At 34.9% G+C, this 57,671-nt stretch carries 59 protein-coding genes and 1 pseudogene (2 of these 60 cut by a window edge); 33 read left to right on the top strand and 27 right to left on the bottom strand.

The annotated features are described in order from the left end of the window. The 3 genes from IWX83_RS08060 to IWX83_RS08050 form a co-directional block, all read left to right on the top strand. On the top strand, positions 1 to 140 hold the 3' end of the coding sequence (locus IWX83_RS08060; protein WP_196828903.1) for a heme-binding protein. It extends 469 nt beyond the left edge of the window; only the last 140 of its 609 coding nucleotides appear in the window; its start codon lies off the left edge, out of view; it ends in the stop codon at positions 138 to 140. Between the two features lie 355 nt (positions 141 to 495). After that, a complete protein-coding gene (locus IWX83_RS08055) occupies positions 496 to 1,017 on the top strand; it encodes a hypothetical protein (RefSeq protein WP_196828901.1) in 522 nt (173 codons plus the stop codon). Between the two features lie 100 nt (positions 1,018 to 1,117). After that, on the top strand, positions 1,118 to 1,747 hold the full coding sequence (locus IWX83_RS08050) for a hypothetical protein (protein ID WP_196828899.1): 630 nt from the start codon (positions 1,118 to 1,120) through the stop codon (positions 1,745 to 1,747). 92 nt (positions 1,748 to 1,839) lie between these two features. On the opposite strand, the gene IWX83_RS08045 is transcribed toward IWX83_RS08050, so the two are convergent. Next, entirely contained in the window at positions 1,840 to 3,396 is a 1,557-nt protein-coding gene (locus IWX83_RS08045; protein ID WP_231379878.1) for a DUF2254 family protein, read from the bottom strand. 284 nt (positions 3,397 to 3,680) lie between these two features. Here IWX83_RS08045 and IWX83_RS08040 point away from each other — a divergent pair, with 284 nt between their 5' ends. Further along, positions 3,681 to 4,073, top strand: coding sequence for a DUF2721 domain-containing protein (locus IWX83_RS08040; RefSeq protein WP_196828896.1), 393 nt, complete (start codon positions 3,681 to 3,683; stop codon positions 4,071 to 4,073). A 69-nt stretch (positions 4,074 to 4,142) separates the two neighbouring features. On the opposite strand, the gene IWX83_RS08035 is transcribed toward IWX83_RS08040, so the two are convergent. Continuing rightward, positions 4,143 to 6,260 (bottom strand): TonB-dependent receptor domain-containing protein, encoded by a 2,118-nt coding sequence (locus IWX83_RS08035; protein WP_196828895.1) that lies wholly within the window; start codon positions 6,258 to 6,260, stop codon positions 4,143 to 4,145. A 135-nt stretch (positions 6,261 to 6,395) separates the two neighbouring features. Here IWX83_RS08035 and IWX83_RS08030 point away from each other — a divergent pair, with 135 nt between their 5' ends. The 6 genes from IWX83_RS08030 to IWX83_RS08005 all read left to right on the top strand — a co-directional run bounded on the left by IWX83_RS08030 (position 6,396) and on the right by IWX83_RS08005 (position 9,997). Beyond that, on the top strand, positions 6,396 to 7,292 hold the full coding sequence (locus tag IWX83_RS08030) for a DMT family transporter (protein WP_196828894.1): 897 nt from the start codon (positions 6,396 to 6,398) through the stop codon (positions 7,290 to 7,292). A 68-nt stretch (positions 7,293 to 7,360) separates the two neighbouring features. Then, the gene (locus IWX83_RS08025) at positions 7,361 to 7,714 is read left to right on the top strand and encodes a DoxX family protein (protein ID WP_196828893.1); all 354 of its coding nucleotides are present in this window, start codon (positions 7,361 to 7,363) and stop codon (positions 7,712 to 7,714) included. A 4-nt stretch (positions 7,715 to 7,718) separates the two neighbouring features. Continuing rightward, the gene (locus tag IWX83_RS08020) at positions 7,719 to 8,327 is read left to right on the top strand and encodes an alpha-ketoglutarate-dependent dioxygenase AlkB (protein WP_196828892.1); all 609 of its coding nucleotides are present in this window, start codon (positions 7,719 to 7,721) and stop codon (positions 8,325 to 8,327) included. A 45-nt stretch (positions 8,328 to 8,372) separates the two neighbouring features. Beyond that, on the top strand, positions 8,373 to 9,200 hold the full coding sequence (locus IWX83_RS08015) for a sterol desaturase family protein (RefSeq protein ID WP_196828891.1): 828 nt from the start codon (positions 8,373 to 8,375) through the stop codon (positions 9,198 to 9,200). 117 nt (positions 9,201 to 9,317) lie between these two features. Next, complete coding sequence (locus IWX83_RS08010) at positions 9,318 to 9,596, top strand: DUF2805 domain-containing protein (protein ID WP_066081282.1); 279 nt, start codon at positions 9,318 to 9,320, stop codon at positions 9,594 to 9,596. Positions 9,597 to 9,655: 59 nt separating this feature from the next. Then, on the top strand, positions 9,656 to 9,997 hold the full coding sequence (locus IWX83_RS08005) for a hypothetical protein (RefSeq protein ID WP_073353472.1): 342 nt from the start codon (positions 9,656 to 9,658) through the stop codon (positions 9,995 to 9,997). A gap of 274 nt (positions 9,998 to 10,271) precedes the next feature. Here IWX83_RS08005 and IWX83_RS08000 read toward each other — a convergent pair whose 3' ends face one another. Continuing rightward, positions 10,272 to 11,138 (bottom strand): L,D-transpeptidase, encoded by an 867-nt coding sequence (locus IWX83_RS08000; protein ID WP_196828890.1) that lies wholly within the window; start codon positions 11,136 to 11,138, stop codon positions 10,272 to 10,274. 321 nt (positions 11,139 to 11,459) lie between these two features. Here IWX83_RS08000 and IWX83_RS07995 point away from each other — a divergent pair, with 321 nt between their 5' ends. After that, complete coding sequence (locus IWX83_RS07995; RefSeq protein ID WP_196828889.1) at positions 11,460 to 12,176, top strand: 3-ketoacyl-ACP reductase; 717 nt, start codon at positions 11,460 to 11,462, stop codon at positions 12,174 to 12,176. A gap of 217 nt (positions 12,177 to 12,393) precedes the next feature. On the opposite strand, the gene mtaB is transcribed toward IWX83_RS07995, so the two are convergent. After that, entirely contained in the window at positions 12,394 to 13,722 is a 1,329-nt protein-coding gene (gene mtaB, locus IWX83_RS07990) for a tRNA (N(6)-L-threonylcarbamoyladenosine(37)-C(2))-methylthiotransferase MtaB (RefSeq protein WP_196828888.1), read from the bottom strand. 195 nt (positions 13,723 to 13,917) lie between these two features. Here mtaB and IWX83_RS07985 point away from each other — a divergent pair, with 195 nt between their 5' ends. Then, positions 13,918 to 14,499, top strand: a complete 582-nt coding sequence (locus IWX83_RS07985) for a hypothetical protein (RefSeq protein ID WP_196828886.1) — start codon at positions 13,918 to 13,920, stop codon at positions 14,497 to 14,499. Between the two features lie 32 nt (positions 14,500 to 14,531). On the opposite strand, the gene IWX83_RS07980 is transcribed toward IWX83_RS07985, so the two are convergent. The 9 genes from IWX83_RS07980 to hisS form a co-directional block, all read right to left on the bottom strand. Further along, positions 14,532 to 15,335 (bottom strand): Cof-type HAD-IIB family hydrolase, encoded by an 804-nt coding sequence (locus IWX83_RS07980; protein ID WP_196828884.1) that lies wholly within the window; start codon positions 15,333 to 15,335, stop codon positions 14,532 to 14,534. Positions 15,336 to 15,364: 29 nt separating this feature from the next. Further along, positions 15,365 to 15,583 (bottom strand): putative signal transducing protein, encoded by a 219-nt coding sequence (locus IWX83_RS07975; protein WP_073353483.1) that lies wholly within the window; start codon positions 15,581 to 15,583, stop codon positions 15,365 to 15,367. Between the two features lie 15 nt (positions 15,584 to 15,598). Then, positions 15,599 to 16,318 (bottom strand): DEAD/DEAH box helicase, encoded by a 720-nt coding sequence (locus tag IWX83_RS07970; RefSeq protein ID WP_196828882.1) that lies wholly within the window; start codon positions 16,316 to 16,318, stop codon positions 15,599 to 15,601. Positions 16,319 to 16,570: 252 nt separating this feature from the next. After that, complete coding sequence (locus IWX83_RS07965; RefSeq protein ID WP_196828880.1) at positions 16,571 to 17,734, bottom strand: sigma-54 dependent transcriptional regulator; 1,164 nt, start codon at positions 17,732 to 17,734, stop codon at positions 16,571 to 16,573. A gap of 125 nt (positions 17,735 to 17,859) precedes the next feature. Then, a complete protein-coding gene (locus IWX83_RS07960; RefSeq protein WP_196828878.1) occupies positions 17,860 to 19,176 on the bottom strand; it encodes an ABC transporter permease in 1,317 nt (438 codons plus the stop codon). Positions 19,177 to 19,247: 71 nt separating this feature from the next. Continuing rightward, entirely contained in the window at positions 19,248 to 20,168 is a 921-nt protein-coding gene (locus IWX83_RS07955; RefSeq protein ID WP_132065819.1) for an ABC transporter ATP-binding protein, read from the bottom strand. Between the two features lie 164 nt (positions 20,169 to 20,332). Further along, complete coding sequence (gene dnaJ / locus IWX83_RS07950) at positions 20,333 to 21,445, bottom strand: molecular chaperone DnaJ (protein WP_073353492.1); 1,113 nt, start codon at positions 21,443 to 21,445, stop codon at positions 20,333 to 20,335. A gap of 58 nt (positions 21,446 to 21,503) precedes the next feature. Continuing rightward, a complete protein-coding gene (gene grpE, locus IWX83_RS07945; protein ID WP_073353493.1) occupies positions 21,504 to 22,082 on the bottom strand; it encodes a nucleotide exchange factor GrpE in 579 nt (192 codons plus the stop codon). Between the two features lie 292 nt (positions 22,083 to 22,374). Continuing rightward, positions 22,375 to 23,751: a histidine--tRNA ligase gene (gene hisS / locus IWX83_RS07940; protein WP_196828876.1), complete on the bottom strand. Its 1,377-nt coding sequence runs from the start codon at positions 23,749 to 23,751 to the stop codon at positions 22,375 to 22,377. A gap of 354 nt (positions 23,752 to 24,105) precedes the next feature. On the opposite strand from hisS, the gene IWX83_RS07935 reads away from it, so the two are divergent. Beyond that, complete coding sequence (locus tag IWX83_RS07935) at positions 24,106 to 25,350, top strand: ABC transporter permease (protein ID WP_196828875.1); 1,245 nt, start codon at positions 24,106 to 24,108, stop codon at positions 25,348 to 25,350. Positions 25,351 to 25,510: 160 nt separating this feature from the next. On the opposite strand, the gene prmC is transcribed toward IWX83_RS07935, so the two are convergent. Beyond that, the gene (gene prmC, locus IWX83_RS07930) at positions 25,511 to 26,383 is read right to left on the bottom strand and encodes a peptide chain release factor N(5)-glutamine methyltransferase (RefSeq protein WP_196828873.1); all 873 of its coding nucleotides are present in this window, start codon (positions 26,381 to 26,383) and stop codon (positions 25,511 to 25,513) included. A gap of 140 nt (positions 26,384 to 26,523) precedes the next feature. Next, positions 26,524 to 27,012, bottom strand: a complete 489-nt coding sequence (locus IWX83_RS07925; RefSeq protein ID WP_073353499.1) for a GNAT family N-acetyltransferase — start codon at positions 27,010 to 27,012, stop codon at positions 26,524 to 26,526. 103 nt (positions 27,013 to 27,115) lie between these two features. On the opposite strand from IWX83_RS07925, the gene ribD reads away from it, so the two are divergent. From ribD to IWX83_RS07910, 3 genes are read left to right on the top strand one after another with little or no spacing between them, the layout of a single operon-like run. Then, on the top strand, positions 27,116 to 28,159 hold the full coding sequence (gene ribD, locus IWX83_RS07920; protein WP_196828907.1) for a bifunctional diaminohydroxyphosphoribosylaminopyrimidine deaminase/5-amino-6-(5-phosphoribosylamino)uracil reductase RibD: 1,044 nt from the start codon (positions 27,116 to 27,118) through the stop codon (positions 28,157 to 28,159). Next, positions 28,152 to 28,754 (top strand): HAD family phosphatase, encoded by a 603-nt coding sequence (locus tag IWX83_RS07915; protein WP_196828871.1) that lies wholly within the window; start codon positions 28,152 to 28,154, stop codon positions 28,752 to 28,754. The genes ribD and IWX83_RS07915 overlap by 8 nt, the downstream gene beginning before the upstream one ends. A 55-nt stretch (positions 28,755 to 28,809) precedes the next feature. Continuing rightward, complete coding sequence (locus tag IWX83_RS07910; RefSeq protein ID WP_196828869.1) at positions 28,810 to 29,433, top strand: YigZ family protein; 624 nt, start codon at positions 28,810 to 28,812, stop codon at positions 29,431 to 29,433. Positions 29,434 to 29,462: 29 nt separating this feature from the next. Here IWX83_RS07910 and IWX83_RS07905 read toward each other — a convergent pair whose 3' ends face one another. Continuing rightward, positions 29,463 to 29,867 (bottom strand): thioesterase family protein, encoded by a 405-nt coding sequence (locus IWX83_RS07905; protein ID WP_073353504.1) that lies wholly within the window; start codon positions 29,865 to 29,867, stop codon positions 29,463 to 29,465. A gap of 184 nt (positions 29,868 to 30,051) precedes the next feature. On the opposite strand from IWX83_RS07905, the gene dnaA reads away from it, so the two are divergent. The 5 genes from dnaA (at position 30,052) to IWX83_RS07880 (ending at position 35,055) form a co-directional block, all read left to right on the top strand. Next, positions 30,052 to 31,479 carry a chromosomal replication initiator protein DnaA gene (dnaA, locus tag IWX83_RS07900; protein ID WP_073353506.1) on the top strand — a complete coding sequence of 476 codons (1,428 nt, stop codon included), beginning with the start codon at positions 30,052 to 30,054 and terminating at the stop codon, positions 31,477 to 31,479. A gap of 7 nt (positions 31,480 to 31,486) precedes the next feature. Next, on the top strand, positions 31,487 to 31,954 hold the full coding sequence (locus IWX83_RS07895) for a low molecular weight protein-tyrosine-phosphatase (RefSeq protein ID WP_196828867.1): 468 nt from the start codon (positions 31,487 to 31,489) through the stop codon (positions 31,952 to 31,954). Between the two features lie 107 nt (positions 31,955 to 32,061). Continuing rightward, entirely contained in the window at positions 32,062 to 32,784 is a 723-nt protein-coding gene (locus IWX83_RS07890; protein WP_196828865.1) for an SAM-dependent methyltransferase, read from the top strand. A 191-nt stretch (positions 32,785 to 32,975) separates the two neighbouring features. Beyond that, positions 32,976 to 34,103: a methionine aminotransferase gene (locus tag IWX83_RS07885; protein ID WP_073353512.1), complete on the top strand. Its 1,128-nt coding sequence runs from the start codon at positions 32,976 to 32,978 to the stop codon at positions 34,101 to 34,103. Between the two features lie 70 nt (positions 34,104 to 34,173). After that, positions 34,174 to 35,055 (top strand): SDR family oxidoreductase, encoded by an 882-nt coding sequence (locus IWX83_RS07880; RefSeq protein ID WP_196828863.1) that lies wholly within the window; start codon positions 34,174 to 34,176, stop codon positions 35,053 to 35,055. Between the two features lie 168 nt (positions 35,056 to 35,223). On the opposite strand, the gene IWX83_RS07875 is transcribed toward IWX83_RS07880, so the two are convergent. The 4 genes and pseudogenes from IWX83_RS07875 to IWX83_RS07860 form a co-directional block, all read right to left on the bottom strand. Further along, positions 35,224 to 35,535, bottom strand: a complete 312-nt coding sequence (locus IWX83_RS07875) for a hypothetical protein (RefSeq protein WP_231379869.1) — start codon at positions 35,533 to 35,535, stop codon at positions 35,224 to 35,226. A gap of 70 nt (positions 35,536 to 35,605) precedes the next feature. After that, positions 35,606 to 36,135, bottom strand: a pseudogene (locus IWX83_RS07870) (YceI family protein). A gap of 44 nt (positions 36,136 to 36,179) precedes the next feature. Then, complete coding sequence (locus IWX83_RS07865; protein WP_196828859.1) at positions 36,180 to 36,932, bottom strand: pirin family protein; 753 nt, start codon at positions 36,930 to 36,932, stop codon at positions 36,180 to 36,182. An 87-nt stretch (positions 36,933 to 37,019) separates the two neighbouring features. Further along, a complete protein-coding gene (locus IWX83_RS07860; RefSeq protein ID WP_196828857.1) occupies positions 37,020 to 37,601 on the bottom strand; it encodes a Crp/Fnr family transcriptional regulator in 582 nt (193 codons plus the stop codon). A 146-nt stretch (positions 37,602 to 37,747) separates the two neighbouring features. Here IWX83_RS07860 and udk point away from each other — a divergent pair, with 146 nt between their 5' ends. The 7 genes from udk to IWX83_RS07825 all read left to right on the top strand — a co-directional run bounded on the left by udk (position 37,748) and on the right by IWX83_RS07825 (position 43,885). Beyond that, complete coding sequence (udk, locus tag IWX83_RS07855; protein ID WP_073353515.1) at positions 37,748 to 38,356, top strand: uridine kinase; 609 nt, start codon at positions 37,748 to 37,750, stop codon at positions 38,354 to 38,356. Between the two features lie 170 nt (positions 38,357 to 38,526). Continuing rightward, entirely contained in the window at positions 38,527 to 38,850 is a 324-nt protein-coding gene (locus IWX83_RS07850; protein ID WP_073353517.1) for a septum formation initiator family protein, read from the top strand. 48 nt (positions 38,851 to 38,898) lie between these two features. Beyond that, entirely contained in the window at positions 38,899 to 40,263 is a 1,365-nt protein-coding gene (locus tag IWX83_RS07845; RefSeq protein WP_196828855.1) for a methylmalonyl-CoA mutase subunit beta, read from the top strand. 71 nt (positions 40,264 to 40,334) lie between these two features. Beyond that, positions 40,335 to 40,568: a hypothetical protein gene (locus IWX83_RS07840; protein ID WP_073353521.1), complete on the top strand. Its 234-nt coding sequence runs from the start codon at positions 40,335 to 40,337 to the stop codon at positions 40,566 to 40,568. Next, the gene (locus tag IWX83_RS07835) at positions 40,555 to 40,854 is read left to right on the top strand and encodes a type II toxin-antitoxin system RelE/ParE family toxin (RefSeq protein ID WP_073353522.1); all 300 of its coding nucleotides are present in this window, start codon (positions 40,555 to 40,557) and stop codon (positions 40,852 to 40,854) included. The genes IWX83_RS07840 and IWX83_RS07835 overlap by 14 nt, the downstream gene beginning before the upstream one ends. Before the next feature lie 34 nt (positions 40,855 to 40,888). Further along, positions 40,889 to 43,027, top strand: a complete 2,139-nt coding sequence (scpA, locus tag IWX83_RS07830; RefSeq protein ID WP_196828853.1) for a methylmalonyl-CoA mutase — start codon at positions 40,889 to 40,891, stop codon at positions 43,025 to 43,027. Positions 43,028 to 43,366: 339 nt separating this feature from the next. Further along, the gene (locus IWX83_RS07825; RefSeq protein ID WP_073353524.1) at positions 43,367 to 43,885 is read left to right on the top strand and encodes a hypothetical protein; all 519 of its coding nucleotides are present in this window, start codon (positions 43,367 to 43,369) and stop codon (positions 43,883 to 43,885) included. 70 nt (positions 43,886 to 43,955) lie between these two features. Here the strand turns inward: IWX83_RS07825 and IWX83_RS07820 are convergent, their stop codons facing one another. The 5 genes from IWX83_RS07820 to dapF form a co-directional block, all read right to left on the bottom strand. After that, positions 43,956 to 44,597, bottom strand: coding sequence for a peptidoglycan-binding protein LysM (locus IWX83_RS07820; protein ID WP_066082228.1), 642 nt, complete (start codon positions 44,595 to 44,597; stop codon positions 43,956 to 43,958). Between the two features lie 96 nt (positions 44,598 to 44,693). Beyond that, positions 44,694 to 45,614 carry a DUF2279 domain-containing protein gene (locus tag IWX83_RS07815; protein WP_370568398.1) on the bottom strand — a complete coding sequence of 307 codons (921 nt, stop codon included), beginning with the start codon at positions 45,612 to 45,614 and terminating at the stop codon, positions 44,694 to 44,696. Next, on the bottom strand, positions 45,611 to 46,651 hold the full coding sequence (gene mltG, locus IWX83_RS07810) for an endolytic transglycosylase MltG (RefSeq protein ID WP_196828851.1): 1,041 nt from the start codon (positions 46,649 to 46,651) through the stop codon (positions 45,611 to 45,613). Before mltG ends, IWX83_RS07815 begins: the two co-directional genes overlap by 4 nt. 80 nt (positions 46,652 to 46,731) lie before the next feature. Next, positions 46,732 to 47,265 carry a GNAT family N-acetyltransferase gene (locus IWX83_RS07805; protein ID WP_073353527.1) on the bottom strand — a complete coding sequence of 178 codons (534 nt, stop codon included), beginning with the start codon at positions 47,263 to 47,265 and terminating at the stop codon, positions 46,732 to 46,734. 316 nt (positions 47,266 to 47,581) lie between these two features. Further along, complete coding sequence (dapF, locus tag IWX83_RS07800; protein WP_073353529.1) at positions 47,582 to 48,364, bottom strand: diaminopimelate epimerase; 783 nt, start codon at positions 48,362 to 48,364, stop codon at positions 47,582 to 47,584. Positions 48,365 to 48,502: 138 nt separating this feature from the next. Here dapF and IWX83_RS07795 point away from each other — a divergent pair, with 138 nt between their 5' ends. Both IWX83_RS07795 and IWX83_RS07790 read left to right on the top strand, forming a co-directional pair. Beyond that, on the top strand, positions 48,503 to 49,903 hold the full coding sequence (locus IWX83_RS07795; RefSeq protein WP_073353531.1) for a trypsin-like peptidase domain-containing protein: 1,401 nt from the start codon (positions 48,503 to 48,505) through the stop codon (positions 49,901 to 49,903). 156 nt (positions 49,904 to 50,059) lie between these two features. Then, the gene (locus tag IWX83_RS07790) at positions 50,060 to 51,508 is read left to right on the top strand and encodes a glyceraldehyde-3-phosphate dehydrogenase (RefSeq protein ID WP_196828849.1); all 1,449 of its coding nucleotides are present in this window, start codon (positions 50,060 to 50,062) and stop codon (positions 51,506 to 51,508) included. A 347-nt stretch (positions 51,509 to 51,855) separates the two neighbouring features. Here the strand turns inward: IWX83_RS07790 and IWX83_RS07785 are convergent, their stop codons facing one another. After that, positions 51,856 to 53,262: an APC family permease gene (locus IWX83_RS07785; RefSeq protein WP_196828847.1), complete on the bottom strand. Its 1,407-nt coding sequence runs from the start codon at positions 53,260 to 53,262 to the stop codon at positions 51,856 to 51,858. Between the two features lie 398 nt (positions 53,263 to 53,660). Here IWX83_RS07785 and IWX83_RS07780 point away from each other — a divergent pair, with 398 nt between their 5' ends. After that, on the top strand, positions 53,661 to 54,521 hold the full coding sequence (locus IWX83_RS07780) for an NAD(P)-dependent oxidoreductase (RefSeq protein WP_073353535.1): 861 nt from the start codon (positions 53,661 to 53,663) through the stop codon (positions 54,519 to 54,521). Between the two features lie 117 nt (positions 54,522 to 54,638). On the opposite strand, the gene IWX83_RS07775 is transcribed toward IWX83_RS07780, so the two are convergent. Continuing rightward, positions 54,639 to 54,866 carry a CDGSH iron-sulfur domain-containing protein gene (locus IWX83_RS07775; protein WP_091259617.1) on the bottom strand — a complete coding sequence of 76 codons (228 nt, stop codon included), beginning with the start codon at positions 54,864 to 54,866 and terminating at the stop codon, positions 54,639 to 54,641. 255 nt (positions 54,867 to 55,121) lie between these two features. On the opposite strand from IWX83_RS07775, the gene IWX83_RS07770 reads away from it, so the two are divergent. Further along, complete coding sequence (locus IWX83_RS07770) at positions 55,122 to 56,441, top strand: serine hydrolase (protein ID WP_196828845.1); 1,320 nt, start codon at positions 55,122 to 55,124, stop codon at positions 56,439 to 56,441. Positions 56,442 to 56,659: 218 nt separating this feature from the next. Then, positions 56,660 to 57,671, top strand: the 5' portion of a protein-coding gene (locus IWX83_RS07765; RefSeq protein WP_196828843.1) for a glycosyltransferase family 9 protein. The gene runs 41 nt beyond the window's last position; the window shows 1,012 of its 1,053 coding nt (coding positions 1-1,012); its start codon is at positions 56,660 to 56,662; its stop codon lies off the right edge, out of view.

Genomic DNA, 57,671 nt, shown 5'->3' with positions numbered 1-57,671 from the left:
AAGCTGCTTTAAATGCCGAGGGAATAAAATACACCAATCGATTTTACTTTTTAGGCTACAATGCACCTTACGAAGTTTTTAATCGAAAAAATGAAATTATAGTGGAGTTGGAAACTAGTATTCCACAAATCGCACGGTAGATTCAGTAAATACCGCGGCTTCCTGTTTTAAGGCTAATTTTAGAACACCGTTCGGAAACCCAATCAATCCGAGATTAAATTTCGGGAGGATATATCTCACAGGAACTATAGCGCGATTTTATCGAGTTTTCTTTTACCTTTTAGTCTACGACAAATCAACTATATTTACAAAATAGTTAGAGCGTTTTGAAAACTTTAATTTTTTTTACACTAAATAAGATTGACTTTAATTCCACTGTGTAATAAATGAAAAAATACTATTCCATTATATTATTAATATCAATTATTAATCTGGGATTTTCACAAGTAAAAAAGAGACTTTTTTACTTGTGAAAACAAAGTAGAAATAACAGAATTGAACTTTTATAAGCAGAAAAATCCTCAAAAGAATTTAGGTTTATATTTTGAAAATGATACCATTGCACTGTCCTTACTGATCAAAAGAAAAAACGATGGTCAGCTTAATGACAGTATTTTTAAAAATTTAAAAAAATCTCTTTCCGCTGATGTAAAACTAACTAATGAGCTAATGGTAATCGTTTATTATCCTGGAAAAGACCAAAGTAATAGCACAGAAATAATTTCCGAATGGAACATTTTCGATGCTGATTATTTAAAAAAACTAAAGCGAATCGGTACCTACAATCATTTTTGGATTTATAAAGATGATGAAAACTTAAAATATTATCATCCAACTCAAGTAAAATGGGAACAAGATAACAATCAACTTATTGAAAAATTGTTTTTTAAAAATCATTATCCTTGCTTTAGCGCTGTAGTTATTGACAAAAAAGGAAAATATAGCACCTACTTTGGAGAGTTTGGGAAAACTGAAATTTGGGAGCTAGCCAAAGAACTAATGGAAGAGAAAAATTAGGATAAAAAAAAATAACAACTTTGGCCAACAACTATTTTAATATCTTTGAATTGCACGAGTTCAGTTAAAACATAATAAGTAAACAACTAAAATAATACCGATGAAAAAAATAATAGCAACGCTAATTGTAGTTTTGAGTTTTATTGCTGCTAAAGCCGCTGAAAAAGAAATTATCGCAGACGTAGTTTTTGAAAACTTAACCGGCCAAGAACTTAAATCTGGCGAATTTTTCATAACCGAAACAAATGAAAGAATTGCGATTAATGAAACTAAAAGTTTCAAAATATCATTGCCTGGCACAGGCAAATATCAATTTGGATTTACAACAAAGGACTTTACGGCTTACACCTATTATCCCGCGAGAATTACCGCCAAACAAAATATCATAACAATTCGATTAGTTGCAAAAACTGAAGCGACTTTTAATACGAACACGTTCTCCTTTCCAATGAATTTAGACACAACTCTGACTAATAAACAAATGGAACAACTAATCATTGCTGGCAAATTAAACTTTATTATGCACGGACTGGACAACAAAATACCAAAAGAATTCGCTGTTTTCAAAGAAAAATACGGAATTGGTCTTCGTAAGGAGAATTGTGTGATGGACCCAATGTCGTTTAAAATAGCAACTGAAAACAATCAACTGATTGCTAGTTATTTAAATAAACAATATGGAAATGATTGGGTGAATGAATTGCCAAGCAAACCATTTGGAATCAAATAAAAACGTTCTAAAAAAAATCATCAAGGATTCACAAAACATTTTCCATGACAGTCAATAAGTATAGGGAAGATAATCCTAACCTATTGTACATTTTACGATATCAATTCATTTCCATTTACGCAAATGGATTCATCAAAAATTTTGTAGACTTTAAGGTATTTAATGGCCTCGATTTCGGCATTTGTAATTGCTAAATTATCCGAATAATGATGCATCTCATAATGTTCAAGGACCCCTTTTTGTTCTAATACTTTGATTTGTAGTTTCGCTTTCTGTCTAAAATTAGCCAATTCCAGCTCAATTGTTGTCAATTTTTCTTTTGATATTTTAAGATTTCCATTTTTATAATTGGACAAATTATAAATTTCAAGCAAATCCATTTCCTCTACTTGCTGGATTAAAATCTTCAAATTAAACGGATTGTTTACCAATGGCAGTATGATTCGTATGGATCGAATGATTCGCTTTACCACAGTTGGATCTTGTTTTCCCCACTGAAAAATTTGATCATAACAAAAGTCGATAAACTCCTCAAAATTAAATTCGTTGATTTGAATTTTTTTTGATCCTAACGTTCTCGAATCTGCTGAAGGAAATTCTTTGATGGCTAATTCTTTTGCAATTTCGCCAATTTGATCAATACAATTCAAGCAAGTAGTAGGGTCATTCACTGCGGGCGAAATGGCTTTTATTGCAATGTCAACTAGTTTTCTAACGCCAAAATTAATATCCTGCGTATGACTCCTAAATTGGGCCACCTTAAAAGTATCTTTTACTATAATGCTCACTTCCTGTTTCAAAATATTGATTTGACTAGGTTTGATTTCCTCACTAAAAACTAAGGCCAAAAGTGTAGTAGTGTCTTTCATGATAAACTCTCCTACAATGGGTTTCTGATAGGCATTCTCAAAAAGTGACCCAACATCAGACTTCAAGATAAATTCCGATAATTTTTCCAATTTTTTATAATTCACGCTGTCCAAATAGCCCGTTTCAAAAGGACTGAGGATTAGAATTTTAAATGTATCAGGATTTATGACAGCACGCTTATAAAGTAGATTTTTTCCAACAATCCAATTTTCGGGATACAAATTAGTAATCTCCTCCATCATGTCTATTTTAATTCGATTGGTGATACTAGAAACATTCATATTGACACTTAAGTAGGTAATCATCTTAGGATAGGACCAAGCCAAACCATAAAAAGCAAAAAGAGAACCCACAAAAAGGGTTAATAAAAAAGGTCTTTGATAAAAAAACACCGAAGCCAATTGCGGCAAAACGCACAATGATATAGTTCCCACAAACAACCCAATAAATTTTTGCATTTTAAAATCCGTAATTAAAAAATGCCGTAAAATTCGGGGTGAAAATTGTGAAGATGCCAATTGCATGACTACAAAAATCACTGAAAAAGTAGTGAGCGAAATTCCAATTAGGATCGAAATCAAAACGTTAGAAACTGCGATCAACCGAGAGTACGTGTCGAAAATATTAATTTTAAAAAGCACTCCAAAATCTATATTGTACTCTAAAATCATCAAAGCAGAGCCAATAACCAGCGCATAAACAGCACCTAAAAATGTTCCTAAATCTTTTAATTGATGGATAAATATATTTTTAATCTTATATTTAAGTTTTTGTGTCATCATTGTTTCTTTAAAAAGTAAAACTACTAAAAATCAGTTTAAAAATTCGAAAGTAAGCACAGATCGCTATCTTTTTATTACAACCAGCACAACCATCATATAATAAAAATGACACTCTTTATTGATCTGCAGTTGGTCTTATAAAATTGTATGCAAAAATACCTCTTAATTAATGTATTGTTATTTACTTTTGTTTGCATAGAAATAAACCGTTTTATTTCCTCCAAAAATGAGGCAACTACCATCGAGTTAGTATCCTTTCTCTAATTTAAACTGTATTACTAATGACTTTACAAATAGAAACTCCTGCCCTGCTTTTTGGTGCCACATCGTTAATTTTATTAGCTTATACCAACCGGTTTTTGACACTTGCCACAATTGTTCGAGGACTAAAAAAAACATACAAAGAAAAAGAGAACGATATGATTTTACTGGAGATCAAAAATATGAATTTACGTTTGACGCTCATACGCAACATGCAATTGGCAGGTGTGTTGAGTTTATTCCTTTCCGTTTTTGCCATGCTCCTGTTGTTTATAGAGCAACAGACGGCTGGAATTTATCTTTTTGGATTGAGTTTATTAGGATTATTGATTTCGTTAGGATTGTCGTTTTGGGAAATAAGTATTTCCGTAAATGCCTTGCGTTTGCATTTGAGTGATTTGCTTCAGAAATAATTTTTTTAAAAAGACATAAAAAAGAGCTGTAAAATTAAATTTCAGCTCTTTTTTAGTTAAAGCAAAACACTACTGATTTAAAATCCCGTCTTCTTCCTTCTTCTCTTTGTTTAATAAATTCGGATTTTCTTTGGCTAATTTATTTTTTGTCGGAATCTTGTAATTAAGACTGAAGCCGAATTTCCTCGTATCTTGTTTACTGCTTATAAGCAAGGGCGTTTCAAACGAATTGAAAGCATTTCTATTGGTATTCAAAACATCATCCGCAAAAATAGAAAGTGTTAATTGCTCTTTCAGAAACTTTCTAGAGAATGTTAAATCCAAAGCGTTTCTGATGGGTTCCACGGCTATGAAATAAAAGTAATTGCCTTTAGGAATAATGTAATTATAATTGGCCACAAATTTTATCTTTTCTGGCAATACAATTTGCGACATTAAGTTAAACATCCAAAAGCCGTTAGTATCAACATTTGGAATTTGGTGGTATTGATAGCCGGCATACACATATAAAAAATTCATGGTGTCTGGATTCACATTCATTTTCAAAGTTTCGGTTAAACCTTTGGTAAACAACATGTACGGAATTGGCATTCCAACACTAAAATTATGAATCTTCACCTCGGGAATATTTTCATTAGTGTTGACTACCAAATCAGCATCAAGCGTGACTCTATTTATCACTTGATTCTTAGCTGAACTGATATTGTAACTAATAAAAGCGTAATCAAAAGCACTCAATTTTACCTCGTAATTATCAAAAATAGTAGGTTGTAAGTTGGGATTACCGGAATAATCTACGTTTGGATTTTGATAGTTTGTATTGTTTGGGTTCAAAGCCGAAGTACTCGGTAACGTGATTTTTTTATTGTAATTCACGTTAAAATTAACTGAATTGCTAAAATTATATTGCGCACTTGCATTTGGGAAAAATCGAAATTGCTTAAAAGTACTCAAGACAGCCACATCTGTTTTACCAGTAATGTTGTACTCCTCGGCGCGACCACCCACTATAAAATTCATTTTGTCAAATTTAGTATGCACTTCTAAATACGAGGCCGCGGTCCTCCTTTTATACTCTAAATTGGGAACACCTCTGCTAGCTGCATCAAAAAGCAACTCTTCGTACAAAGCACCCAAACTCACTTTTCCTTCATCAGAAAACTTGATTGGTTGCGAGTAATCAACCTTTGCATTGTATAAATTTTGATTCGAAGAATTGGCTAAAGTCACTGCTGAATTCCCCACTGGACTTAATTCAAAGTCATTAGTATTGTTGTTGTAATTCAACTTGAATTCTAACTTTTTGGCTGTATTTTTAAACTTTTTCTGGTAGGTAACCACAGCATCTTGGCGCAAGCCTGAACTCATAGAGGCATCATTAGTGCTAAAACTAGGTCCATTTCCAAGCGTGTAACTGTCATTGTTGTTTTGAGTCAAATCGTAATTCAAGAGCAAACGATCGTTGCCAATATCAAATGTCAATGCCGATTTGATAAAATTGTTTCGTCCCACACGATCTGCATCTGTTTTGGAAAGTAACGAGTTCATCCCATTTTCCTGTTTTTCCAAAGCTGTCCACACCGCACTTTCTCTATAATTTTGACCCAAATTCAACTGCCATCCAAAATATTTATTCTTAGCACTCAACAAAAGACTGTTGTTCATTCTCCACCGCACCTGATCATAACTCGTAAAACTTGTACTGTTAGTATAAGTGGCACTCAAGTAATTCTTCGCATTTTTATTAGTAATAATATTCAAAATCGCTCCACCAGAAGTAGCGGGAAATTCAGCTCCAGGTTGTGTAATAATCTCTATTTTTTCAATAGCATTGGCAGGCATTCCCTCTAAAAAAGCGTTCAGTTCAGTAGTCGAAATATTTAATGGTCGACCGTCCAAGAACACATCCAGTTGTTTTCCCTGGTACATCATTCCTGCAATATCCGAGGCTATTACCCCCGGAAGTTTTTTTATTCCTTCCAATACCGAGCCTGTGTTTAAACTAGGTTGGTCTGAAAAATTAAAAATAGTACGGTCTGCTTTTTGCTCGATTGCTTTTTTTGTTTTTATAACAGTAACCTCATTTAATTCAGTTGTTTTTTCGGGAGCTTTTTCAGGAGTAGTTTGAGCAGAAACGGCAAACACACTTGCAAAAGTCATCATGGCGATTAGACCTAATTTTCGCATATTTTTTTATTTGATTTTTGCTATAAGACTTTGTAAGATAATATTTGTTACAGTTTTTCGAATAATTTTAGTCCCTAAAAAAATCTGTCGTAAATAAATTCATCTATCTTTGCCCGCTTTTTAAAATTGAAAAAAATGATAAAAAATAGTGTATTAAAAGGAGTTTTACTAGTTGGTCTAGGTGCTACGAGCTACGGAATGCTGGCCACTTTTGTAAAAATAGCCTACGGTGAAGGTTTTACCACGCCCGAAGTTACCATCGCTCAATTTGTTTATGGAATTACGGGAATGCTGTTGATTAATCTTTTTCAAAAAGTTAAAAAAGGAAGTGGTGTAGTTAAGGCATCCAAGAAAAATATTTCTCAATTAATGCTGGCAGGAACTTCCTTAGGGCTGACTAGTATTTTTTATTATTTGGCTGTAAAATACATTCCTGTTTCGATTGCCATTGTTTTATTGATGCAAACCGTTTGGATGGGTGTTTTATTCGAAATGATTCTAGAAAAGAAAAGACCGTCAAACCAAAAAATAATAGCTGTCATTATCGTACTTTTTGGCACAGCGCTTGCCACAAATCTCATACAAAGCAAAGTAGATTTAGACTGGCGTGGCATCGTTTTAGGATTTTTAGCAGCGACCTCCTTTACGACAACAATGTTTACGGCTAATCGGGTTGCTAGTCATGTTTCCTCAGCACAACGCAGCCTTTATATGCTGCTTGGAGGCGCAGTAATTGTAGCTGGATTTGCCATAGCCACACAAACAGGGGCATTCAATTTTGAGATTTTCCTAAAATGGGGACTTATACTAGCGCTGTTTGGAACTATAATTCCGCCTTTGTTGTTAAATGCCGGTTTCCCGCTAACAGGAATTGGTTTAGGAAGCATCGTTTCGGCCCTAGAACTGCCTGTATCAGTACTAATGGCGTATTTTCTATTGAGCGAAAAAGTAACTCTGATCCAATGGATTGGCATCATTTTGATTATTTTAGCGATTGTGATTATGAATGTTAATTTTAAAAAATTCAAGTAACTTCAATTTGACCGTATTTGCTTTTATTTCATTTAAATTTTTATAAATTCGTACTAAATAACTTTATTATGAATTTACCTTGGCATTTGTACGTGATGGCTTTTATTTACTTTATTGCTGGATTAAACCATTTCAGAAACCCGAGACTGTACCTGAAAATCATTCCTCCGTATTTTCCGAATCCAAAATTATTAAACCAAATTAGCGGTTTAGCCGAAATAATTCTAGCAATTGCATTGTGTATCCCAGCGGTTTCAAATTATGGCGCTTGGGGAATAATTGCCTTATTGATTGCTATTTTCCCAACGCATCTCTACATGTATTTTGATGAAAAAGCGAGAATGGGCTTGCCTAAATGGGTTTTGCTTTTGCGAATGCCTTTACAATTACTATTAATTTTTTGGGCCTACCAATATACCTAATCCCGTGAAATCACTCTTTGAATCTTCATCAGAACCAGTATATCTTGACTTGCCAGATGCTGAGATTATTTATTATCCTCACTTTTTTGACAAAGAAGAAGCTGATCTTATTTTTGCCAAATTAGAGTCAGAAATCCCGTGGCAGCAAGACGATATTAGGGTATATGGTAAAATTCATCCGCAACCTCGTTTGACCGCTTTATTTGGCAATGAAGGAAAGCCGTATTCTTATTCTAATATAACCATGCAACCGCACCCATGGAATTTACTTTTGCAAGAGATAAAGGCAAAAATCGAAACCGTCGCGGCTACTACTTTTACAACGGTATTACTCAATCAATATCGCGATGGAAAAGACAGCAACGGCTGGCACGCCGATAACGAAAAAGAATTAGGCGTAAATCCGGTAATTGCATCGGTGAGCTTTGGTGCAGAACGAGCGTTTCAACTGAAGCATAATTTTGAAAAAGAGTTAAAAAAAACTATTATTCTGGAACACGGAAGCTTATTATTGATGAAAGGGACAACACAACATTTCTGGAAGCATCAAATTCCAAAAACAACAAAGACTATCGGCTCCAGAATAAATGGTACTTTTCGGGTAATCAAGTAGATATTGTCTTAAAAATGTAGTAGATTTGAAATAAATATTCTAATCATGAATGATATAATTGCCTATTTTTCTACTATTCCTTCATCACATAGAAGTTTAATTCTTGTGGGTGGCATCACTTTTTTCTGGCTGATAGAAAATGCATATCCCCTTTTTAACTTCAACTACAAAAAATGGCATCATGCGGGTATCAATATTTTTATGACATTTACCACTATTGTAGTCAATTTTTGCTTGGCTTTCATCTTGTTGAAAACAGCTGATTGGACTATTGCAAACCATTTTGGCATTTTGCAATGGCTACCTAAAATGTCGGTATGGCTTTATGCGCTTGCGGGTCTGCTGCTACTGGATCTAATTGGAGCCTATCTAGTCCATCTAATAGAACATAAAACTAAAATCCTATGGCGATTCCATTTAATTCATCATACGGATACATGGATAGACACCACCACAGCAAACAGGCATCATCCTGGTGAAAGTGTGATACGGTTTACCTTTACTGCGCTAGGTGTTTTAATCATTGGAACCCCCATGTGGCTGGTTTTCCTTTACCAAACCCTATCTGTTGTAGCAACGCAGTTCAACCATGCTAACATCTCGCTACCAAAAAAAGTAGATACAATCTTGAGTTATTTTATTGTTTCTCCAGACATGCATAAAGTACACCACCATCATGTTCTTCCTTACACGGATAGTAATTATGGAAATATCTTCTCCATTTGGGATAGACTTTTTGGTACTTTTATGACGCTCCCTAAAGAGGAAATCGTTTACGGCATCGATACGCATCCCCATCCTGAAGAGCACAATGAACTAAAAAATTTATTAAAAATACCCTTTCAAAAACAACCTTTAAAAAAAAATCAGTAAAAAATATAAAAAAAGCAATCTTTTGATAAAAGCTAAATATTTTTTTCTTAATATTGGTATTAAATTAGAATTGTAATTTATTAATCATTAACACTTATTTGAATTAATTTTCACGTGATGAAAAAGAGTAACCGAAAAGAATTGAACTGGGAGCAAACAGAAAAACTTGTTACAATGGCTTTAGAAGAAAAAAACCCTTTTGAAATCATCAAAAAAGAATTTGGTCTGGCCGAGAAAGAAATTCTTGAGATCATGAAAAAGAAGATGCCGGCTGAAAAATTCGAAATGTGGAAAAAGAAAGCGACTGCAAACAAACCAAAACCAAAACCCGTTAAAATTGACGATTTTGATGAAGATCTGGATGGTAAATATTATATAAAAAACAAACTTGACTAAAGACAAAACTCCTGAATTTCAGGAGTTTTTTTGTTTATTTTCTTTAAAATCTAATTAATGTGGTATCAGTACTAGTAAAAAACGATAATTTTATTTTCGAAATTATAGGACTTCATAAAATTTGGGCAATGGAAAGCAAAATTATTGTACCAAAAACAAGCATCATCAGAGCCCACCAAGAATCAGAAGATTTTACCTTTTGGAAAGGCTTTAGAATGCCAGGAACTGAAATCCCAGGATTAATTGCTGCCGGAACATTTTATAAAAAAGGCAGGAATTTTTGGGACGTCATGAACAAAAAAAATGCGGTGGTGGTCGAATTAAAAGACCATTATTTTAAAAAATTAATAATAGAAGTTCAAAACCCAGAGGAAATACTGCATCTATTAAACACGAAATAATCCACTTCATCACTGCAATTCGAAGACCAAAAACACTAAAGATCTAATTCGGTCTGCTCCAAATTTAACGCCTAAAAATTATAGTACAATTCTAGAAATCTCCAAACCTTACTTCGTAGTAAAGGTGTTTGCAACGGTACAAAATAATTTTAAAACTAAAGCTGAATACCACAAAGCGCTTCTTTCGCATTTAATTACAACAAAACAATATAAACGTAGCTAAAGAAAACTGGCCAAAGTAATACAACTTGTTCCAACAAAAATCGCAACGTATTTATTTTTGAGAACGCTGAAAATCCTGTCTAATTTTTTGTTCTTTCAGAATAGTATTTAAAAAAGGCTTTGTTACCGATTCAACTTCACTTTCAGAAATATCCAATACTTTAGGATCCGTAACTAATTGCAACCATGGTTTAGAAGCGGCAAAATCATAGGCGCCAAAAACGATTACCGGAGTTCCTTTTACCTTTACCGTTTCTGGATCGGCTAATTCCCATTGCTCTGCCCAATCATACAATTTGCGCGCATCCTTTTCTTGCAGTCTTAGACAAGAATGAGAAGCGGGATATCCCGGTAAAGCATATTGATGCCATCCCACACCCAATTTATTTTCTATGTTAAAATTCCAATGTAGTTCCCACTCATCATCAAAAGTACTGGTGGTTTGCTCTGCTTTCCAGTTTGTAAAAAAAAGACCCTTAGGAGTTTTATCTTTTTCACGTCCCATATTAGTAGGACCAGTGTAAACTAACTGCCCTTTTTCATAGGCCGCAAAAGTTTGTGTAGGATACGAAAAAAAAACAATCTTATTAACTTCTTTCAAGGAAGAAACCTCTAATGGAAATGGGAAGTAAAATTCTATATCTCCGCTACTATCATCTGGAATAACAACAGAATCCATTTCTTTAAAATTAGCTTCATCTGTTCTATTAAGGGCGTATGCAATATTTAATTGCGCAGCATCATTACTGTTTTTTGACAAAAATTCTTTAGCACTTTCGATATGATAGGCCATTTTTTTTGGCTCGTGTCTCTCTTTGACAGTAACAGTTTCAGTTGTTGTATCCTGTTTATCTTGTTGTTTACAAGAAAAAAACAAGATTGCAATACTAATATTTAAAATAAGGGCTATTTTTTTCATAAGAGGATTTTATTATTTTTGTGAATAATTATTTGCAAAAATGATCTTTTTTACAAAGTTGATTGTTACATAATTATGATATTTTCTTGTCTTATTTAAATATTGGCAAAACTTAAAGCCGACACCGCTTTACACCAAATGGCTCCATTTAATGGTTGAAGAAGTTATTTGCTACCAAGTAAGCACAACCTATAACAAGATCTTAAGCTTCTTTTTTAGAACTACAAAAACGTTAATACTATGCCATTTTACATTTTAGTACCGCTTAAAAAAAGCTAAACACTTAACTTTGCTAATCACGTCACACAAAAAGAAAATAAGATGAACGACTTAAAAAATAAAAATGCACTGATAACCGGTGCCGGAAAAGGAATTGGTAAAGTAGTTGCTATCGCTTTAGCTAAAGAAGGGGTTAATGTAATCCTAGTTGCCCGAACACAATCGGATTTAGATCAAGTAGCGCTAGAAGTGAATGCTTTAGGAGTTAAATCATTAACCCTTATTGCTGATGTTGCCAACATTGATTCAGTAAACGCCGCAGTAGATAAAGCCTTATCTGAATTTAAAACAATTGACATTCTAATCAATAACGCGGGAATTGCTGCTTTTGGTAAATTCCTCGAACTAGAACCTGAAGCTTGGGAACGTATTATCCAAGTCAACTTGATGGGAACGTATTATGCGACACGTGCCGTTTTACCAAATATGATTGAAAGACAAACTGGAGATATCATCAATATTTCCTCGACGGCAGGATTAAGTGGAAATGCGTTAACCAGTGCGTACAGCGCTTCAAAATTTGCGGTTTTAGGATTGACAGAATCATTGATGCAAGAAGTTCGTAAACACAACATCCGAGTTACAGCTTTAACACCAAGCACTGTTGCCACTGATATGGCCAAAGAATTGAAACTAACCGATGGAAATCCTGATAAAGTCATGCAAGCCGAAGATATGGCCGAATTAATCATCGCTCAGCTTAAATTAAACCGTCGCGTTTTTATCAAAAACAGTAGTATTTGGTCTACGAATCCGTAATTCGTTTATATTTTTACATACAGGAGCGGATGCATAAAACACAAAACCATTAAGAAAATAAGTTTCATTAAGTTTTTCGCTTAATTTCTTAATGTCTTAATGGTTTAAAAATTTTAATGACTTGATTTAGTACACCCTACTATTTTTAAAAGCTCCTGCACTTCATGTTAGTCCCAAAAACTTAAATGACTTATATGTTTAAAAAATGATTTAAGCTTTACACCAAAACCGAAACAAAATCCATCCGAACGCTTCCATCTTCATCGATTTTAGTCAAATTGATTTCATGCAACGTATTTACTAATTCGGGATTCCAAGGTGTTTTTACTTTTACGTAATTCTCTGTAAACCCGTGAATATATCCTTCTTTATTTTCACTTTCGAATAAAACAGTTCTATTGCTACCTAACTGACTTTCATAAAAAGCACGGCGTTTTTTTACCGACAATCCACGCATCATTTTACTTCTTTTCACTCTTACATTTTCAGGAACTACGCCATTCATTTCGGCCGCTTCTGTATTATCACGCTCCGAATATTTGAAAACGTGCAAATAAGAAATATCCATTTCATTTAAAAAATTATACGTCTCCAAGAAATGCTCGTCCGTTTCTCCGGGAAAACCAACAATTACGTCCACGCCAATACAAGCGTGAGGCATGACTTCCCGAATTTTATTTACTCGTTCTGTATATATTTCACGTTGGTAACGTCGTTTCATTAATTTCAAAATGTCATTGCTACCGGATTGCAACGGAATGTGAAAATGAGGAACAAAAGTCCTGCTTTTTGACACAAATTCAATCGTTTCGTTTTTCAATAAATTAGGCTCAATAGATGATATTCGCAATCTTTCGATTCCTTCAACCGCATCCAAGGCTTGAACTAATTCCAGAAAAGTATGTTCGTGTTTTTTATTTCCAAATTCTCCTTTTCCGTAATCGCCAATGTTTACACCGGTCAAAACAATTTCCTTAATGTCTTGCGCTGAAATAGCTGCCGCATTTTGCAATACGTTTTCTAAAGCATCACTTCTGGAAATTCCTCTTGCTAGTGGAATCGTGCAATACGTACATTTATAATCACAACCATCTTGCACCTTCAAAAAAGCACGCGTTCTGTCCCCTATCGAGTAACTTCCCACATAAAAATCTGCTTCAACAATCTCACAAGAGTGCACTTCACCAAAGTCATTTTTAGACAAATCATTAATATAATCTGCTAGTTTAAATTTTTCGGTGGCTCCAAGAACTAAATCAACCCCATCAACTGCCGCCAACTCCTCAGGTTTCAATTGCGCATAACAGCCCACCGCCGCAACAAATGCTTTATCATTCAATTTCATTGCTTTTTTTACAATCTGCTTGAATTGCTTATCCGCATTTTCAGTCACAGAACACGTGTTTATCACGTACATATCAGCCACTTCTTCAAAATCCACACGATCAAAGCCTTCGTATTCAATAGAACGAGCAATCGTCGATGTTTCGGAAAAATTTAGTTTGCAACCAAGCGTATAAAAAGCAACTTTTTTTCTTTCTGTCATATTCTTTTTGTTTGTGCGAGTCCCTTACTTCGTCGGGTCAGGCTATCCGCTGTATCTTTTGTTGCGCTATCGCTCCACAAAAGGATGCCGCTGCTATCCTTCTCGCAACGTGCTGCAAATTTACACACAATATTCTTTAAAACGAAATCTATAATTTTCTGGATATTAGCATTATCTTGCACTAAAAATCACTTCATGAAAAAATTAGTTTTAATAGCATTAGGTTTCGTAATGGCACAAGTACATGCTCAAAATAACGTGGAGTGGGATGGAAAATACCAGTTGCAACTTTCCGATTTTCAATCTAATGCTACTCAAATTGGTGCTGTAGATATAAATAGCATTCATACGGCCTCCAGTCTTGATTTTGCATTCCAAATGAGTAATGTCGAATTTATGTTTACCAAAAACTTTAATGCTAAAGTAATTTCCTCATTCAAGCGGGATGCCGCATCTATTATCGCAACTGACAGTATTACTGCGAAATATTTATTGAATTTTGCACAATACGAATTCGACTTATCTGAACTGTATGCCAGAAAACTACGAAAAGAAATATACGATAAAAAAGGTACTTTTTCTGACGTGAGTTTTTTACAGGTCGTATTCAACAGCATTCAGCAACAATACACTGAAGATCATGCCATGGCTTCAAAAAATACTAATCTTGGTCAAGAGGAGGAGAAACTCGCTGCAATCCATTCTGCCGTGCTGCAAAATATCAATGAATTACCTGATTTTTGTAAAAGCTGTAAACCACCAAAAAAAGCCAAATAAACCGTTTAATTGAAATTACAAACCTAAAATCCCTAATTCAAGATAAACCGTCGCACTACCTCAGCTACACCATGATTATTATTGGAGGCAACAATAACATCTCCTTTATCTCTCAATTCTGGATCCACATTATCAACCCAAACACCCAATCCTGCATATTCAATCATGGATAAATCATTGCCTGCATTTCCTACCGCAATAATTTCGCTTTGAAGGATGTTCAGTCTCTCAGCCAAAAATTTTACACTTGCTGCTTTATCAATTCCGTTTTGTGCTACTTCCAAGAAAAAAGGTTTTGACATCGAAACACTCAAATGTGGCATGGCCTCTTTTAAATCTTTTTCAACTTTTTTAAGATAGCTGGGTTCTTGTAATAAAATACATTTTACCGCAGCAGTAGTCACAGCTTCCTTGAAATTTAAAACTTTATCATGCTGCAGCCCTGTGATATTTTTCTCGATATCAATATATTCTGAATCGGTTTCACTAACTATTTTACCATCGATATACGTAATAATATCTGTTTTACTCTTGATACTATAATCATACAATTCATGAATTTGCTGTTGCGTCAAGGTTTGTTCAAACAACACTTTATCTTCTTTTAAATCCGTAATTACGGCGCCGTTAAAAGACAGCATATATGAATTATTGATATCCAATTGTAATTCTTTGGCAAAAGCAGTCATGGCTAATGTTGGTCTGCCCGAAGCCAAAACAACATACACACCCAATTCTTGGGCCTTAAACAACATGGCTGCATTCTCTTTTGAAATTTTATGGTCATCAGTCAACAAGGTGTCATCCAAGTCTAAGACCAACATTTTATATTTCATCTCCTCCTTTTTGCAATTATAATTTGAGCTTAAATACTCATTCTAAATTCTTCAATAACTGGATTTACTTTGGCAAATTCTGTTTCTTGAACGAACAATTCAACTGCTAAATCCGAATTTCCAAAACCTCCCAATCGAGCCGATTGTATGTTGTTTTTCACCACTACATCTACACCAATTTCTTCAATTTTTTGCTGTAAAGCCATTGCTAGAATTTCACTTCCCGAAAACACTTTCATTAATCCCATTTTTTCTATTTTTTATTATTTGATACCGTCTTCATCCTTTTCTCCCTCTGATTCCTCTGTTTCAGTAGCCGTTTCTTGCTCTTCCACACCTTCGTCTTCTTCATCTTCGTCTTCTTCCTCCTCTTCTTCTATTTCGAATAAAAAAGGTTCTACTAACATTTTGTCAGCCAAAATGGCTATTCGTTCTGTTAACAGATCTGAGAAAATAATACGTTGCGTTTTTGTAATACTATTCGAAATACGCATGATTTTAGTTTCATGACGCAGTTTCAAAATTGGATCTGCATCGTCCAGAATAAGCATTTTTAGTCTGTTTACATTAAATCCAGCGGTGGTAAACATATCACTCAATTTATTGGGCGTTCCAATCAAAACATCAATTCCGGTCGAAATATAATTTTTATCATATTCCATATCGCCTTTGTCGTGCACTCCATAGACACGCAAGTCCGTGTATTTTCCAAATTTTTCAAAAAGGTCTTCCATCTCCAAAACCTTAGCTTTGTCCTCTACAATGACTAAAGCACGAGGCGATTCCTCACCCTCACGAACTAATTGTTGAATTACATTTAGCACAATTGTTGTCGATTTTCCACTCCCTTTATCTGCAATAATAATACAATCCGCACCACTTTTCAGCGTCGAAAATGTTTCTTTTTGCATCGTATTAGCCTCGATCAAACCATTTTCTATTAAGGCTTCTTGTAATTTTTCGTTTATTTTTTTTAGTTTCATTTTTTTTATTTCACAAAGATTTTCAAAGGGATCAAAGACCACCAAGAACTTATAGTTACTGAATCAAATATTATTCGATTGAATTATTACATTCATTTTTTTTATAATCCCAATTTCCTCCACTATCCAAGCAACTATCAATTTGAAAGAAACGATACGTTTTAAATGCTAAAAACAAAATGAAAAGAAGTAAAAGCAAGATCTGATACTTTTTAAATTTTTTCATTTACTACTTAGATTAAAAAACGACTTTTATTTGCTTGCAAACAGTTTGACATCATTCTCGGAAATTTCGCTTCCGCCAAGGATAATTAAACGCTCCACGACATTTCGTAGTTCCCGGATATTCCCGGTCCAATCGTATTCCTGGAGTAAATTGATCGCTTCTTTAGAAAACTTTTTTACCACATTTCCTTGCTCCAAAGCGATTTTATCGGCAAAATGCGCAATTAACATCGGAATGTCGTTGCGTCTTTCATTTAAAGCAGGAACTTTTATCAAGATAACTGCTAAACGGTGGTACAAATCTTCTCGGAAACGCCCTTCAGCAATCTCCACTTTCAAATCTTTATTGGTAGCCGCAACCACACGCACATCTACTTTAATGTCTTTGTCTGCTCCTACTCTAGTAATCATACTTTCTTGCAACGCTCGCAATACTTTGGCTTGCGCCGAAAGACTCATATCTCCAATTTCATCTAAGAAAATAGTTCCTTTATCAGCTGCTTCAAATTTTCCTGCTCGGTCTTTTACTGCCGATGTAAAGGCGCCTTTTACGTGACCAAACAACTCACTTTCTATCAATTCAGATGGAATCGCAGCACAATTCACCTCAATTAAAGGAAAATTAGCTCGCACACTTTTTTCATGTAATTGATGGGCAACGAGTTCCTTTCCTGTTCCATTGGGTCCAGTAATCAAAACACGGGCTTCCGTTTGTGCTACTTTTTCAATCATTATTTTAATATGATTGATCGCTTCACTTTCGCCAATCATTTCGTAGTTTTTACTGACTTTTTTCTTTAGGATTTTGTTTTCCACTACTAGTTGCTTTTTGTCTAAAGCATTGCGAACCGTATTCAATAATCGGTTTAAATCCGGTGGTTTTGAGATGTAGTCAAATGCCCCCAAACGCATTGTATTAATAGCCGTTTCCATGTCGCCATGACCAGAAATCATAACCATGGGGATCTCAGGCTTGATTTTTTTTACTGCTTCCAGTACCTCAACACCGTCCATTTTTGGCATTTTGATATCACACAAAACCAAATCGTAGTCGTTATTTTTTAATTTTTCAAAACCTACAACACCGTCTTCAGCCTCTTCTACTTGATAGGTATCATTTTCTTCAGAAAGTATTTTTGTCAATACTCTTCGGATTGCAGCTTCGTCTTCTATGATTAATATTTTCGGCATATTCTTTATTTTTTTTTAGCCCTGATGGAAGCGGCATCCTTTTATGGACTTTTTCAGTCCAGAAAAGATATAGCGTACAGCAGGAATCAGCTCCTAAAATTAATTAGGATTCTTTTTATTTATCTTTAATATTTTAACCATTTGTACAATTCGCCCCAAGTTGGTTTTTTGCCGTACATCAGTATTCCTATTCGGTATATTTTTGCAGCAAACCATACCACTGAAAAGAAGGTCCCAAATAACAAGGTTACTGAAATTGCTATTTGCCACAAAGGTACGCCAAACGGAATTCGCATCAGCATGACAATTGGCGATGTAAGCGGAATCATTGAAAAAACTACTGCGACTGTACCATGCGGATCATTAATAACCGTGAAAAAACCTACATAGACACTCAACATTAATGGCATAATAATAGGCAAAAGGAATTGCTGTGAGTCGGTTTGATTGTCTACAGCTGCTCCAATGGCGGCATAAAAAGAGCTGTATAAAAAATAACCGCCTATGAAATAGATTACAAATCCAATTAAAATACTTGCAATGGGTAAATTCCAAAGCTCCTTGATATACATTTGGGCTGTTCCAGTCACTTCTTGCTGAGCGGCTTGTATCAATTCTGGTGACAATTTAGCGGTTGGTCCCACATCTACGCCAAAAAATAGCGAAGCAGCAAACATCAGTGAAAGTCCTATAAGTGCCCAAATGAAGAATTGCAGCAGTCCTGCTAATGCAGTTCCTATTATTTTTCCCATCATCAGCTGAAATGGTTTCACCGAGGAAATAATAATTTCTACAATTCTGCTGGTTTTTTCTTCTATCACACTGCGCATCACCATGTTGCCATAAATAATAATGAACATCATTATTAAATAGCCAAAAGCGCCACCAATACCTATTTTAATTTCGTTAAGTCCTTTGACACTTTCTTCACCAGATGCTTTTGATAGACTAATGTTTATATTGGCCTTAGCCTTCGCAATGGCTAGTGTATCCAGTTTTGCTTGGATAAAATTCGTTTTGGTCAATTTATCCGTAATGACCTCTTGAACATTTTCTATGAAGGAAATACTCGGACTATTATTAGAAATAAATTGAATTTTATTTTCAAAATCCTTTGTGCTTTCTACTTTAGGTATGTACAGCAACCCTTCATAATTTTCGTTAGTGATGCTGTCCTTTAAAAATTTTAAATCAATAACCGATAAGTCGAGGTATTTATATTCCCCATTCTTTTGATTTATAGCTGTAAACTCCTGCGCAAACAAACCGGATTCATCGTGAATTGCGATTCGTTTGGTATCGGCTTTCATCGTACTTAAATAGCCTACAAATGCGGCAAGTCCAACAAATAATAACGGACTTAAAAAAGTCATGACGATAAAAGATTTATTGCGCACCTTGGCAATAAACTCTCTTTTTATGATTAGTGAAATAATACTCATTTAAATTTTTGATTGGTGATTTCAGGTTGATGATTTTAGAAACTTAAAATCAAAGCGCTAAAATTGTGTTTTTATTTACTAACCGTTTGAATAAAAATATCATTAACACTCGGTATTTTTTCAACAAAATGGGTGACTTGACCGCGTTGCGTCAAGACCTGTAATAACTCGTTTGGCAAAGCCGTTCCAAGTTGAATTTCCAATTTTAACTCGTTATTAAGCGATTTAAAATTTGCTGGTGCAACGGTGAATTTCTGGGTAATATCGTACATCAAACCCTCCACATTATCCGATAAAATTCCCACTTCATAGCTATTGGTTTTAAATTGTCTTTTGACATCGCTTAATTTTCCTTCTATCAACTTATTAGATTTATGGATCAAAGCAATATGATCGCACAATTCCTCGACACTTTCCATCCGGTGGGTAGAAAAAATGATAGTGGCTCCTTCCTCCCTAAGCGCTAGGATTTCATCTTTAATAATAGTGGCATTTACAGGATCGAAACCTGAAAAAGGCTCATCAAAAATCAGTAGTTTTGGCTTGTGTAAAACACAAACTACAAACTGAATTTTCTGCGCCATCCCCTTAGAAAGTTCTTGAATTTTCTTGTTCCACCAGCCTTGAATTTCTAATCTTTCAAACCAGTATTCCAGTTGTTTTTTGGCTTCAGCCTTTGAAAGTCCCTTCATTTGAGCTAAATACAAGCATTGTTCACCCACTTTCATGGTAGTATACAATCCTCTTTCTTCAGGTAAATACCCTATATATTGAACGTGTTTGGGTTGTAGTTTTTCACCATCTAAAATAATCTCACCACGATCTGGCAACGTAATCTGGTTTATGATTCGGATTAGTGATGTTTTACCAGCTCCATTTGGACCTAAGAGTCCGTAGATACTCCCCTTTGGAACTGTCAATGAGACACCGTTTAGCGCTACGTAATCCCCATATTGCTTTACGACTTTATTAACTTCAAGTATAGTACTCATGCTGAATTTTTAATTGGTGTAAAAGTAAATAATTAGTACCAAAATACTTAGAATAGTTACATAAAAAACCCATTCTTGTTAAACAGGAATGGGTTTTATTTTTTTATGTAGTTGGATTAAATAGCAGCTACTATTTTATTTAAAGAAGCGATACATCGGGTCTCTTATGAAAACATATCTTTTACTTTCTCAAAAAATGATTTATCGGATTTCTCAGGATTTGGAATAAAATTATCATCGGTCAACGCATTTTCAAAAAACTGTTTTTGTTCTTTGTTCAATGTTTTTGGAGTCCACACATTCACATGAACCAATAAATCTCCATTCCCGTATCCGTTGATACTTGGAATTCCTTTTCCTTTTAATCTTAAAATTTTACCAGATTGAATTCCCTCTTCTAGTTTGATTCTCACTTTGCCGTTTACAGCCTCAATATCTTTTGAAATTCCAAGCACCGCCTCAGCAAAGCTAATGTACAAATCAAAGTGCAAATTCTCTCCTTCACGTTTCAACGATTCGTGTTCTAATTCTTCAATGGCAACAATTAAATCTCCTGGAATACTATTTCCTGGGGCATCATTACCTTTGTTAGACACTTTCAACTGCATGCCATCAACCACACCCGCAGGTATTTTTATTGAAACAGTTTCATCTTCAAGAATCATTCCTTGAGAATCAGCTTCCGTTGGTTTTTTATCTAAAATTTGACCAGAACCTCCACAAGTAGGGCAGGTTGAAGCCGATTGCATTCTACCAAGAATTGTATTGGTCACACGCATTACTTGCCCTTGACCGTTACAGGTAGAACACGTTTTATAAGTCACGCCTGGCGCTTGAACCTTACGTTTTACTTTTACTTTTTTCTCGACACCATTGGCAATTTCTTCCAATGTCAATTTTACTTTAATACGCAGGTTGCTTCCTTTAGCACGACGAACTCCTCCGCCTCCGCCTCCAAAACCACCAAAACCACCTCCAAAAATATCACCAAACTGACTGAAAATGTCATCCATATTCATTCCACCTTGACCGCCGCCGCCAAAACCTCCAGAACCATCAAAAGCTTGATGTCCATGTTGATCGTACTTTGCTTTCTTCTGTGGATCACTTAATATTTCGTATGCTTCAGCAGCTAATTTAAATTTTTCTTCTGCCGATTTGTCTCCAGGATTTTTGTCAGGGTGATGCGCTATAGCTTGCTTTCTATATGCTTTTTTAATTTCGGCAGCATCGGCACTCTTTGTAATGCCTAATATTTCGTAAAAATCTTTTTTCATTTTTATTTTTTCTTGTAAAAAACACAGACGCGATTCATTGCGTCTCTATACTTACGCATTACTGACCTATTACCACTTTTGGAAAACGAATGATTTTATCTCCTAGTTTGTATCCTTTTTCAAGAACATCAACAATTTTACCTTTCATCTTATCTGACGCAGCAGGAATCTGAGTTATGGCTTCTGCAAAGTCAGCATCAAATGCATCTCCCGCGTTTACCTCAACTTGCTCCAATCCTTTAGCTACCAAGGTGTTTTTTAATTTTTCATGAATAAGCTCCACTCCTTTTAACAAAAGTTCATCTTCGGATTTGCTTATTTCTATAATTGCTCTGTCAAAATCATCCAATACAGGCAACATGGCTAATAAAACTTCCTGATTTGCCGTTTTGAATAATTCAATACGCTCCTTAGTAGTTCTTCTTTTGTAATTTTCGAATTCAGCGAATAATCGTAAATATTTATCTTTCTCTTTGGCTAAATCTTGCGTCAATTGCTCTTCTACACTTAATTCCTCAACAATGATTTGCTCTTCACTGGCATTATTCTCTAATGTCGCCTCCTCTAATTCTTGATCGATTTCTGTATTTTCAGTAGTCATATTACTCGTATTTTTAAAAATATTCTTAAAGTTCATTTTTATTCTTTTCTTTGGATTGCAAAAGTACTGCCAATTCTTTTTAAATGTCAAATTGTCATCTTTTTAATAATTTCACTTTTTGCAGCTACATAAAACAGAACAAGTTAAAATTTTAAGATTATTTTAAGATTATCTTATTATTGTTTTTTCTAGCTTTGTTAAAATTTTTATTTGATACTGTTTCTATAGTAAAAATTCTAGAGTTTATTCTCAACAATTATTAATTCACCATTACTTTATATTTAAAAAGCTTCGTTTACTTAAACGAAGCTTTTTTTATGTCTTTACTTTACGAACCTAGTAAAGCTTCCTTCAAACTTTCAAAATTCAGTGAAAGCTGCTCTCCCGAAATTAGATTTTTAAGTAAAAATGTGTTGGATGTCATCTCATCTGGACCAACGATAACGGCAAAAGGAATTCTTCTTTTATCCGCGTGCTGAAATTGCTTCGCCACCTTGACAGCATCGGGATACAATTCTACTTTTATTCCTGCCGCTCTTAATTTTTGAATGGCTTGTAACCCATAAAAAGCTTCCGTTTCTCCATAATTTATAAATAGTGCTTGAGAAGTTGCCGAGACGGTTTCTGGAAACAAATTCAATTCTTCAACCACTAAATAGATTCGGTCTAATCCAAAAGAAATCCCTACACCGCTCATGTTTTTCAAACCAAAAATTCCAGTCAAATCATCGTATCTGCCGCCGCCGCCAATGGATCCCATGGAAACGGATTTTGGAGGAGCGACTTCAAAAATAGCTCCCGTATAATAATTTAATCCTCGGGCTAAAGTTACATCTAAGTCTAACACAGCGTTATTCAATCCAAGCTTCATGACATTGTCACATATAAAACGCAATTCTTCTACCCCTTTCAAGCCTTCCTCTGATTCAGAAAGCAAAACAGAAAGTTTTTCTATTTTCTCTACAATGGTTCCCGTGAAATTAAATAATGGTTGCACTTTTGCAATTGCTTCGGCAGCAATTCCTTTCTCCATCATTTCTTTTTTGACTCCGCCCTCTCCTATTTTGTCAAGCTTATCTAAAGCAACTGTAAAGTCAATTAATTTATCAGAAGCGCCAATAACCTCAGCTATTCCTGATAATACCTTTCGATTATTGATTTTTATGGTTACGCCACTCAAACCCAAATCAGTAAAAACAGCATCGTAAAGCTGCACCAATTCAACTTCTTGCCAAAGGGATTTAGACCCTACAACATCCGCATCACATTGAAAAAACTCTCTAAAACGTCCTTTTTGGGGTCGATCTGCACGCCAAACCGGTTGGATTTGATAGCGTTTGAATGGAAATTCAATTTCGTTTTGGTGCTGCACCACGTACCGTGCAAAAGGCACCGTTAAGTCATAACGCAACGCTTTTTCCGAAATACTCGACGTCAGCTTGGTGCTCTCCTTACTTTCCAAATGTGCGGCATTGGCTTTCGCCAAATAATCGCCGGAATTCAATATTTTAAAAATCAAACGATCGCCTTCTTCGCCGTATTTCCCCATTAAGGTTTCGGAATTTTCAAATGAAGGAGTTTCTATTGGCTGGAAGCCAAATTTCTCGAAATTACTTTTTATAATCTGTATAATATACTGCCGTTTTGCCACCTCAGCAGGTGAAAAATCTCTGGTTCCTTTTGGAATGCTCGGTTTTGATGCCATTTTATGAGTATTGGATTTTAGATTTTCAGATTTTGGACGTATTGAAAACTCCAAATTCTAATTCTTTGCAAATATCCTATTTTTAAAATTATTCTGTTTACAAATTTCATCATTTTATTGCAGGACAACTAGCCCGGATTGAAGTGAAAATGAGGCAGTAAAAAAATAATAATGTTTTCTTGCTGGAAAGAGCGACCGCAGGAAGCTCCTTTCAGGCAATTGAAAACAAATTATTTTTTGCTGTCGCATTGTAACGGAAAGCGGGAAATGGCTTCAAATAAAAGAGATTGCAATAAATTAGTTTTTAGCTAGAGAAAACCTGTAACAAAAATTGTATTTTCGTGTCAAACCATTATGATGTTAAAATTATTCAAAGAAAATATTCGGATTGCATTGGGTTCTATTAGAACGCAATTGTTACGAACGGTTCTTACTGTGATGATTATCGCTATAGGAATCACAGCTTTAGTCAGTATCCTTACGGTTGTTTCGGCACTTGAGAACACCATCTCCTCTGATTTTGCATCGATGGGAGCGAATACTTTCAATATGAAACAGTATGAAAATACGACGCGAAATCGTGGTGGTGACGAGCGTGTCATCATAAATCCAATTATTTCCTATCCTGAAGCAGTGGCCTTCAAGAACAAATACACGTATCCTTTTACGGAAACGTCACTTTCTTTTACGGCAACATCCGCTGCTGAAGTAAAATATGAAGCGACTAAAACTGATCCCGAAAATTCTATTCTTGGAGTGGACGAGTATTTTATGACCAATTCTGGTTTAGAAACCAGCGCTGGACGGAATTTTACCGGTTTTGACATCGACAATAATGCTTATGTATGTGTTGTAGGATCTGATTTTGAGAAAGGATTGCTAAAAGACGTGAATCCAATTGATAAAACAATCGCAATCCGAGGCGCTAAATTTAAAGTTATTGGAGTGTTGAAAGAAAAGGGATCTACCTTTGGAAACAATCAGGATTTACGCGTTTTAATTCCTATTCAATTGGCCCGTTCTTTATTTACGGCCCCCAACATAAACTACACCGTAAGTGTTATGGTAGGCAAAAAAGAATTGCTAGAACAAGCATTAGACAATGCTACAAGCACCATGCGCAGGGTTCGTAAATTAAGCCCTGTAAAAGACAATAATTTTGGTGTTGTTCGCAGCGACGATCTTATTAACCGAATTTTAGGAATCACAAAATACTTAGGACTGGCCTCTTGGTTGATTGGTATCATCACCGTTTTAGGCTCTTCTATCGCCTTGATGAACATCATGATCGTTTCCGTGACGGAGCGTACTCGAGAAATAGGAGTTAGAAAAGCTTTGGGAGCCAAGAAAACAACCATCGCCATTCAGTTTTTTATAGAGACATTATTGATTGGTCAAATGGGTGGATTGGTAGGCATTATTTTTGGAATTCTGATTGGATTTGGAATTGCCACCGCAATGGATTTTGCATTCGTAATTCCGTGGGGCGCTATTATGGCAGCTTTTATTACTAGTTTCATCGTAGCTATTGCTTCGGGCTTGTATCCTGCTATCAAAGCTGCGGTTCTCGATCCGATTGAAGCGTTGCGTTACGAGTAAAGTACCGTGCCTTGCCGTTATGATATGAAAAAAAACATGTGGATTAGTTAGCCAATTTAAATTGCTTATTGAAAAGCCTTTCCTGTAATAACTGTGGGGATTATCCTTTTATGACTGAATCAGCTTAAAAATCAGAAGAAAAAACGTTATATTCTAAACGCTATCTAGTACATTTTATCATCCTATCATTACCATAAATATCTTTTCGTAATTCGATATTTTTGAAATGCATTTGCTGCAGCAAATTAATCATTGCTGCCCCTAAATATTGATTGATCTCAAAGTACAACAGTCCGCTTTCAGTGAGATTTTCTAGAGCTAATTCGGCTATTTTTTTGTAAAAAATCAACGCGTCATCATCCTCTACGAAAAGAGCCAAATGCGGTTCATTATCTAAAACATTTTTTTTGATTTCTTCTTTTTCCAAATTTCGAACATAAGGAGGATTTGAAACTATAATATCAAACTGTTCGTTGATTCCTTCAACTGCACTTAATGTAACCGCTTCTAGAATATTTTGATGGATAAAATTAACGTTTACTGTATTATTGGCAGCATTTTTTTTGGCTGTAGCCAAAGCCTTTTCAGAAACATCAATAGCAAAAACGGTAGCATTTGGAAGATTTTTTGCCAAGGAAATAGCAATACAACCGCTTCCTGTGCCGATATCCAATATTTTTAGAGTAGTAGATAGTTGTGTTTTTCGGTGATCCGATAGCATCCAATCAACCAACTCTTCTGTTTCTGGTCTTGGAATCAAAACGTGTTCATTGACACTAAAATCCAATCCATAAAAGCTCGTTTTACCTAACAAATATTGTATTGGGATTTCTTGTATCAACGGTGCTAAAATCGAGTTCCATACCGCAACTTCTGAAGCAGAAAAAACCAAATCAGGATGCAGCGCCAAATCAATTCGTTTCAGTTGTTGTTTTTCCTCTAAGATTAAGTAGAAAAAACTCTCTGCTTCACCAGCATCATAAAGAGGGGTGAGTTCTTGAATAAAATGAGCTCTGTACTCTTTAATTTTCATGGTTTATAAGTATCAATTTAATTGTATAGCAGACAAAAAATAAGTTTAAAATGGATTGCTATTTAAAAATATAAGGAATAATGATTAATTGCTGTTTCTACTCTTTTATCTCTAGTGTTAAAAGAATTAAGTCATAATCATTATTCTAAATTTTTCAACATCCAAATGGGACAACTCACATGTCCTGTACTACCCATTGGAGCTGAAATGTATTCAAAACCAACTTTTTTATATAATTTTTGTGCGTCAAGCATAAAGGGCATTGTTTCTAAATAACAGCTCTCAAAACTAAAATTCCTTGCGCTTTGTAAACACACCGCCATCATTTCGGCACCAATTCCCAAACCGCGTGTTTCCGGCAGAAAATACATTTTTTGCAACTCACAAATAGTTTCCGCTTCGTTTTCTAGTGGCGCAATTCCAGCAGAACCAATAATTCTTCCGTTATTTTCAACCACATAGTACACAGATCTTGGTTTGCTATACTCTTCAAACATAAAATCCAAATAAGGATCTTCATAAGCCGTCCCTACTTTTGGAATATTCAATTCATCAAAAACCGCTCGTATCAATGCTGCAACTTCTTGATTATCTTCTCTATTTATTTTTCTGATACTGTAATTTTCCATTTTTTAAAAATCTAATTATACCTGCAAAAATAGAAATTGTTTATTATTATTCTCCAAAGTTTTGAAACAAAATCATAAACTCAAAAATTACTACTTTTGTATGGTGAAAATACATGAAAAATATATAAGAAGGTGCATCGAATTAGCTGAAAATGGTTTAGGAACAACGTATCCAAACCCCATGGTAGGTTGTGTGATTGTTTACGATGGAAGGATAATCGGCGAAGGTTGGCACAAAAAAGCGGGTGAACCACATGCAGAAGTAAATGCTGTAAATTCCGTAAAAGATAAGACTTTATTGAAAAAAGCAACCATTTACGTAAGTTTAGAACCGTGCAGTCATTTTGGAAAAACACCACCATGCTGCAATTTGATTATCGCTAATAAAATCCCAAAAGTGGTCATAGGAACTATAGATCCTAACGAAAAAGTGGCGGGAAAGGGAATCAAAAAGCTAATTGAAGCCGGAATTCAAGTAACTGTTGGCGTACTAGAAGAGCCTTGTTTTGAATTGAACAAGCGCTTTTTTACTTTTCACAACAAGAAAAGACCGTACCTTATTTTAAAATGGGCAGAATCCAAAGACGGTTTTATCGCTCCAATGGAAAAATTAGAAAAAAAACCCGTTTGGATAACCAATGGATATTCCAGACAACTAGTCCACAAATGGCGCACTGAGGAGCAGGCAATTCTGGTGGGAACACAAACTGTGATTGACGACAATCCTAAACTCGACGCACGAGACTGGCGGGGAAATAATCCTGTCCGAGTAGTTTTAGACCAAAATAATCGCATTCCAGAACATAGCCAAATTCTTGACAGTCACGTTAAAACTATCCTTTTTTCTAAATTTAAAACCGCTGCTGAAAAAGAAAATGTTATCTTTGAGATAATTGATTTTGAGGAAAACGTAGTACAGCAAGTAGTTCAATCGCTGTACGAACATCAAATTCAGTCCGTTATTATTGAAGGCGGAAGGCAAACTTTGCAATCTTTTATAGATGCCAATCTATGGGATGAAGCACGAATATTCGTTGGAAACATGCCATTCAATTCCGGAATCAAAGCGCCTATTCTCGGTAAAAAACAGTTCGAAAAATCTTTGATTGGTACTGACGAACTTCTAATTTCTAGAAACTATGATTAATACTATAATTTTTGATTTTGGTGATATTTTTATCAATTTAGACAAGCAAGCTTCTGTTACTGCTTTTAAAAACTTAGGCTTAACAGAATGGAATGATGATCTAGAACAGTTGAACCTGCAGTTTGAAACTGGAAAAATATCTCGTGAAGATTTTCTGTTTGGCATTCAAAAATACATCCCAACGGCTAGTATCAAGCAAATTACTGCGGCTTGGAACGCCATCCTTCTTGACTTTCCTTTGTATCGATTAGAATTTTTACAAATGCTTTCCCAAAAATACCGCTTGTTTCTGTTGTCGAACACCGACGCCATCCATATTGAAAATTTTGAGCAAACAAACGGAATTTCTTTTTACAGGGATTTTTATCAATGTTTTGAAAAAGTATATTTCTCGTTTGAACTTGGCACAAGAAAACCCAACCCTGAAACTTTTAATCACCTGATAAACAATCATGAATTGGCTCCCAAAAGAACCCTGTTTGTAGATGACAAAAAAGAAAACACTGATGCTGCGCTGGCTTTAGGATTTGAAGTTTGGAATTTACAAGTTGGAAAAGAAGACGTCATCCATTTATTAGACAAAAAATTAATTTGAAAAAAGGCTTCAAAAGCAAATCGAGTTTAAAAATTCATTCCCTTTTTAATTCCTATTGAAAGATACATACAACACCATTGAATTACCCGTAGAAGGAATTCTTCACAAAGATAAAAATAGTAAGTTTTTTGGTTACGCATTCCCAATGCAAGAAGAGGATCAGCTAAAACCGATCCTAGACCATTTACGAAAACAACATCCGCATGCTGGTCATTTTTGTTATGCCTATCAAATGGGTACTGATGCGCTTACTTATAGAGCAAACGATGATGGAGAACCTAGTAACAGCGCTGGCATGCCCATCTATGGACAAATTCAATCCTTTGCCATTACAAATGTATTGCTGGTAGTCGTTCGCGTTTTTGGAGGAGTAAAATTAGGCGTTGGAGGATTGATTGCAGCCTACAAAACAACTGCACAACTCGTACTTGCCACCTGCGAGATTGTCGAAAAAACCATTGACGTCCATTTTATGATCTCCTTTGATTACAAAAACATGAATAAAGTGATGCGGGTAATCAAAGAAAAAAAACTAGAAATTGTTTCTCAAGAAATGGAAATAAATGAAATATCAACCCTTCCAATGGGGGTAATTGAGGTAAAAACGCGAAAAAAAAATGCCGAAATGGTCTTCGACATTTTTCAAACGTTATTCGAAATAGACATAAAACAAGTCTAATTCTGATTCAAAACCGTACTTTTTTCAGTTTATTCCAAAGTTTTTAACAATTCCAAAATATAATCTGGAGGAGCAGTTGGGCGACCCGTTTTTATTGACACAAAAACCAAAATAAACTGGGCAGTTGTTAATAACTCATTCGCTTCATTATAGATCGCGCAATCGAATTCTATCTTTACGGACGTCTGACTTTTGAAAACCGTGTGAACCGTAAGCAACTCATCATAACGTGCTGATTTTTTATAATTTATATTCATGGAAACAATAGGAAGAGCAATTCCCCTTTCTTCCATTATTTTATACGATATCCCTTTGTTTCTAAGCCATTCCACTCTTCCTATTTCAAAATAAGGTATGTAATTACCGTGATATACAACGCCCATTTGGTCAGTTTCCGAGTAGCGTACTCTAACTTCTATTTGATGATCTTTCATTAATTTTATATTAAATATTTTAATTTTAAACAGTGCCTTACAACAATAATTCGTGAAATTATTACCCTATATATTTTTTTTTACAGAAATTTGTTCACATATTTGTTACCCCGATAAATAATTACAAAACTCCTTTTTTTTAGTAAGATAACAATTACCAATTAAAAACAATTTAATAGAATATATGAACAAAACTGCTCAATCAGTATGGGAAAACTGTCTGTCTTTTATAAAAGACAACATCCAAGACCAAGCTTACAAAACTTGGTTCGAACCAATCAAATCAGTTGAACTTACCGATAACGCATTATATATTCAAGTTCCAAGTAAATTTTTCTATGAATGGTTAGAGGAGCACTATGTAAAATTACTAAAAGTAGCCCTTACAAAAGAACTTGGAAAAAACGCTAAGTTACTTTATAAAATCAGAATGGAAAACACTTATGGCAATAAACAACCGTTTACAGAACAGTTGCCAAGTGCGAATAGAGTTCCTATGAAACCACAAGAAGTAGATGCTCCATTTAAAAACTTAAACCCCGAATTAAAAAATCCTTTTGTAATTCCAGGTATAAGAAATTTAAAAATCGAATCTCAACTAAATGCTAATTACAGTTTTGATAATTTTTTAGAGGGAGATTCTAATAGATTGGCACGATCCGCAGGTATGGCTGTAGCCAATAAACCAGGTGGAACTTCATTCAATCCGCTATTAATTTTTGGGGGAGTTGGTCTAGGAAAAACACATTTAGCACACGCTATTGGTGTGGAAATAAAAGATAAATATCCTGAAAAAACCGTTTTGTATATCTCTGCAGAGATTTTTACACAGCAATATATCGACTCCGTTAAGAAAAATAATAGAAATGATTTCATCCATTTCTATCAGCTAATTGATGTTTTGATTATAGATGACGTACAATTTCTTTCTGGCAAATCAGGAACGCAAGATGTGTTTTTTCACATCTTCAATTACTTGCATCAGAATGGAAAACAAGTGATCTTAACCTCAGATAAAGCACCGGTTGACATGCAAGATATCGAACAACGTTTGTTGTCTCGTTTCAAATGGGGATTGTCTGCTGAAATACACCAGCCCGATTATGAAACAAGAATTTCTATCTTGAAAAATATATTATATCGCGATGGTGTAGAAATTCCTGAAGAAATTGTAGAATACGTTGCCCGCAATATCAAATCAAACGTCAGAGAATTGGAAGGAGCAATTATTTCATTGATTGCACAATCCTCCTTTAACAAAAAGGAAGTTACTTTAGAACTTGCTAAAAGTGTCGTTGAAAAATTCGTAAAAAATGTAAAACGAGAAATTTCTATCGATTACATTCAAAAAATTGTTTCTGATTATTTCCAATTGGATTTAGAAACCTTACAATCAAAAACGAGAAAAAGACATGTAGTGCAAGCCAGACAATTGGCTATGTTTTTTGCAAAGAAATTCACAAAAGCATCTTTGGCAAATATCGGCTCTCAAATTGGAGATCGTGATCACGCTACCGTGTTACATGCTTGCAAAACGGTTGACAATTTAGTGGCCACCGACAAACAATTCAAAAAGTTTGTAGAAGATATCAACAAAAAATTAACGTTGTAAAAGCATTATGCCTGTAAAAATTTTAATGGTTTGCTTAGGAAACATCTGCCGTTCTCCGTTAGCTGAAGGAATATTGGCTTCAAAACTTCCAAAGGATAAATTCACTGTTGATTCCGCAGGAACTGGTTCTTGGCACATTGGTCATGCACCTGACGAACGCTCTATTGCTGTTGCAAAAAAAAACAAAATTAGCATTTCACATCAAAAAGGAAGACAATTCAGCACTACTGATTTTGATGCGTACGATTACATATATGTGATGGACAATACTAATTACAGCGATGTACTAACTTTAGCCAAAACTGAACAACACAAAGAAAAAGTCCAGCTAATTTTAAATGACTTATTTCCAAAAGAAAATGTAGATGTTCCAGATCCTTATTTTGGTTTACCCAATGGATTCGAAATTGTTTACAACATGTTGGATGAAGTTTGTGATGTAATTGCCAAAAAACTATTAGCCAAACACCAATAATTTTTCTGTTCAAAAATTGTGGTTAGCACTTAGAATCTTATAATTTGCAATCAATCGCCAACAATAATAATCCTATCAACACCATAATAGGTCCATAAATAACACTCATGAAATCAAACACTGTTTTAGGAAAATTGTATTTAATACCTACAACCATGGGCGATTGTGATCCTATGGATGTTTTACCACAAACTATAAAAAGAAGTATTGATCTTATCGATTATTATATTGTTGAAAACGACAAAACAGCGCGTAAGTCCATTAAGGAAGTAAGTCCAGAAAAAAAACAAGCCGAGCTAAAGCTTTTTGTGTTGAATAAACATACCGAAATTAAAGAACATTTAGACTTTATAAAACCACTTTTGGAAGGTCAAAACATGGGTTTAATGAGCGAAGCGGGATGTCCTGGAGTAGCTGATCCTGGTGCTGTAATTGTAAAATTAGCGCATGAAAAAGGAATTCAGGTTATTCCTTTGGTAGGTCCTTCTTCTATTCTTTTGGCAATGATGGCATCAGGAATGAACGGTCAAAGTTTCACCTTTCACGGTTATTTACCTATTGAAAAAGACGAAAAGAAAGCCAGTTTTAAAACGTTAGAAAGAGTCTCTTTTGAAAAAAATCAATCTCAGATTTTTATTGAAACACCATACCGTAATAATAAATTACTGGAAGATTTAGTCCAAACTTTACATCCTGAAACGCATTTATGTATTGCCACGGATATCACCTTGCCTACAGAATACATCAAAACCAAAAAAATTGCGGATTGGAAAAAAGAAACTATCGATTTGCACAAACGTCCTACGATTTTTATCATACACAAAATGTAAATTCAAACTTTTCTTTAAAAATCCTAAAGGATGAAATCAACAGAAATCACAGAACATATACTTCATCCAAACGATATTAAGCTTCTAAATTATTCAACTCAAAAGAATTGAATAAATATAAAAACAATACTTCTAATGATTAATTCTAAATATAAAAACCTATTTTTATGTTTAGAATTAATCATTTTTTTATGAGTAAACTACCAAATATCAGCACGAGTATTTTTACGATTATGTCTAAAATGGCAGCGGAATATAATGCCATTAATCTTTCACAAGGATTCCCAAACTTTCCTGTTGACGAAAGATTAACAGATATTGTTGCCAAACTAGCCAAAGAAAATGTGCATCAATACACACCAATGTCCGGCTATCCCCCGTTATTATCAAAAATAGCGGTATTAATTCAGAACTCTTATCAAAGAACTGTTCAGCCTGAAACGGAACTGCTAGTTACCGCCGGAGCGACACAAGGAATTTTTACCACTATACTAGCTTTGGTGAAAACCAATGACGAAGTTATAATTCTGGATCCCAGTTACGACTGTTACGAAGCACCTGTTTTATTATCACAGGCCACTCCCATTCGCGTGGCACTTAACGATGACTACACCCCCAACTGGAAAATTATAGAAAGTGCTTGCTCCTCTAAAACAAAAATGATTATCATTAACAATCCGCACAATCCAACGGGGAAAATTTTAACGGAATCTGATTTTGAAGCCTTGGAAATGCTTTTGGAAAAATATCCTGATATCATTCTCCTTTCGGATGAAGTCTATGAATACATCACTTTCGAGGAAAAACATATTTCAGCTCATACTCGGGAGAAACTGTTGAATCGTTGTGTGATGGTTTCTTCTTTTGGAAAATCATTCCATGTTACGGGATGGAAAATTGGCTATTTAGTAGCACCCGATTATTTAATGAAAGAAATCAAAAAAGTCCATCAGTTTTTAGTTTTTAGCGTCAATAGTATTTGTCAAATAGCCATTAGTGCGTATTTGGACTTGGTTTCTACAGCTGCAATTGGGAAATTATATCAGGAAAAACGAGATTATTTTAGACAATTATTAAAAGACAGCCGCTTTGAACTGATGCCGTGTGAAGGAACTTATTTTCAAGTGGTTTCGTATGCAGCTATATCAAATGAGAATGATGTTGCTTTTTGTAAACGACTTATCATAGAACATGGCGTTGCTGCAATTCCTATTTCTACTTTTTACGCTGATGGAAAAGACCTAAAATTAATTCGGTTTTGCTTTGCCAAAGACAATGCTACGCTGGAAGAAGCCGCTAGAAGATTATGCGTCATTTAAAAGTATTTGTTTTTATTATGCATGCATACTATTTTAATTTAATATATTTACCTTATAAAAACATCAAAACATGAGTTATACAGATAAAATGTTACGCGACGATGCACTAATAGGCAAAGTGATTGTCGTAACCGGAGGCGGAAGCGGTTTAGGAAAAGCAATGACTAAATATTTCTTGGAATTGGGTGCGCAAGTGGCCATTACTTCCAGAGATTTAGAAAAACTAAAAAATACTGCTGCAGAACTGGAAACGGAAACCGGCGGAACTTGTCTTCCTATTCAATGCGATGTACGTCATTATGAAGAAGTCGAAAATATGCTGAAAGAAGTGTTGAAAGCTTTTGGTAAAGTAGATGTTTTACTAAATAATGCTGCCGGAAATTTCATTTCACCAACGGAAAGATTATCTGCTAATGCTTTTGATACTGTAATTGATATCGTTTTAAAAGGAACCAAAAACTGTACACTTGCTTTTGGAAAACATTGGATTGACACCAAACAAAAATCATCGACCATTTTAAATATTGTTACGACTTACGCTTGGACAGGTTCAGCTTACGTGGTGCCAAGTGCTACTGCAAAAGCAGGTGTTTTGGCTATGACACGAAGTCTTGCGGTAGAATGGGCAAAATACGGAATTCGTTCGAATGCAATTGCTCCGGGACCGTTCCCTACTAAAGGTGCTTGGGACCGATTGTTACCTGGAGATTTAGCGGAAAAATTTGACATGGCTAAAAAAGTGCCGTTAAAACGGGTGGGAGATCATCAAGAATTAGCCAATTTAGCAGCTTATTTAGTTTCCGATTTTTCAGCGTATGTAAATGGTGAAGTAGTTGTAATTGATGGTGGTGAATGGCTGAAAGGCGCTGGACAATTTAATATTCTAGAAGCTATTCCAGAGGAACTTTGGGATCAATTAGAAATGATGATTAAAGCAAAGAAGAATAAATAATAGTTTTAAAAAAAACAAAAAGAGAGTCACATGGCTCTTTTTTTTAGTTTGCACTACTTAATATTTCAGTACACATTCTATTGATAAGTTAAACCATTAAGAAATTAAGGAAAATTAAGAAGTGGTGCTTAATTTTTCTTAATTTCTTAATGGTGAAAAAAGAGTTTTTTAAATTTTATTGTTACATAAGCCCAGTAAAATTTCACTTTTCAGCAAACCACTTCCACCACCGTAATGCTGAACAATGCTAACATCTGGATTTATATTTTTGAAAAAAGTACACAATTCAGCTTCGCTTTCTTCCTGAATGCCGGAACCTAACAATACAAGGGAAAAATTTTTTTCTAGAAAAACATCCTTAGCTTCCTCATCATTCATAACGCCTACTCCATTCCAATTCTCGTTTGCATTTATTAATCGGATGACGGTTTCTAGAATTTCAAGATGTCTTCCTATGTATAAAATATGTATGGTTTCCATCATTCTATTTTTTAAAACAGAAATATCAAAGAAAATAATCCTTTGAAATTTCTGTTTATTTACTTTACAATTATTGTTGCAAAAATTGCAATTCGATGTTCAAACGAACTTCTTCACTTACTAAAACACCGCCTGTTTCAAGAGCCGAATTCCAGTTTAATCCCCAATCTTTTCTATTGATTTTTCCTTCTAATGCAAGTGCCATTTTGGTATTTCCCCATGGATCTTTCATTAATCCTCCATAATCCGCAGCTAATTTCACTGATTTAGTAACACCGTGTAATGTTAAATCGCCAATCAATTTATATTCGCCTTCATTAATTTTGGTAAAAGAAGTTGCGCTAAATTTAATTTCTGGAAACTGAGCAGCATCAAAAAAGTCAGCACTCAATAAATGCGTATCTCTATCAGCGTTTCCTGTTGTTACAGAATCAATGCTCAGGTGAATTCAATTTTCGCGTTTTCTAAATTGTTGTCTTCGGCTTCGATGTTCGCATCAAATTTTGAAAATTTACCTGAAACATTCGTGAACATCATGTGTTTCACTTTAAAACCAATTTCTGAGTGTGTTGGGTCAATTACCCATTTTGTTGTTGACATAGTATTATTTTATTTAAATTATTATTAATTAGTTATTTATTAAATTACAATTCCATCGGAACTTCCATCAATAAGATTTCGGCATTGGCTGAATTGGCGGTAATTTTAATTGTATTCGTATCCCAAATTCCGAATCCGTCCCGTTCATTTAAAGTGATGTTTCCAATCGTGAAATCTCCTTTTAAAATGAAAGCATAAATTCCATTTCCCGGTTTTTTTAATTCATACGAAGTAGAAAAATCGTTATCAAACTTCCCAATATAAAACCAAGCATCTTGATGAATCCAGACGCCGTCATCTTCTGGATTTGGCGATAAAATTTGCTGTAGTTTATTGTGACGATCGTTTAAATCTAAAGTGATTTGGTCATAACGCGGCGTTACATTTTTTTTATTTGGATAAATCCAAATCTGTAAAAATTTAACCAATTGGTCTTTGTTTTTATTGTATTCGCTATGAAAAATTCCAGTACCAGCGCTCATCGCTTGAATATCACCTTCCTTGATTACGGTAGTATTTCCCATACTGTCTTGGTGTTCTAGATCACCTTCGAGCGGAATAGAAATAATTTCCATATTATCATGTGGATGTTTTCCAAAACCCATTCCTTGGCTAACTCTATCGTCATTAAGAACTCGCAACACACCAAAATTCATTCGTTCCCGATTTTGATAATTCGCAAAACTAAACGTATGATAGGATTCTAACCATCCATGATTCGCATGACCGCGAGTATTCGCTTTGTGCAAAACAGAATTCGTAATTGTATCGTCTATAATTTTTTCTATATTTTCCATTGTCTTCATCTTTAATAGTATGATGCAAAGTTGCGTCGAAAAAAGAGCGCATGCATTGAACTAGGACAAGAAATAAAAAAAGAGAATTTAAAGTTTAGCGATTTTAGTTCTTATTTTGCTTAGAAATTCGGCTGAAATACCCAAATAAGACGCAATATAATGTTGGGCAACGCGCTGTGAAAGTGTAGGATAATGTTCAAGAAACTCTAAATATTTCTCGATTGCCGTTTTAGAAATAGTATTAAATAAACGGTCTTGAGTAACCGCAAGACTCCTTTGCATTAGGATTCGGAACGCACGTTCAAATTGAGGTGCGTTACTAAACAATTCTTCTTTTGATTCAGGACTGAACATAAAAAATTCACAATCTTCCAATGTTTCAATAAAAACACGGCTTGGTTTGTCTTCGTAGATACTGAACGAAATATCGCTTACCCAGGCATTTTCGATAGCAAATTGGAGAATCACTTCAAAGCCATTGTCATCTATATAATATTTTCGAACACAGCCTTTGACAACAAAAGCTTCAAAGTTGCACATCTCTCCTTCTTGCAAGAGCATCGTTTTCTTTGGAACGGTTTTAAGCTCCAATAAAGAATTGAAGATTTCTAATTCTTGCTGGTCAAAAGAGACGTAGCGGCTTATGTTTTTGTTGATTTGAGAATACAAAGTTTTAATTTTAGAAACTAAAGGTAAAAAATGTTTAATGAAAACCCCTAGCACATATATTAAATTAGCAATATTTCCTAAAAAAACAAAAACTGCTCCCGATTAAATTCCTATTTTTGTATCCATAAAAACACAACAAAACATTTATGCTCATTATAGGAATTGCAGGTGGTACAGGAAGCGGAAAAACAACCGTTGTACATCAGATTATGAACGAATTACCACAAACGGAAGTTGGTATTATTTCTCAGGACTCATATTACAAAGAGAATCACGGACTTTCATTTGACGAAAGAGCTTTAATTAATTTTGATCATCCGCGTGCTATCGATTTTGAGTTACTCGTTGCACATCTTAAAGAATTAAAAGAGGGAAACAACATTCACCAACCCGTTTATTCTTTTGCAACACACAATAGAACTGATGATTCTGTTTTTACACATCCCAGAAAAGTGATGATAGTAGAAGGAATTTTAATTCTTGCAAATCCGGAGTTAAGAGAATTATTTGATGTGAAAATATACGTTCATGCCGATTCTGACGAACGATTAATCCGACGGATGAAACGCGATATTGTAGAGCGAGGCCGCGATATGCACGAAGTTATTAATAGGTATCAAACCACATTAAAACCAATGCACGAGCAGTTCATTGAACCTACAAAAGCGTTTGCTGACATCATTATTCCGAATGATAAGTACAACACCGTTGCCATAGATGTAGTTCGAGCTGTAATCAATCAAAAAATTCTGTAATTTAGTTGTAATTTTGAAACTATAAAGGAATAGTCGCTATTTTCTGTTTTCCAATGCACATAAATTCATGGAAATCCGTTAATATAGTAGTAAAATGAAGATCTCTTTATTCCCTAGCAAAAGCTAGTCAAAAAATAATTTTCATTGTAATCGGGGCTAAAAAGAACAAAATGAGGAATCCGCATAAAGATAAATCTTGGTTTAAATTTTTAAGTAACAAATACGTCTGGGTATTGTTGTTCTTTTGTACATGGATGATTTTCTTGGACAATTATTCCTATTTCGATCATCGTATTTTAGACAAACAAATCGAAGATTTAGAGGACAACGCGACTTATTACCAAGAAGAAATTAAAAAAGATCAAGAGAATATTAAGCAATTAAAAAATTCAGAACAGATAGAAAAATACGCCCGCGAAAAATACTATATGAAAAAAGATAGTGAAGATATTTATATCATCGAATTTGAAGGCGACACGATTGAAAAAAATTAAAATAATTAAAATATTAATTATTCAAAACCATACTTAATCAACCAAAAAATGGCTGCAAACCTTTTCGATGCTTTCGATCCAATTTCCTCCAAGCAATGGAAACAAAAAATCCAGTTTGAACTCAAAGGAGCGGATTATAATGAAACCTTAGTTTGGAATTCTCCCGAAGACATTCAGGTAAAACCCTTTTACCACAAAGATGAGTTTACCAAAGCTTTTCCTGTTTCCACTAAAGCGTCTGAATTTAAAATTTGTCAAAATATATTTGTCTACGATGTTCAAAAATCAATAGAAAGAGCGCTTGACTCATTAAGTCGTGGTGCGGATAGCCTTCGCTTCACAATAGAAAACGAATCAATTGATATCACCCATCTTTTGGAGCAATTACCATTAGAAAAAATTACCGTTTATTTTAATCTGGGATTTATTTCAATCGATTTCGTCAAAAAAATTGACGCTTTCGCAAAGAAAAATAATACTATTATTTTTTGCAATCTGGATTCAATTGGGCAATTAGCCAAAGATGGTAATTGGTTTGTAACTAATGAAAAAAACAATTTTGATACCCTGAATTTACTTACAACGACGACAACATCAATATCGTTAATAAGTATCAATGCTGCTTTGTATCAAAATGCAGGTGCCAACATGGTGCAGCAAATTGCGTATAGTTTAGGACAAGTAAATGAATATTTTAATCGAATTGAAACCATAAATCAACCCATAGTTTTTGAAGTGGCCGTTGGAACAAATTACTTTTTTGAAATTGCAAAACTACGTGCGTTGCGCTTACTTTTTAATCTGATTGCAAAAGAATACAACCATAACTTAGATTGTAACATCATCGTTTCGCCAACCAAACGAAACAAAACATTGTATGATTATAATGTAAACATGTTGCGTACCACAACCGAATGTATGAGTGCCATCATTGGTGGAGCAGATGCTATTGCTAATTTACCTTATGATGCGTTGTACCACAAAGACAATGAATTTGGCGATCGAATCGCCCGAAATCAATTATTGATTCTCAAAAACGAAAGTTATTTTGACAAAGTCAATAATCCGGCTGACGGGAGTTATTATATCGAAAATCTTACCAATCAATTAGCCGAAAAAGGATTGGCTTTGTTCAAAGATATAGAGGCAAATGGTGGTTTCCTTAAACAACTTAATGACGGAATCATCAAAAGGAAAATTCAGGAAAGTGCAGATGCAGCTCAGGAATTATTTGATTCAGGGAAAGAAATTCTATTAGGCACAAATAAACATCCTAATAAACAGGATAAAATGAAACATGATTTAGAGTTGTTTCCTTTTGTAAAAGTCAAACCAAGAAAAACTTTGATTACGCCCATAATCGAAAAACGTTTGGCAGAAAAAATAGAACAGGAAAGATTAGATCTTGAATAGTCAGCCCGACTCTGTTATTTAATTTAACACCATTGGAAAAGAGTATATTTACTTTATTAAAACATAATATAATGGAAGCCATAAGACAAATCGTTAAGGTGAAAAATCACAAAATAAGTATCACATTGCCGGATGATTTTAATGCTGATGAAGTTGAAGTAATTATTCTTCCAAAGTCGAATAATGTGGACATCCCTCAATGGCAAATGGACCAAGTTAGAGAAAGAACGGAGAAATATCTTAAAAATCCTTCTTCAGCTCAAGATATTGATGATTTTATAAAAGATATTGATGGTGAGTTATAAAATTGTAATTGTAGAGGAAGCTAAACTTGATTTCAAAACAGCTTTAGATTGGTACAAAAGCATTCAACCTAAATTGGGCGATAAGTTCTCCAATACATTTAAGGAAAGTTTAAAAATAATTAAGTCAAATCCGTTACTGTTTCAAATAAGATATGACAAGACCAGAGTGGCTTTAATTGAAAATTTCCCATACTTAATTCATTTCAACAACTACGATAACATAATTGTCATTACTGCTGTTTTTCATACTTCAAGAAATACTGAAATATGGATTGAAAGGAATTAAAAATTTCAAAAACTATAATCTTTGTACTAAACAAATGAAAAGAAAAGATTTACAACATATAAAATTAGAAAACACACCGTTGAAAGTGGAGCATGAAAATTCTCTTGCTGATGCATTTCTAACTGCAGAAGGAATCGAACTAAAACCAACGTATTCAGAACAAGATATTGAGCATCTTACTCATCTTGATTTTGGAGCTGGTTTTGCACCGAATTTACGCGGACCTTACGCAACAATGTATGTCCGAAGACCATGGACCGTGCGCCAATATGCAGGATTTTCGACAGCTGAAGAAAGTAATGCTTTTTACAGAAGAAATTTAGCTGCAGGGCAAAAAGGACTTTCAATCGCTTTTGATTTACCTACACACCGTGGCTATGATTCCGATCACGAACGTGTGGTTGGCGATGTCGGAAAAGCAGGAGTCGCGATTGACACGGTAGAAGATATGAAAGTATTATTCGACCAAATTCCACTGGATGAAATGTCCGTTTCTATGACGATGAATGGCGCCGTTTTACCTATTATGGCTTTCTATATTGTCGCCGCCGAAGAACAAGGCGTAAAACCCGAATTACTTTCCGGTACGATACAAAATGATATTTTGAAAGAGTTCATGGTGCGAAACACGTACATTTATCCGCCAACTCCTTCGATGAAAATCATTGCTGATATTTTTGAATTCACCAGCAAAAAAATGCCGAAATTCAACTCTATTTCTATTTCGGGATACCACATGCAAGAAGCAGGAGCCACTGCCGATATTGAATTAGCGTACACACTGGCCGATGGATTAGAGTACATTCGAACAGGATTAGCGACAGGAATGAAAATTGATGAATTTGCTCCACGTCTGTCTTTTTTCTGGGCCATTGGAATGAATCACTTCATGGAAATTGCCAAAATGCGTGCGGGAAGAATGATATGGGCCAAACTAGTCAAACAATTCGAACCAAAAGACGATAAATCATTAGCCTTGCGAACGCATTGTCAAACTTCGGGTTGGAGTTTAACAGAGCAAGATCCTTTTAATAATGTGGCTCGAACGTGTATTGAAGCAGCTGCAGCCGCTTTTGGAGGAACACAATCTTTACATACCAATGCTTTGGATGAAGCTATCGCTTTACCAACGGATTTCTCAGCAAGAATCGCGAGAAATACACAACTCTATTTACAAGAAGAAACTAAAATTACCAAAACCGTCGATCCTTGGGCCGGAAGTTATTATGTAGAAAGCTTAACAAATGAAATCGCCGAAAATGCTTGGAAACTTATTGAAGAAGTTGAAGAACTGGGCGGAATGACCAAAGCTATTGAATCTGGAATTCCGAAACTTAGGATTGAGGAAGCAGCAGCAAGGAAACAAGCTCGCATTGACAGCGGTCAAGATATTATTGTCGGCGTCAATCAATATCGATTAGAAAAAGAAGATCCTTTACAGATTTTGGATGTGGATAACCAAATGGTCCGCAAACAACAATTGGAACAACTAGACCGAATCAAAGCCAGCAGAGATTCTGAAAAAGTTCAAGAGTCGCTGAAAAGATTAATCCTTTGTGCACAAACTGGTCAAGGTAATTTACTGGAAATTGCTGTTGAAGCTGCACGAAACCGAACTACTCTAGGAGAAATCAGCGATGCACTTGAAACAGTTTTTGGAAGATATAAAGCACAAATTAAATCTTTTAGTGGCGTGTACAGTAAAGAAATAAAAGACGATAAAAGTTTTGAAAAAGCAAAACAAATGGCGAATGCATTTGCCAAACAAGAAGGACGCCGCCCTCGAATCATGATTGCAAAAATGGGGCAGGACGGACACGATCGCGGAGCAAAAGTAGTAGCTACCGGTTATGCCGATGTAGGTTTTGATGTGGATATTGGCCCACTTTTTCAAACACCGGAAGAGGCCGCCAAGCAAGCCATAGAAAATGATGTTCATATTCTGGGTGTTTCCTCACTTGCAGCAGGCCACAAAACTTTGGTTCCACAAGTTATTGAGGAGCTAAAAAAATACGGTCGACAAGACATTATGGTAGTTGTAGGAGGAGTAATTCCTGCGCAAGATTACCAGTTTTTGTTTGATGCAGGCGCAGTAGCCGTTTTTGGACCAGGAACAAAAATCAGCGAAGCGGCTATTAAAATATTAGAAATTTTAATGGAAAGTTTCGACTAAGCAAACGCCATTTTATACTCTATTTTACCTTAAAAACACCATTCGAAAGCTTGGTGTTTTTTGGTTTTTAATTAAAATAAAAAGCAAAAAAATCCTAATAAAAAGAATCTAATTTGGCTCATTTTGTTAACATAAATTATAGTAAAATTAACGCTAAATCCTGAAATAAAAAACTAAATTTACATGTGCCTATTTATTTTTAGCGAAGAAATTAAATTATAAATTATTGATGTTAAGATAATTAACAAAATATAAAAAGGGGAAGTAAAAAGTAAGCCTTAGAATGTTATAGTTGAATATAATTCCAAAAATCATTAACTAATTTAAAACTTAAATATTATGAAAGCACTTATTATTATACTTTTTTTAAGCGTTACACTAGCAGTAAATGCTCAAGTAACTGAAAAAGGAAAAATCAAAATAGAAGAATTACCTGGAGTGATCATTAAGAGAGTAGGAACTGATTTTTCAATTTACATTCCTGATAATAATCCTGACCAAAAGGTCAAAATGGTAGAAGAGAAATTCATCGCTTATGATTTAGGAAAAGATGCTGAAGGGTACGAAGAGTATCTTGTGGTTATGGAGGTAAAAAACGGATCGTTAACCGCTACCTACAACGAACAAGGAAAGCTAGTACGTGTTGTAGAACAATTTAAGAATGTGGTTCTTCCTGGCGAAGTAATCTACTCCATCTACCGAACATATCCTGGCTGGACTATTGTAAATGATAGTTTTGTTTACACACAAGAGGACGGAGACATCATTAAAAAACAATACAATGTGAAAATAAAAAAAGATAAGGAAACCATTAAATTATTGGTTCGCCCTAATGGAGAAATTCTTAAAGCAAAGTAATCTAATATTACAAAAAAAATAGGCTGTCAATCCTTGCGTGACAGCCTATTTTTTTTATCCAATAAATTGATTATCTGATTTTGGCTTTCGCATTGCTGTCTGCAACAATAAACGAAGTATCATAACCTCCAAACATTTTCATGTAACTACGCACGGAACTTCCATAAGCATCTCTAAAATTTCGTTTGCCTTTGTATCTAAAATATTTTTTTACTGATCCTGCACCTCCAAGGTGAGCAGCTGCTAATATCCCAGATTCTGTAACACGAATGCCATTTAAGATTGTACCCTCGTATTTTTCAATTTCTTTTTTTAATTCCCACTTGTTCTGCGCCAAAAGGGCTAAAAATGCCTTTTCTTGCAGTTCAGGACTATTTAAAAAAGCGGACCGATTGTAAATGCCCACTGATTTTAAGGTTTCAATACCAAATTGGTATTTACCCATATATCCTAAAGAATTGATTTTTTTGTATTTGCTTTCTGATTCTCGATAGCCCAAAGCTTCTCTGAAACCAATAAAGAAATTTCCGGTAAAAGGGATGTTTAAATTCGTGTATTCTTCTTGTTCTTGAGATGGATATAAGTAGTGTGTACCATCTTCTTCGTTGATAAGAAACCATGGGTTGGTTTCCAAATTAAAAGGTCTAAAACCTGAGCTCAAAAAAACTGTAATTACAGTCAAACTTGTATAAAAATACCATTTCTTTATCATAAATTGTTTTTCTTCAAACGCTGTCCCGTTATGAAATTTCTACGCGCAAAGATACAATAAAAATAATTATACTGATAATCAGTTAGTTAAACTTTTCTAAAAATAGATTAAGTGGTATTTTACCTCGTTGAAACGCACCAATTCGATGGTTGGTGCGGGAATTTTAATGGTATTAAAAACAGAAAAAACGGTCTTTAAAAAATGAGAATTGGTCTTAATTTTTGTTAAATCGACATCCAAACTCAGATAAAATTGTCTAAAACGTTGTGGATTTGAAGCTGAAAAAGTGGTTCTATTTTCATTTCTCCCAGTGATCATTCCTTCTGCTCCATATCCCAATGCTACATTCACCCATTTTGGTATTTTGGAGTCTTTAGCAAACGAATGTAAATTGACCGAAAGCCAATACGTTTGTCCGTTGTAATCTTTTAAAATTTGCTCAGAGAAGAAACTGCCTAATACTTCCGATCTTTCACTTGCATATTTTGTAGTATGAAAAGAGAATTTCGGGGTAATGCGTTGTTCGTCCCAGATTAATTCTTGCGAGACATACAAAGCGGTTCCAGCTGCGTTAGCAATTATATCTCCAGAGGAAGCGCCCCATTCAGAGGAATAGCCGTCTAATACCTCAACGGCGGTTAGAAACGCAAAGCCTAAACCCGCTCCATATAATAATTGATTTCTTTTAGTAGCTCCACTCCAATGTAACATTTCGGCACCAAATCGTCCCAAATGATACGATGAAAATACATGACCGGCTTTATCCATCTGAAGCCACTCGGAATTGTCATTTATAAAATGAAAATTAGATTTGGGATACTCGGCGTACCAAAGTTGGTTTAAGCCTATTAAAGTTCCCGTGGCCAAAACAGCTTCCGAAATAATAACGGAATTTTGTCTTTTCGCATTTAAAGAATCGGAGGGTTTAAAAAAACTTTCCTCCTGATTTTGTGAGAAAGCAATTTGGAACCCAATAAACAAGAAAAATATAACGAAAACTTTAAATTTCAAAATTATCTTTTCACTCCTTGACTGTTGATCCAATCCGAATATTTTTTGGCGTTTTTATTGTGTTCTTCTAAAGTAGCGGCAAACTCATGGTATCCGAAACGCTCTACACTCGCACAGAAATAAATAAAGTTATTTTTTTCAGGATCCAAAACAGCTTCTAACGCTGTGATGTCAGGCATAGCAATAGGTCCAGGAGGCAGACCAACATTCATATATGTATTATAAGGATGCGACATTGTCAAATCATTATAAAAAACTCTTTTGATAACTTGATTAAAATCATTTGATTTTTTTTTCATTGCAAATATTACAGTTGGATCAGCTTGCAACGGCATTCCAGCCCTTAAACGGTTCAAATACACACCTGCAATTCTAGGTCTTTCATCTTTTTTAACAGATTCTTTATGCACTATTGAAGCCAAAATCGTTGCTTCAATTGGAGTCAACCCTTGTTTTTGCGCCTTGGCAACTCTTTCTTTATTCCAAAAATTACGGTATTCTTTGATCATCTTATCGCGGAACTTTTCAGCAGTAGTGTTCCAATAAATCTCGTACGTATTTGGAATAAATAGTACCAAAACATTTTCTTCGTTGAATCCGTTTTCTTTTAGAAAAATAGAATCTTTAAACGAATTCAATAACGCTGCACTATCGGCTTCGATTTGAGAACCTACACGTCCCGCTAAATTTTCTACACGTTCCTGATTATTGAAAGCTAACTTTACAGCCGAATTTAGTCGCAAGGTTTTCACCAATTCATAACTGTTCATTCCTTTGGTTAGTAAAAAACGCCCCGGAATTACATTAGCAGAATAGCCTCTTTTACTGGCGACCATGTCAAAACGATCCATGTTTTCAATATACGGTGCCACTATTTTTTTAACCGCTTCATAATCCGAATCCGTTGGAATATAAACATAGACTTCATTTTCTGAAAATTTTGTATTGGAAGAAAAAATCTGACGCAAAATAATTAATCCGTAAATCATTAATATTGATATTAAGACAACGGATACTATTGTGATAATTTTCTTTAAGTTCATGTGTGGTATTTTTTTGTTGGAGTGTTAGTATCTATAATCTTTCTTTCTGTTTAAAAGATTGGGAATTATAACTGTACTTTTTAAAATTTAGTATTAACCAATTGAAAAATAGCTTCATCTTTGTATTTTCCGTTTACAAAAGTCCAGTCTTTCTTTACGCCTATCATTTCGAATCCAAATTTAGTAAAAAGAGCTTTACTTGCTTCATTTTCGGTTCCTATATTTGCATATAATTGATGTAAATTAAGATTACAAAAAGCATATTCGATTAATAATCCCAAAGCTTCTGAACCAATATTCTGTCTTCTGTTTTCGTTGCCTTGAATAACGATGCCCACTCCTGCCCTATTATTCTTTGGATCAAAATCAAATAAATCGATTAAACCCAAAGCGGGAAAATCCTGATCCTGACAAATAGCCAATCGCAATTGCTTGGCTTCATAAATATCCTGATGAGCATTTTCTAAATATTGTTTGACTAAAAACCGGCTGTAAGGCGTGTGTGTATTACTGACTTCCCAAATGCTCTGGTCGTTTTCTATGGCATAAACAAACTCCAAATCATTGGGTTCTAATGCTCGAATATAGATGTTATCGCCTTTTAATGTTTTCATTTAATTGTTTCACAAAGTTACACAGAGGCATCACAGAGATACACCAAGTTTATTTTAACGCTTCATGCTACAAATAACAGCATTTTATTCAACAATGTTAAAACATATAAGTCATATAAGTTTTTAATTTGAATAAAATCAAGTAAAACCAATAGTTCATTTTAGCACGAACTTATAGACTTGCAAAGGACGTTTTATCTTATATTGCCTTTTAACCACTATTTGACAGACTAACTTACTTGACTTATATGTTTAAAATTATATGCTGTTTATTTTAGAGTATAGAGGATTTAAATTTTTATAAATTGTTTCGGAATTAAATCTCAATACTCCCTTTGAATACAAATTCCGCTGGTCCTTTCAGGAAGACTTTGGAAAATTGCCCTTCTTTTTTTTCAAACGAAACTACTAATTTTCCGCCTTCAACATTCAAATTTATTGAAGATGCCTCTGTTTTTCCTAGTACATTCATCGCAATTGCAACGGCTGTAGCGCCCGTTCCACAAGAAAGTGTTTCATCTTCTACGCCTCTTTCATACGTTCTTAGCGAAAAAGTGGAGTCATTAATTTGTTTTACAAAATTGATGTTACTTCCCGCTTTTCCATACAAATTCCCGTATCGAATAGCAGCTCCGTTTTCTTTTATATTGTACTTTTCTAAATCATCAACCAATTGCACATGGTGTGGCGAACCCGTATTTAGAAACACATGATCTGAACTGACTTTTACCTCAGCAACATCAATCATTTGTAACGAAACCAATCCATCATCGCCAATTGTTGCGTGATGCAAACCATCTGTGGCTATGAAAGTAGCATTATTCTCGATTACCTGCAGCTTTTTGGCGAAAGCCACTAAACAGCGTCCACCGTTCCCGCACATAGAACTTTGGTTTCCATCTGAATTGTAATAGACCATTTTAAAATCGGTTTCAGGATCATTTTCTAACAAAATCAACCCATCGCCACCTATCCCGAAACGTCGGTCACATAAATGTGCTATTAGTTTTGTGTTCTCTTTTGGAAAAAACTCAGAACGATTATCAATCATTACAAAATCATTTCCTGTTCCTTGGTATTTATAAAATTCTAATTGCATTTAAATTTGAATTGTGTCTCACAAAAGTACGAACTATTAATGAAATGTTAATCATTGTTAAAGAGCGTTAAACTGTATTTTAGGAATCAATTTTAATTCTATTTTTACATGGAAATATCTTAATAAACGAATTTAATTATGAAAAAAATTTCAACACTTTTTTTAGTTTCCTTGTTGAGCGGAGTAGTAACACTAGGTTCCTACAAGTTATTATTTGACACCAATGGTTATTTTTCTAATGACAAAGATACTTTGGTAACAACAGCATCCAATTCTTACGGAAAGAAAGTAGGCTTATCATCGGATGTACTCGATTTTACTGAGGCTGCAGAAAAGACTATTCATACGGTTGTCCACGTTAAAAACGTTTCTCGAAGAACGATTACAAATCCCATTTTAGAATATTTTTATGGGTATAAAGGCGGGCAATCTCAGGAACAAGTAGGAACTGGTTCTGGTGTAATCATTTCTGAGGATGGTTATATCGTAACCAACAATCACGTGATCAAAGGTGCCTCTGAAATTGAAATTACCTTAAACAATAAGAAATCATATCAGGCAAAACTTATTGGAACCGATTCTAAAATGGATATTGCTTTATTAAAAATTGATACCAATGAAAAATTACCCTATACTGTTTTTGCCAATTCTGATTCAGTGAAAGTGGGTGAATGGGTTTTGGCTGTCGGAAATCCATATAATTTAACGTCCACGGTAACTGCCGGAATTGTTTCGGCGAAAGCTAGAGATTTAGACACTAGCGGAATCCAGTCTTTCATACAAACAGATGCCGCGGTAAATCCGGGAAACAGTGGTGGCGCCTTAGTGAATACGCGTGGCGAACTGATAGGAATCAACACGATGATTTCCTCCATGACGGGATCTTACGTAGGCTATTCGTTTGCAGTCCCTTCGAATATTGCCCGAAAAATTATTGAAGATTTAATGGAATTTGGTAATGTACAACGTGGAATTTTGGGTGTTGAAGGAGGCGAACTAAATGGAATTGCTTCTAAGGAGTTAGGAATTTCGCAAACACAAGGATTCTACATTAATAAAGTAACGCAAAATTCTGGCGCTCAAAAATCAGGACTTACTAAAGGGGATATCATTATTAAATTAGACGATCAAAACATTGCTACTTTTGCTGATCTCTCGGGATATATCAATACTAAAAGACCAAATGACAAAGTTCAAGTGACGTATATCAGAGATGGAAAAACAAAAATAATTCCAGTAGTGCTTAGTAAAAATGAATTTTTCAGCACCGAATTTAAAGGAATTGAATTAGAAAATATAGAAGCAGCAGATAAAAAGAAATTCAAAATTGATTATGGCGTAAAAATCAAATCGATCACCAGCGAAAATTTAAAACAATACAGAGAGGAGTTGGTAGGAAATATTATCTTGAGTATTGACAATGTCAAAGCTACAGATGTAGAAACGGTGTCTAAACTTTTAAGTAAAAAAGAAGAAAGCCAAACCGTACGTATTGAAATGATTACTAAAAGTGGGGAAGTAATGCGAGTGATTCTCTAATACTACCATTTTAATAAAACGAAAGCCATCTTGAAAAAACAAGATGGCTTTTTTATTTGCAAATAAATAACAAAACACGTTACGAAATCGATTGAAATCGGTACTTTTGCGCAAATTTTAAAAAATACAATCACTTATTTTCATTAAATTTTCAACATGGCAACTACAACTTTATACGAAAAAGAAGTTTCTTTTCAAGCTGACAGGCGACGCGCAGGAGTAAAACTGATTAAAATTATCAGCGATTTATGGTACGACAAATCAATCGAAATGGTTTTATTTCGAAATCAACTCCTAGACAGAAATGTCAGTGACATAATTAATCTGCATGAATATGCAGCTGAATTTGTAGGCAAACCCATTTCGATATTCGATTCTGTTAAAATTGCAAAAGCGGTTTTAGAATTGAACTTGCTACCTTCAAAATTAGATATTGGCAAGCTAACCTATGAATATGGTTTAGAAGAGGACAAATATCCAGATGCTAAGTATTTTGTGATTGACAAATTAAAAAACGCAAAAGACTCAGAAGAGGTACAACCTAAAGATGTTGTTTTATATGGTTTTGGACGTATTGGTCGTCTATTAGCCAGAGAGCTGATGTCTAAAACAGGAAAAGGAAGTCAGTTGCGCTTGCGAGCGATTGTTACACGTGATAAAAATGACGCTACATCGCTTGAAAAAAGAGCTTCCTTGTTGCGCTATGATTCTATACATGGAGACTTTCAAGGTTCTGTAATTGCCGACCCCGAAAATAACGCATTGATAATCAACGGAACCACCGTTCATGTCATTACTGCAATCGCTCCTGAAGAAATTGATTATACGCATTTTGGAATCGATAATGCTTTAGTAATTGACAATACGGGTGCATTTACGACACACGAGGCATTGAGCCGCCATTTGGTTTCTAAGGGAGCCGATAAAGTATTGCTTACCGCTCCTGGAAAGGGAGTTCCAAACATTGTTCATGGTGTAAACCAGAACGAATACAATCCGGATGAAATTAATATTTTTTCTGCTGCATCCTGCACTACCAATGCGATTACACCTATTTTAAAGGCGGTTGAAGATACTTTAGGTGTTGTCAAAGGACATCTAGAAACGATTCATGCATACACGAACGACCAGAATCTTGTGGACAACATGCACAAAAAATACCGTCGTGGAAGAGCAGCCGCATTAAACATGGTAATTACCGAAACTGGTGCTGGAAGTGCTGTTGCAAAAGCGTTGCCATCATTGGAAGGGAAACTGACCTCTAATGCGATTCGGGTTCCAGTTCCAAATGGATCTTTGGTTGTCTTAAACCTTGAGGTTTCAAAAACTACTTCGGTGCAGGAAATCAATGCTATCATGAAAAAATATGCTTTGGAAGGCGAGCTGGTAGAGCAAATAAAATATTCCATGAATAATGAGTTAGTTTCTTCAGATATAATAGGTACGCCACAACCTGCTATTTATGACAGTAACGCGACGATTGTTTCAAAAGACGGAAAGAATATCGTCTTATACATTTGGTACGATAATGAATACGGTTACAGCCACCAAGTAATCCGATTGGCAAAATACATTGCTAAAGTAAGACGTTTTACGTATTACTAGCAGTCCTTTACAGGTTGCATATTGCGGTTGTAATTTTTTAGTTATTAGTTTTTAGTCATTAATTTGTAGATTTAAAACAACCGCAATACAACCTGAATTCAATAGAAAATCCGTCCAGTTTTTACAACGAGACGGATTTTTTTTTGCTTTTTTAATGGCATTGTTGCGCTAAATTTAGCCACAGATGACACGGATTAAACGGATTTTTTTTAAGTGTTACTTTTCCAATTTTGTATCGAATGGAACGCAGATAAAACGGATTCAAAGGATTTTCACTGATTTGTAAAAAATCCCTATTTAAAAATACGATTTACATCCGCAAATTCATAACTCCTAATTTTAAAAAACTACTCCTTAGCTTTAGTCAAATAGTAAATTGGTATTCCAACTAGCATAATCAAAACACCCCAACCACTAGTGCTCGTTTTAGTATACAGCAAAGCGATGCATATTGCACTAGCAACAACAATATAAAGTGCCGGCAAAAATGGATAGCCAAACGCTTTATACGGTCTTTCAGCATCTGGCAGTTTTTTGCGAAGAATAAAGATTCCCAATATGGTCAAGATGTAAAATATCAACACAATAATCACCACAAAATCTAGTAAATCTCCGTATTTCCCAGTCAGACAAAGTGCCGAAGCCCAAATACATTGCGCCCAAATAGACCAAGCTGGAACACTCGCTTTATTTAATTCGGCAGCTTTCTTGAAGAAAACACCGTCTTGCGCCATTGTATAATACACTCTGGCACCCGCCATAATCAAACCGTTATTGCAAGCAAAAGTCGAAATCATGATCATTACCGCAATAATTAAAGTCCCAATAGAACCAAAAATACTTTGTGAAGCCACCACAGCCACACGATCGGATTCGGCCGTCGCAATATCATACAAAGGCACTACTGCCAAGTACATAATATTAGCCAAAATATAAATCACACTCACAATCAACGTTCCTAAAAACAAACTCAATCCTACATTGCGTTTTGGATTCTTAATTTCCCCTGCAATAAAAGTTACCCCTTCCCAAGCCACACTCGAAAACAGTGAGCCTACTAAGGCTGCAGAAATGGCTGATATCAATGTCACTCCACTAATAGGCATCCAAGTTCCTGAAGTCGTATCCAGCGCTTGTGACGTCCAAGCATTCGTCCAGTTGGCATCCCAAACTTCTGCTTTAGCTGCCATAAAACCAAAAATAATCAAACCAGCCAGCGACAAAATTTTGATTACAGTAAGAACCGTTTGTAAAATCTTAGAGTTTTTTACCCCACGACTATTAATATAACTTAGTAGAATAATGGTAATACTAGAAACAATCTGAGCAGCATTGAGTTTAAAACTACCTAACTCATACAGAATATTCTTATCGCTCAGAGGCGCATACAAGTAAGCAGCAAATTTAGCAAAAGCCACACCCACTGCGGCAATCGTTCCCGTTTGTATCACGGCAAAAAAGCTCCAACCGTATAAAAACCCAACTAATTTTCCGTACGCTTCCTTAATGTACACATATTGTCCACCCGCTTTAGGAAACATTGCGCTCAACTCGCCATAACTCACAGCCGCAATCACTGTAATTGTACCCGTAAGCACCCACATCGCAATAAGCCAACCGGCCGAACCCAATTGCCGAACCATATCCGAGCTCACAATAAATATTCCGGAACCTATCATTGAACCCACCACGAGCATGGTTCCGTCAAGTAATCCTAATTCTCTTTTAAAATCGTCTGGTTTTTGGTCTTCCATAAAGTGGGTTTTTGGTTTTTTAGTTCGCTAAAGATATACTTTTTTTGGAAATCTAAAATCGAATTCCTGTTTTTAGGGCATGACCTTGCTTTCACTGTCGTTGCAGCATGGTCGGGCTGTACGCTGTATCTTTATTTTCTTAAAGAAAGAAAATAAAGGATGCCGCTTCCATCCCTCATGCAAACTACGGTAAATTGTCGTTTATCTATTTCATAACAAAACTAAAGAACCATCTTCAGTACTAAAGTAATATCCTCTTTTTAAACATATAAGTCATTTACTTTTTTGTGCTATCCCAATAAAACGTACTTTAGTAAGCGCGTATTTAAGATGCATGATACTTCATTTTACACCCTTAAAACACCAATAAAAATATAAAACAAACAACACCAAAAATCATGAATACATTAAAATTAGGATGGGTTGGATTAGGGAATATGGGAAACCCAATGGTTTTAAACTTACTCAAAGCTGGTTTTGAAGTAACCGTTTTCAACCGCACCAAAGACAAAGAAGCACCATTACTTGCCGAAGGCGCAACAGCAGCCACAAGTTTACAACACCTCATGGAGACGGCTGATGTTGTAGTGACAATGTTATCCAATGACGCGGCTGTAAAAGAAGTTTTTGAAGGCCCAACAGGATTACTAGCTGCTGCAATTCCTGGAAAAACCATCATCAACATGAGTACCGTTGCTCCAGAGACCTCCCGTTATCTCCACACGCTTTGTCAGCTGCATCAAGTTCATTTTATCGACGCACCAGTTTCAGGAAGTGTCAAACCAGCACAAGACGGAACCTTAGTTATTCTTGTGGGTGCTTCCAACGAAGATTTTGAAACAGCTCAACCTTTATTTGACGCTCTCGGAAAAATCGCCATTCATGTTGGTGCGCCGGGCGTAGCGAGCACTGCAAAATTAGCTATCAATTACTTGCTAGGATTGAATCTTCAAGGCATAGCCGAAACGGTTTTGTTTGCGGAGAAAAACGGCGTAAATAAAGAAGACATGCTCAACATCATCAATCAAGGCGCTTGTGGCAACGGGATCACGAATATCAAAACACCTTCTATTTTAAACGACTCTTTCCCCGCCGCATTTGCTTTGAAACACCTCGTTAAAGATTTAAGATTAGCCAAAGAAGCAGGACTTGATTCCCCGTTGATTCATCCTTTGTATGACAGTTATGCCGCAGCAGAACAAGAAGGATTAGGCGATCAAGATGTTATGGCGATTATTAGCAGTTTGAAAAATAAGTGAAATTTGAATAATAGTAAATTTAGCGAATAACCTATGGTATTTAATCGATTTAAATCATAAACAAAAAAGCTACATCGATACTGGATGTAGCTTTTCTTATTTAATCAGAAAACGATATTACTTCGTTTTTACCGGTGGCAAGTCAAATGCTGCTGATTCATGCTCAAAACCATTGCGGTGTGAACCATCACAAAAAGGTTTGTTGGCTGACAACCCACATCGGCAAAGACCCAAAGCCGTTCTTCCTTCTAAACCGTATGTTTTTCCTTCGCAGTCTGTTATTTCAAAATCGCCTTCTATTTTTATAGACCCGTTGCGATTGATTGTTAGTTTTGTTGTGCTCATAATAGTGTTCTTTTAGACGTCAAAGATTAGAAATATTTTTAGAATCCTGCATCGTAACGATACTTTTTTATACCACCAGCACATAATTTACATTAATTCTATTTTGTGTAACAAGATACCGAGGAAATCTGACTTGGCAAGAATACATGAAAATTCGCTGCTTTCTATTCCAACATTCCGCATCAAATAATCAATCAACTAACCAAATAATTGACTATTTTTAGAACTTTAAATCAATTCATCAATCAAACTCTCATGAAAAATAAAATCGCCATCACCTTATTTTTAGGATTTCTAGTTGGAACAAGCTATGCTCAAAAAATGAACGTTGCCAAACTGGATAGTTTATTTCAAATTTTGGAAGCCAAAGATAAATTTATGGGTAGTATCGCCGTATCACAAAACGGAACGCTTCTTTATTCAAAGTCCATTGGAATGGATGACATAGAAAGCAATAAAAAATCTGGTGCTCTTTCAAAATATAGAGTGGGTTCTATTTCAAAAATGTTTACTTCTGCACTAGTCTTCAAGGCGATTGAAGAAAAAAAATTAATGTTAACTCAAACTATTGAAACGTTTTTTCCAACTATTGAAAACGCTAACAAAATAACTATTGGTTACTTATTAAATCACCGAAGCGGTATTCAAAATTTCACCAATAGTCCTGAATATTTAACCTACAACACCCAACCAAAAACGGAAAATGAAATGGTGGAAATCATTACCAAAGGGAAAAGTATTTTTGAACCCAACAGCAAAGCCGATTACAGCAACTCCAATTATGTTTTATTGAGTTACATTCTGGAAAAAACCTATAAAAAGCCATTCAGAACTATTTTGAACGATAAAATTGTAAAACCGTTAGGTTTAAAAAATACCTATATTGGAGGTAAGATTAACATTCTAAATAACGAAACCAACTCGTATTCCTTCTCTGAAAAATGGATCAAAGAACCAGAAACGGATATGTCGATCCCAATGGGAGCTGGCGCAGTGGTTTCTAATCCACAAGATTTGACGTTGTTTATTGAAAAGCTTTTCGCCAATGCCATAATCTCCGAAAGCAGCCTGAAACAAATGACAACTTTACAAGACAACTACGGAATGGGAATATTCCAATATCCGTTTTATGAGAAGAAGAGTTTTGGTCATACGGGAGGAATTGATGAATTCAGATCTACATTATCTTATTTTCCAGAGGACAAAATCGCTGTTGCATTAACCTCAAACGGTCGAACTTATGAAAATAACGACATCATGATTGCCGCTTTAAGTGCCTATTTCAACAAACCGTTTACAATTCCCAATTTTAAAACTGTCACACTAAAAAGTGAGGATTTAGATCCTTATTTAGGGGAATATTCAGATGCTGGATTTCCAATGAAAATCACAATTACAAAAGAAGACAACAAACTTTTTGCGCAGGCAACAGGTCAAGCTGCGTTTCCACTGGAGGCTATTGAAAAGGATAATTTTGAATTTAAAATGGCAGGAATAAAATTAGAATTCAAACCAAATGAAAAGCAGATGATCTTAAAACAAGGCGGTGGAAAATTTACTTTGACAAAAAAATAAAGCGCTTATTCTATCTTACGGTGAACAAAACTAACGCACTTGAATTCCATTAATTTAAAATACAAGCTAGGCCATTATTAAGTCGTTAATTGTACATTTGTCTCATGACAGAGCATTTTAGATTGTGTTTGAAATAACGATAACAAGCAAATTATTATTTTTCAATCCTGATTTATGAATAAACAAATAGGTTCAATTATAAATTCTATTATAAATCGATGAGTATCTTAAAAAAAGTAAATAAAGTCAGAAGAATTATTACGCATGGACTTACCAAAAATATTGGCAGTTCACAAAATAATCAAATCATAGATTTAACGCAAAAAATTGAAATCAAAAGAATTTTGATTTCAAGGCCCAACCACAGATTGGGTAATTTGTTGCTCATTACTCCGCTGGTTCAAGATGTAGTAGCTGCTTTTCCAGCGTGTAAAATTGATTTGTTTGTAAAGGGCGGTTTGGCACCTATTGTATTTAAAAATTATCCAAATATTAATTACATCATTGAACTTCCTAAAAAACCTTTTAAAAATTTGGCAGCCTATTTTAAGGTTTGGGTAAAGATCAAAAAACAAAAATATGACATTGTCATAAACGTAGACAAAAATTCCTCGTCTGGACGATTATCAGCTCAATTTGCTGATGCTAAATACAAATTTTTTGGCGATGATGACGAAGCTTTGAAACTAGAGCATATTGATTATGTACATATTGCAAAATATCCAGTATATGAATTTAGGCAATTTCTAACTAAATTAGGATTTACTAAAAATGACAATCCAATTCCTCCATTGGACTTAAAATTAAGTTCTTTGGAAATTAAGGAAGGACATAAAATAATTCAAGAATTAGTTAAAAATGACAAAAAAACGATTTGCATCTTTACCTACGCTACCTCTGATAAATGCTACTCAGAATCGTGGTGGGAAGAATTTTATGAACGTTTACTAACCGAATATCAAGATTATAATATTATCGAAATTTTACCTGTTGAAAACATATCGCAAATCGGCTTTAAAGCACTTACATTCTACAGTAAAGACATTCGTGAAATTGGATCTGTCATTGCTAATACAGAAATCTTCATTGGTGCAGATAGTGGGATTATGCATTTAGCCAGTTCTGTCCTTACACCGACTGTTGGGCTTTTCTCCCGCGCAAATCTAAAAACTTATGAACCGTATAACAACAATAGTGTTGCGATAAACACGAATACTGGCGACAAGGAGG

Source organism: Flavobacterium sp. CG_9.1 (genome assembly GCF_015751645.1).
In the GTDB taxonomy this organism is placed as follows: domain Bacteria; phylum Bacteroidota; class Bacteroidia; order Flavobacteriales; family Flavobacteriaceae; genus Flavobacterium; species Flavobacterium xanthum.
This window is presented reverse-complemented; position numbering and strand designations above follow the sequence as displayed.

Excerpts from the sequence above, each read along its gene's own strand:
- IWX83_RS08050 (WP_196828899.1), top strand. The coding sequence starts at position 1,118 with ATGAAAAAAATAATAGCAACGCTAATTGTAGTTTTGAGTTTTATTGCT.
- IWX83_RS08045 (WP_231379878.1), bottom strand. The coding sequence starts at position 3,396 with ATGACACAAAAACTTAAATATAAGATTAAAAATATATTTATCCATCAA.
- IWX83_RS08040 (WP_196828896.1), top strand. The coding sequence starts at position 3,681 with ATGACTTTACAAATAGAAACTCCTGCCCTGCTTTTTGGTGCCACATCG.
- IWX83_RS08035 (WP_196828895.1), bottom strand. The coding sequence starts at position 6,260 with ATGCGAAAATTAGGTCTAATCGCCATGATGACTTTTGCAAGTGTGTTT.
- IWX83_RS08030 (WP_196828894.1), top strand. The coding sequence starts at position 6,396 with ATGATAAAAAATAGTGTATTAAAAGGAGTTTTACTAGTTGGTCTAGGT.
- IWX83_RS08025 (WP_196828893.1), top strand. The coding sequence starts at position 7,361 with ATGAATTTACCTTGGCATTTGTACGTGATGGCTTTTATTTACTTTATT.
- IWX83_RS08015 (WP_196828891.1), top strand. The coding sequence starts at position 8,373 with ATGAATGATATAATTGCCTATTTTTCTACTATTCCTTCATCACATAGA.
- IWX83_RS08010 (WP_066081282.1), top strand. The coding sequence starts at position 9,318 with ATGAAAAAGAGTAACCGAAAAGAATTGAACTGGGAGCAAACAGAAAAA.
- IWX83_RS08000 (WP_196828890.1), bottom strand. The coding sequence starts at position 11,138 with ATGAAAAAAATAGCCCTTATTTTAAATATTAGTATTGCAATCTTGTTT.
- IWX83_RS07995 (WP_196828889.1), top strand. The coding sequence starts at position 11,460 with ATGAACGACTTAAAAAATAAAAATGCACTGATAACCGGTGCCGGAAAA.
- mtaB (WP_196828888.1), bottom strand. The coding sequence starts at position 13,722 with ATGACAGAAAGAAAAAAAGTTGCTTTTTATACGCTTGGTTGCAAACTA.
- IWX83_RS07985 (WP_196828886.1), top strand. The coding sequence starts at position 13,918 with ATGAAAAAATTAGTTTTAATAGCATTAGGTTTCGTAATGGCACAAGTA.
- IWX83_RS07980 (WP_196828884.1), bottom strand. The coding sequence starts at position 15,335 with ATGAAATATAAAATGTTGGTCTTAGACTTGGATGACACCTTGTTGACT.
- IWX83_RS07975 (WP_073353483.1), bottom strand. The coding sequence starts at position 15,583 with ATGGGATTAATGAAAGTGTTTTCGGGAAGTGAAATTCTAGCAATGGCT.
- IWX83_RS07970 (WP_196828882.1), bottom strand. The coding sequence starts at position 16,318 with ATGAAACTAAAAAAAATAAACGAAAAATTACAAGAAGCCTTAATAGAA.
- IWX83_RS07965 (WP_196828880.1), bottom strand. The coding sequence starts at position 17,734 with ATGCCGAAAATATTAATCATAGAAGACGAAGCTGCAATCCGAAGAGTA.
- IWX83_RS07960 (WP_196828878.1), bottom strand. The coding sequence starts at position 19,176 with ATGAGTATTATTTCACTAATCATAAAAAGAGAGTTTATTGCCAAGGTG.
- IWX83_RS07955 (WP_132065819.1), bottom strand. The coding sequence starts at position 20,168 with ATGAGTACTATACTTGAAGTTAATAAAGTCGTAAAGCAATATGGGGAT.
- dnaJ (WP_073353492.1), bottom strand. The coding sequence starts at position 21,445 with ATGAAAAAAGATTTTTACGAAATATTAGGCATTACAAAGAGTGCCGAT.
- grpE (WP_073353493.1), bottom strand. The coding sequence starts at position 22,082 with ATGAACTTTAAGAATATTTTTAAAAATACGAGTAATATGACTACTGAA.
- hisS (WP_196828876.1), bottom strand. The coding sequence starts at position 23,751 with ATGGCATCAAAACCGAGCATTCCAAAAGGAACCAGAGATTTTTCACCT.
- IWX83_RS07935 (WP_196828875.1), top strand. The coding sequence starts at position 24,106 with ATGATGTTAAAATTATTCAAAGAAAATATTCGGATTGCATTGGGTTCT.
- prmC (WP_196828873.1), bottom strand. The coding sequence starts at position 26,383 with ATGAAAATTAAAGAGTACAGAGCTCATTTTATTCAAGAACTCACCCCT.
- IWX83_RS07925 (WP_073353499.1), bottom strand. The coding sequence starts at position 27,012 with ATGGAAAATTACAGTATCAGAAAAATAAATAGAGAAGATAATCAAGAA.
- IWX83_RS07915 (WP_196828871.1), top strand. The coding sequence starts at position 28,152 with ATGATTAATACTATAATTTTTGATTTTGGTGATATTTTTATCAATTTA.
- IWX83_RS07905 (WP_073353504.1), bottom strand. The coding sequence starts at position 29,867 with ATGAAAGATCATCAAATAGAAGTTAGAGTACGCTACTCGGAAACTGAC.
- dnaA (WP_073353506.1), top strand. The coding sequence starts at position 30,052 with ATGAACAAAACTGCTCAATCAGTATGGGAAAACTGTCTGTCTTTTATA.
- IWX83_RS07895 (WP_196828867.1), top strand. The coding sequence starts at position 31,487 with ATGCCTGTAAAAATTTTAATGGTTTGCTTAGGAAACATCTGCCGTTCT.
- IWX83_RS07890 (WP_196828865.1), top strand. The coding sequence starts at position 32,062 with ATGAAATCAAACACTGTTTTAGGAAAATTGTATTTAATACCTACAACC.
- IWX83_RS07885 (WP_073353512.1), top strand. The coding sequence starts at position 32,976 with ATGAGTAAACTACCAAATATCAGCACGAGTATTTTTACGATTATGTCT.
- IWX83_RS07880 (WP_196828863.1), top strand. The coding sequence starts at position 34,174 with ATGAGTTATACAGATAAAATGTTACGCGACGATGCACTAATAGGCAAA.
- IWX83_RS07875 (WP_231379869.1), bottom strand. The coding sequence starts at position 35,535 with ATGGAAACCATACATATTTTATACATAGGAAGACATCTTGAAATTCTA.
- IWX83_RS07865 (WP_196828859.1), bottom strand. The coding sequence starts at position 36,932 with ATGGAAAATATAGAAAAAATTATAGACGATACAATTACGAATTCTGTT.
- udk (WP_073353515.1), top strand. The coding sequence starts at position 37,748 with ATGCTCATTATAGGAATTGCAGGTGGTACAGGAAGCGGAAAAACAACC.
- IWX83_RS07850 (WP_073353517.1), top strand. The coding sequence starts at position 38,527 with ATGAGGAATCCGCATAAAGATAAATCTTGGTTTAAATTTTTAAGTAAC.
- IWX83_RS07845 (WP_196828855.1), top strand. The coding sequence starts at position 38,899 with ATGGCTGCAAACCTTTTCGATGCTTTCGATCCAATTTCCTCCAAGCAA.
- IWX83_RS07840 (WP_073353521.1), top strand. The coding sequence starts at position 40,335 with ATGGAAGCCATAAGACAAATCGTTAAGGTGAAAAATCACAAAATAAGT.
- IWX83_RS07835 (WP_073353522.1), top strand. The coding sequence starts at position 40,555 with ATGGTGAGTTATAAAATTGTAATTGTAGAGGAAGCTAAACTTGATTTC.
- scpA (WP_196828853.1), top strand. The coding sequence starts at position 40,889 with ATGAAAAGAAAAGATTTACAACATATAAAATTAGAAAACACACCGTTG.
- IWX83_RS07825 (WP_073353524.1), top strand. The coding sequence starts at position 43,367 with ATGAAAGCACTTATTATTATACTTTTTTTAAGCGTTACACTAGCAGTA.
- IWX83_RS07820 (WP_066082228.1), bottom strand. The coding sequence starts at position 44,597 with ATGATAAAGAAATGGTATTTTTATACAAGTTTGACTGTAATTACAGTT.
- mltG (WP_196828851.1), bottom strand. The coding sequence starts at position 46,651 with ATGAACTTAAAGAAAATTATCACAATAGTATCCGTTGTCTTAATATCA.
- IWX83_RS07805 (WP_073353527.1), bottom strand. The coding sequence starts at position 47,265 with ATGAAAACATTAAAAGGCGATAACATCTATATTCGAGCATTAGAACCC.
- dapF (WP_073353529.1), bottom strand. The coding sequence starts at position 48,364 with ATGCAATTAGAATTTTATAAATACCAAGGAACAGGAAATGATTTTGTA.
- IWX83_RS07795 (WP_073353531.1), top strand. The coding sequence starts at position 48,503 with ATGAAAAAAATTTCAACACTTTTTTTAGTTTCCTTGTTGAGCGGAGTA.
- IWX83_RS07790 (WP_196828849.1), top strand. The coding sequence starts at position 50,060 with ATGGCAACTACAACTTTATACGAAAAAGAAGTTTCTTTTCAAGCTGAC.
- IWX83_RS07785 (WP_196828847.1), bottom strand. The coding sequence starts at position 53,262 with ATGGAAGACCAAAAACCAGACGATTTTAAAAGAGAATTAGGATTACTT.
- IWX83_RS07780 (WP_073353535.1), top strand. The coding sequence starts at position 53,661 with ATGAATACATTAAAATTAGGATGGGTTGGATTAGGGAATATGGGAAAC.
- IWX83_RS07775 (WP_091259617.1), bottom strand. The coding sequence starts at position 54,866 with ATGAGCACAACAAAACTAACAATCAATCGCAACGGGTCTATAAAAATA.
- IWX83_RS07770 (WP_196828845.1), top strand. The coding sequence starts at position 55,122 with ATGAAAAATAAAATCGCCATCACCTTATTTTTAGGATTTCTAGTTGGA.